This is a genomic window from Halorubrum laminariae, from assembly GCF_024494655.1.
Lineage (GTDB): Archaea > Halobacteriota > Halobacteria > Halobacteriales > Haloferacaceae > Halorubrum > Halorubrum laminariae.
Map to the genome: position 1 here is coordinate 215322 of NZ_JANHDL010000004.1, position 57671 is coordinate 272992.

The window sequence follows — 57671 nt, forward strand, 5'->3', positions numbered from 1 at the left end:
TGTTCGAAATTCCATCGCGCTACTCCACTCTCCGGTGGGTCCATCTGAGACACGAGGGCTCCGTCGACGATCTCCACGTTGGTTCGCTCCCCAGCTTGCCAGTCCAGTTCTTCACTCCAAGAGACATTCTGGTTGGTCCGTCGATCGCTCACAAAACGGGAGGAGTTAGTCATAAAGCGCGACGGACGCATCCGCATTCATCGCATTGGGGCCGAACGGTGTCGTCGGGGCGTGGTAGCCCTTGATGAACAGCACCCAGTCGGTCCCGGCGGTTACAGTTCCTGTAACAGATGTCGATTTTGTGGTCCCGGCTGACGTGGAGCCGCCGAAAGTCACACTTGTTGAGAGGGTGTCAGTGGTTAAGCCATCAGCATCCTTCATCCGTAGGCCCATCTCGACTTTTACGCTCTCATCACCATTGTGGCCACCATTCTGTGTGACCTCCATTTCGATCCTGAACTCACTACTCGTCGGTGCGGCCTCCTCGATAGACCACTCACCTTCGTAGCTAGTATAAGTGATGTCTGTCCAGGCGTGAGAGATTCCGTCTGCTGGAACCTCGCTCGTTTCGATCACCGGAACTCTCCCGACAAGTTCGCCGTTTCCGATGTCGAGGTTCGAGCCCTCACCGGCATTCCAATCTTCATCGTCGCTCCAAGAGGAACGCGAAGGGTCGCGAGAGTCGCTAATGAAATACGGCACGTCGCTCATGCTACTGCTCTCTTCGCATGATAGCATAAATGACCCGGTGAGGTGGCTGAATCACCGGATCAGCCGAACAGGGCTTACCGAGAGCCGATGAGGAGGTCGTTGAGACTGTCCCCGAGGCGTTTCGTTCCACTGCTTAGTCCGTCCGACGTGTCCTGTTCTTCGGTGAGCTCCCCTGGGAGAACATCCTCGACGTCGACGTCGACTCCCGAAACCTCTCCACTGTCGGGTGTGGTGTCCGAGTGTTCAGATGGTAGCTGGAGGAGGTCCTCGGAGACGTGGTCGACTGCGTACTCCTCGAAGACGAAGTAGTCGGGTCCATTCGCATCGGCGAAGGCAGCAGTAGTAACTGTCCCACGCACCTCGTACGTTCCCGGCGCGTCCGGGATAGATAACGCATCGTCGACGCCGGTCAGCCGAAGCGGGCGATCCTTGAACGGTCGGTCAACAGCAAGATTGCCGTTCGAAGACCTGAGAACGCGGACTCTTACGCGATCGCCTTTCTCCGGGGGCGTGTGTCCGTCGAGTAGCGTGTGGTCCATACCGCAGGTAAGTTGACCCGTGTATATCAACGTGACTCTGGTCGGCCAGTTAGATCGGTTAGAATCGTGTTAACTGTTGTCACCCCCAACACCTTCTTATGGAGATACCATCTGAGGACGGAGTGATGACTGAAACCACCGACCGCAGCGACATGCCAGGCCCCGACCACACGGAAGAAGAGACGGCCGAAGACCTTCGCGAGCGCGTCGAGGTCCTAGAAACCCAGAACCGGGAGATGGAGAACAAGCTCCTGGACGCGGCCGCTGAGAAGAACCGGGCCGAACAGCAGCTCGACCGAGTGACGCGCGAGAATACGAAGCTCAAGAAGTCGCCGCTGTTCATCGCGACGGTTCAGGAACTCACCGAAGATGAGGTGATTGTCAAGCAGCACGGGAACAACCAGGAAGCCCTCACGGACGTGACCGAGGAGATGCTGGAGGATCTCGAGGCCGGCGACCGGGTGACGGTGAACAACAACCTCGCAGTGACTGGGAAGTTGGACAAAGAGACCGACGCCCGCGCACAGGCGATGCAGGTCGAGGAATCTCCGAGTGTGTCCTACACGGACATCGGCGGTATCGACGACCAGATCGAAGAGGTCCGCGAAACCATCGAGATGCCGTTGGAGAGTCCGGAGGTGTTCGACTCGGTCGGGATCGACCCGCCGAGTGGCGTGCTTCTCCATGGTCCGCCGGGGACGGGGAAGACGATGCTCGCGAAGGCGGTCGCCAACGAGACCGACGCGACGTTCATCCGGATGGCTGCCTCCGAACTCGTCCACAAGTTCATCGGCGAGGGCTCCAAACTCGTCCGCGACCTCTTCGAGGTTGCGCGAGAGAACGGACCGTCGGTGCTGTTCATCGACGAGATCGACGCGATCGCCTCCAAGCGGACGGACTCGAAGACGTCGGGCGATGCGGAAGTCCAGCGGACGCTCATGCAGCTGCTCGCGGAGTTGGACGGGTTCGATGACCGCGGTGATGTCCGGATCATCGCCGCGACGAACCGTCTCGACATGCTCGACGACGCGATCCTCCGCCCCGGTCGGTTCGACCGGCTGATGGAGGTCCCGGCTGCCGGCGAAGAAGGTCGCGAGGACATCTTCGATATCCACACGCGGGAGATGAACGTCGACGACGATGTCGACACGGGCGAACTCGCCACGGCTGTCGGCTCCATCACTGGCGCGGAGATTCGGGCTGTCTGTACGGAAGCCGGGATGAACGCGATCCGCAACGGCCGTGAGACCGTGGAGATGTGCGACTTCCGCGATGCGTACGCGGAGCTGGACGACGGCGAGGAAGAGACGGTCGCGATGAGCGGCCCGACGGCCTTCGCGTAGGGACACGCGGTTCTACTCTGGCGGTTCTGTCTCCCCCACACCGTTTTTCCAGTGTTCTTGTCTCACCGTACACACCGTATTTCGAGTGCTATCCTCGATTAGTCGGGAACCCTCCCACACCGTTTTTCCAGTGTTCTCGCGATATCGGTGGACACTCCAAACGAAGCGAACGGTAGTCTGATCCCGATCTCATAGGGACAGCGCCACTGTCGTATTGATTACCCTCCCACACCGTTTTTCCAGTGTTCTCAAACAAAGGGTATCTTCTACTGTATGCCACTCACTCAATAACTATATTATATATTTTATTGTATAGGCAATATAATAATAGAGAGATAGACAGACGTAGCGGGTATTGTCTGCGTAGATTTCCCTTAAGATCGTCTTATTTATAACAGGAGACGGGGTGTCTTCAACTCGTCTGAAAACCGCGATACGACGAAGAACATTGGAAAAACGGTGTGGGGGTGTGGGTGATCGACCTCTGAACTGGACGGGGGCACGGTCGACTCGAGTAAGAACACTGGAAAACCGCAGGGGGAGGGTTACCCCTCCGCGTTTGGTCTAATGCGAATCGTGACCCAGTTGATGTCGTTCATCGTGTCAAACGCCTCTTTCACGGTCTCTTTAGACAGATCCTCAGAGAACTGGTACTCATTATACCGGCCCCCTTTCCTCCCCTCATTATTCGTGAGCTCCTCAACGAACCCAAACATACTAAGCCGGCTTAGATGGTTATGGAACCCACGCAGCGTCAATGGCTCTGTGTTCGTCCCTTCCGCGAATTTCTGATACGCTTCGTGGAATGTTTTGGTTCGGATCGGCGTCTGACCGAGACGTTCCGCTTCGGCTAGTGCGCCGAGGGCGATCAGTTTGTGGTTGTCCTGATGAGTGATTGAAGACACCATGTCGCCCTGCTGGAGGTCTTCATGCGCCTCGCGAATGTACGTGTCTTTGAGCTCTGTCGCTCCTTCGTCCTCGGCGATCTCGGCGGCTCGTTTTATGATATCGATTGCTTTCCGGGCACTCCCAGAGGAATCACGACGGGCTAAAGCAGAGGCTAGCCTGAGGTTCTCTTCAGAATACGATCCATCGACAAGCCCCACCTCACATCTGGCCGCGAGAATATCTCCCAGCTCTTGGGCCTCGTATGCCGGGAATCTGATTTCGCGTTCGCACAGCGTGTCCTGAACCTTCGGAGAGAGGTTTTTCCGAAACGTGTAGTCGTTGCTGATCCCGATCACGCCTATCCGGGCGTTGTGGATGTCTCCGTTTGAACGGGACCGGGGCAGCTCATAGAGTATGGTATCATCACTACCGATGGCGTCAACCTCGTCAAGGATGACGAGGAACGTCCCGCCAACACGGTCGATCTCCTCATAGAGCATATTGTAGACCGCCTGTGGGGCGTATCCCGTTGTGGCGATCTTATCTTCCTGATGTCTCATCTCGTTCACCATCGCGATCGCGACCTGGTATGACGAGTTGGTGTCGCTCTTCGTTGGTAGATTCTGGCAGTTTAACTGGATGATGGTGAGGTCGACATCGTCGTCTTCGGTGACCTCGTGGGGGAGAACAACCGTGTCGCTTACAATTGAGAATTCGTTCGCGACGAGAGTGTGGTCGTCCTTCTGCTCTTTGATGTCTGAAATGAGCTGATCGGTGAGCCGCTTCGTCACTGCCGTCTTACCGACACCCGTGTCACCGTAGAGAAAGGCGTTCTTCGGAGGGCGACCTTTGTAGATGGGCCTGAGCACCTTCACGTACTCATTCATCATTTCGTCCCGACAGAGAATCTCGTCCGGCGTATAATCCTCCTCGAACACCTCCGCGTTCTCGATGATTTCTGATTTCGAGTCGAATACGGAATCGGTCATGCGAGATTCGTCAACCCCACTCGACTTAGTAGTTTCCACTGTTTCCCACGTTTCATGTGCTTGGTGGAACGTTCTGAGAGACAGTTGAGATACATCAATCACTCACGACGAGAATGGGTCGTGGCATAGAGGTGGGTAGTACAATGGATTCGTTGAGAACACTGGAAAAACGGTGTGTCCCTATCACCAGGTGGAATCGGGGTGTAGATCGGAGTCTGCCTCTATAGAGGCTGTATTAGCTGAATTGTGGAAAAGAACACTGGAAAAACGGTGTGGGGGGTCAATGAATAATGGATGGCTTGAAGAACAGACGAAATCTGGGGAGGGGGTCTGTGAATAATGGATGTGGAAAAGAACACTGGAAAAACGGTGTGGGGGGTCCGTGAATAATGGACGTGGGAAAGAACACTGGAAAAACGGTGTGGTTGCTCTGTGACCCGTTGGCACGATAAACACTGGAAAAACGGTGTGTCGAGAAGCAAAGAACACTGGAAAAACGGTGTGGGGGGTCTGTGAATAATGGACACAGGAGAGAACACTGGAAAAACGGTGTGTCCTCAGAGGTAGAGTGGTGGTTCGAGTGGCTAGAAGATCTCTTCGGCGTGGAGCTCTTCATCTTTGACCGCGCCCCGTACGGTGACTTGTTGACCGAGTCGGAGGTCCTCATCAGTCACGACAGTGTGCTGCTCGTCGTTGGCTTCGAGGGTGGCAGTTTCCCCGGTTCCGAGTATGGTCCCGGTGACTTCGATCGTCTCCCCGCCTTCGTCCGTGTCTTCGTCGTGATCGTCTGCTGCCGACTCGTCGTTGTCGTACTCGTTGAGGCCGGTGGCCTGGGAGTTCTTCTCCGTCGGTGCCTCAGTTTCTCGTTTCGGGACGTCGGCCGCCTTCCGGATGATGGTGATACTGGAGTTCCAGTTGGCCGATCCCTCGGTGCCGCCTTCGAACCCTTCCTGAATCGAGAGGTCGGCTAAGAGCAGTTCGTCCCCGTGTTCGATATTTCTGTCAGCCTTGTCGCCCCAGAGAGCGACCCGGAGCGACCCGGTGCCGTCCTCGACGACGATGTTGCGGACCGAGCCCTCCGATCCATCGTCGCGAGTGAAGCTGTCCTTGTCGTAAGCTTCGCTGACGGTCCCAGCGATCGTCACGACCCCGTCGTCGATGTTCTTGATGTCGGTCGTGTTCGGGCGGTACTCGATGATCTCGTCTACCTCTTCAACGGTAGACCAGCTCCCGGCGTGGAGTTCGAGCTTCTCATCTCGCTCGCGAACGTTCACGTTGGAGACTTTGACCGCTTCGCTGATCTCGAAATCGTCGACGACCTCTGCTTTGTCGTCCCACAGTGCGACTTGGATGCGTCCGGTCTCGTCTCCGAGGATGAGGTTTGCGACCTGACCAGTCGATCCATCGTCGCGGTCGAACGTCTTCAGAGGAGTGGTGTCGAGGAGCAGTCCCGTCACGTCGATGCCGGAGAGGTCGGTGTGGAGATCGTCGATCTGGTAGGTGTCGAACGTCCGAATGTCGATCCCGTCATCGGACACTCGCTCGATATCTTTCACGCTGACTTCGAGACCACGATAGCCGTCCTTCGGGTATCCTTTGACTTCGAGGACTTCGCCGGCCTCGAGGTTCTGCGCTGCTGCCTTGGCCATCCCGTCCCACAACGCGAGCGTGACGTGCCCGGTCTCGTCTCCAACCTCAACGTTACAGACCTGTCCCTGGGAAGATTCCCCGTCTTCGTCTTCACGTTCGAAGGTCCGGAGCTGGCCGACTGATGTGACTTTCGCCGTGAATTCGGCGCTGTCCATCGCCGTCGTGAGGCTCTCGATGCTCTCGACTTTTCCCTGATCGAAGTCCTGAGAGACGAGGATGGCGGCGGCGTGTTCGTCGACGAGGCCGCTCATTTCGTCTACCTTGTTCTCGACCAGTTCCTCGAACTCACTGAAGGGGATTTCCGTGTTGAGTTCATCGAATACGTCTCTAACACCACTCATACTAATACTCACTCTGGACTCACCCGGTGGCTAAAAATATACTCCTCAAACCCCCCACCCACCCCCCGAAATAGCATATAGTGATATGCCATATACGGCAAAGACGGATCGCCCGTCAGTTACAGAGACAGACTCCCCCTTCCCGAATCTGGTTCACACTGAATTCGTGGACTGCGAGAGCAAGTTCGGCCATTGCGTCTGCCTGCTCTTCTGTCGGTCTCCCGCCTCCGTAGTAGCTCTCTGTTCGGTTCTCGCTATACAGATCCTCCATGTCTTCTGCCGTTTCTTGGGTGAACAGACCAATCTCGTGTGCGCGTCTGTAACTGAACTCGTGATCTTGGAAGTCCTCAAGATCATCGTCCGACATCGCGAGCGCGTACGCTTCGATGGATCTCTCTATGGTTCCAAAGCTCACCTCGATGATCGCTGTGTAGTAGTCTCCCTCCGTCTGAAGGGTGTTTGTCACCTCAATGAGCCGGCACGCTTTCGTCAGCTGGGTCTTCCAGTCCTCGTCGGCACTAATCCCGTCCTCGAACTCTGCTCGACCACGGCCTATCAGCTCGAAGGCGTCTTGTGCCCGTTCTAGGGCATCGAGGATGTCACCTGGGTCAGACCGCTCACTCATCGCTACCACCCTCCTCGAGAAGGAGCTTTTCGACCGTCTCAAACTGGTTAGTGCTGTAGATCGGGATACCTGAAACAACAATTTCCCGGATGTCGTCGGTATACGTGGGAATCGCTTGGACCGCTTCAACGTCGATGTCGTACGCATACCTGTTGCCGTCGAACTCGGCGTCTTCGAGGTCGCGACCAACAGCGTTCGCCTCCCGCTGGTTTGGGGCTCGTTCGTTCGTCGTGAGCACCCAGAGGTCGATGTCGCTGCGCCGATCGGCTTCGCCACGCGCCACGCTTCCGTACAGGACGATCCCGATGACGCCGTTGAGACGGTCAGTGAGTTCGTCGACGGCGGCCTTCACGGGCTTGTGGAACTCTGGTTGCGGTATTCGGAGGAGCGGGTCGTCCGGCACAGCAAGTCGCTCTCGGTTGATCTGAACGAGCCGCTGGTTGTTATCAGGATGTTCAACCACTAATCCGTTCTTGACGAGGGTGTTGACCGCTCTCCGAACCGTCTGTTGGGAATGGCCAATCTGGTCAGCCACCTCGCGCTGTGAGAACTGCTTGAATCGGTGGTTCGTTAAAAATAGCAAGATGTCGTTCGTTGCCTTGCTTTTGAATAAATCCGCGTCTGAGGCGGGTATTGGAACGGATATGGACACACCCTGTTCGGGGCTCGATTCCGTCTCATGGCTCATGTGCCATGCTACGGCTCACTACTATATAAAGTTTATATGGAAATGCGGGCTGTACTTATGAGCTATCGAATCCAGCTATCCGTCGATGTCTTCGATCGCCTCGGCAGCGGCATCGCCGAGCTCGCCTGCTTCGATGTGCGAGTACCGTTTCCGAACCATCTCCTCGGAGTTGTCTAGATATCGAGCAGCGACCGTGTAGCCGAATGCTCGCACTAGGACTTCTCCCATCCCCCGACGCCCCCCGTGTGGCGCGAGATACTCGTGTTTTGAATGCTCGACGTCTACGTCACTGTCCTCAGTGATCCGTTTCAGCGCACCGCGAGCGCCGTCTGTCGTGATCGAGGGGACGCGGATGTTCTTTGAGAGAGCGAGGAAGATGTCGTAGTCACTGTCCTCACGGAGAGTGGAGATTTCCTCCTCGTCGAGCCCTCTATTCGCCAATTCCTCTTTGACCTGCTTCGAGACAGTCGCGAAGTGGAGGGTTGGAAACACCGCCCACTGGTCAGAGGGAGGATCGAGACGCCGTTTGTAGAGGCGTAGTGGTTCGATAACGGGATCTGGGAGGCTCGCGCTGTCCCATGACTGCTTCTTCCGGTAGACGTCGATACTCCCGTCGCTGAGGCTAACGTCCTCCCAGCGGACTCCTCGACGGCGGGGGTCGCTCCCATCACGGACTAACTCACCAATGCGAATCGCGGTATAGGCGACGAGATAGACAAGTGCGCGATCGCGAGCTGCTCGGAGAGCATCGTAGCGGGCGCGAGCTTTCGCATCGGGATCATCGGCTGGGACTTCTGAAAGCCTCTCGCTCGCCTCGTAGGCGGCGTCGTCGACGTACTGGGTGAGAGCGTGTCGCTGGTCGGATGTCCACGCTTGTTGATCACCGGGTCTCCGGCCGTCGTCATCGGGCAAGGGGGCTGTCGCGCTCGCTCGCTGCGCGAAGTGCGTATCGAGGTACCCTTCGGTGACGCACCAACCACACCACGCTGAGAGGTAAGCGTAGTAGGTCTGGACAGTGTTTTGCTTGAGACCGCGGTCACTCGTCAAGTGACGGGCGTACTCGCGGAACACGGTTTCGGAGAGGTCGTCGAACCTCGGGTCGCGATCGGCGTCGTCGGGGACAATCCCGGTCCACTCATCGGGGCCTCGCTCGCCAGCTGCCCACTCAACGAACCGTTCTAACTCTCGCTTGCTGTTTCGCCGGTAGTGGCCCCCGCTGCTGCCTCGACCCTTCCCGATATCCTGAAAGTAGCGAGTGAACGTCCCGTCAAGGCTGCCCCCAGCTCCTGAGTCACTAAGCATCCCGGATCACCGCCGGGGTAGCTTCTCGGTCGAAATCCGGGGGTAGAGGCCTGTTCTCTTTGGAGATCACGTTTCGTGCTTGTGTGACGGCGTCGGGGTACTTCAAACTACTTCTGATTATCCAAGTAATCATAAGTAGTGCTCTATTCACCAATTCCGGCGAAATCACCCCGCACAGGCTGTGTGAGCTAACAAACACATCTTTTAAAGTGTATTTCGCTATACAGAATATCTCCTCTGGAGTTGCGAATACCATCAATCCTATGCACGGGTCGGCGGCTGAACGCGGCGTGACTAGCGGATCAAGAACCGAGTGACCTACGCTCAGCGGTCACTCACCGGAGTGAGTGGCCAGCTGGTCGCGGTTCGAGCCGGAATTTCAGCTGTCGGGACAGCGATGCCTCTCGGAAGGGGCGAGCACGGAACGAACTCTATATCAATGTGACCAGCCTCCGTCGAAGGAAGCCACGAAACCGCGGGGCGATCACCCGCGGTTTCGTGCGGAACTCGACGATACCGAGCGATCGTTGAACGAGGAGATCGACCAGCAACCACATGTCGTACAGCAGCATCGCGAACCCGAAGTGGAACAACCGCACCCCGTACTCTCGGGAGGTCGTCCACGGGGCGAACTGCTTGATCCCGCCATAGGCATTCTCTATTCCGCCACGGCGAGTGTAGCGTTTGATCCGGCGACGCGTCGACCGACGGTCCAGACGAATCTCGTCGTTCACGTCGAGATTCGTCAGGAACACCTGGGTCTGGTCACGATCCTCGTCCGGCGGGAGGGCGACAAGCGTCGTTTCGGCTCGCTTTCTGACGCCACCGCTGTCTTTGACTGGCCCGTAGATCCCGTACTCGTCTCGGACCGTCACCTGCTTCTGACCGTCCACGTCCTCGTTCATGCGCGCGATGAACCGCTTGATGCGGTCATCGCGCGCGGCTGGGATCACGTAGAACAGGTCCCGTTCTTCGAGCGCGGCAACGACGTCTGTGGCGTGAAACTCTCTATCGGCGAACACCCGACGGATACGCAGGTTTGCCCGCGCTTCGACGATGTCGACGAGTCGGCGGACGACGCCGCCGACTCGATAGGATCTCTCCTCGCCAGCGTACGCGTCCGGGTCGTGATCGTCGGCATCACCGATCGGCAGCATCGCCGCCGTGAACAGGACGTTGTCGCCGACGATGCTCGCTGTCGCAACCTTGTGACACCAGTCGTAGGACTTGTCTTCGGGCGCTCCTTGGACCCGCACGAGTTCCTCCCGCTCGCCGTAGTACGCGATGTAGGTCATGTCGATTGCGAGCATCGCTGGCTGTTCGAACTCGACGTAGGGCTTGGCCCGCGTCAAGACGCGGGCCGCGCCCCGGTTGATCATCTCCGTGATTTCTTCGATGTCCAGGGTTTTGATCGCCTCCAGCAGCGTTTCACCGGTCGGACCGTCCGCGAAGAACGGGTCGTCGAGGTCCGGGTCTGGATTGACGTAATCGCCGTAGGTTTCGGCACCGCCGTTGGCGGCGGTGCCTGTAACCCCGAGGAGGGTCTCCAAGAGGAGTAACTCCTTGTCGGCGTAGATCGCGTCCTCGGAGCGGTCAAAGTCGAACGCCGGGAACACGACCGTGGTGAGTTCATCCAGCACTTCGCGGGTCTTGCCACGGATCAGCCGGTTGACCGTGCGCTTCGAGGAGCCAGTTGGCTCCGTCGAAGCGCTGTCCTGGTTGGGCGCTCCAATCGGACTGCCGCGACGAGCAGCAAGCGTCCGAATCTGGCGACAACTCACCTCGATCGTCCGTTCTATCTCCCCGAATCGGTTGTTTCGTGCTCGCGAGAGAGTACTTTGGTCTGGAACATCTTCTGGGTCAAACCCAAGTATTGCGGCCGTGTCTGGATCCGTTTCGAGCGTCCGATGCACGGCGGCATCGGACGCGTCGGTGAGTTCTGCCAATAATATTGCCCGAAGCATCGGTTCGAACGGTTTGGCGTCGTGCCACTCTGGGTAGGGGTCGTCTCGTGCATACGTCGTGAGGTCGAGGTGGCCGACCACCTCGACCGCTGTCGTTGTCTCATCGAGAATTTCATCCGCTTGCTGTGTCAGTATCCCCCACCCACCAGACAAGGGATCAACATCTGCAAGTCTGTCATCTGTCTGTGGGTCGGCGCTGCCCTTGGCAGCTCCGACCCCATTTGAGTCGTCGTGGACCATCTCTGTGGACAGATCGTCTCACAGAACGGGAAGATTAAGCGAAGACGAGCAGGAGTACAGGTATGGAAGACGATCCCCCAGTCATGGAGTCACTCCCGAAGCAACCGCTCACGGAAGCCAACATCAAAGAAATCGGTGAGAGCGATGCAGTGGTCGGTGCAATGTCGTTCCCGGGTGAACAGGAAGTCCGTGGCTTCGTCCTCGAACACGAGGACTCATTCACCGTCCTCGTGTTCGATCATCGGACAGAAACCTGGCGCAAGCTGAATCAGTACGATAAAGACGAGATCTCTGTGCAAACAGCCATACAATGGGCTGTCGACGACCGTACAGAGTGGTTTGCGGACACTGGCCGTCTCTCCGAACTGTAGGGTTTATGATCGGATCTTCTCATTGTATCGCGAGTCGGGGTCGCTGACCCCGACCCGCTCACGTGGCCTTCGCGAGTGGTTCTCTGGGAACGGGCTCGATCCAATCCCGTGCATAGATTCTGTCGTTCGCAACTCCAGTCTCCTCGATTTTTTTCACAGATTCGGCGTTTGGATTTCTACAAACCACCAACCAGACGACAGATGGTGCGTCTCGCAATTGGCCTGATTGCCAACAGGCGCTTCGGAGGATGCCGTACAGCGTGGTTGATTCTCAGCGTCTCACCTTCCCAAACAGTTATCACCTACAATCGCCTACAGTCAACTACAAAGAGGCTTCCACCATGCCTGTCGACCTTCGAACTCACGACCCATCCGACGACGTCCATATCAACCCGCGTACGAACAAGGCTGCTATTATCCGCGTCCTCTATACGAATCCCAACTACGGGTTCACCCCCTCTGAGATCCACAACCGACTTGATGACATCCCAAAGGGAAGTATCACGGGCACGCTCACCCGTCTTCTCAACGACGGCGACATCGGCAAGACCGCTGACGGCTACTACCACGCCCTCAAGGGCCGTGATGACCTCCGGCGATTCGCCCGCGGCCTCGTTCAAGTCCAGGCTCTTACCGACCGCTACGACGATGACTTCACTCCTGACGATATCGAACAAACGGACGACCACCCCACGAGCGACGCACACTCCGAGACCAGACAGCACAGCGGTGCCGATGAAGAACCTGTACCCGAAGACTGGATTGAGAGCGTCGACGACTCCGAGCAGGCGTAGCGACTTGATATGACATGGTATTTTCAGGGCAGTCTCGTCTTTGCGGTTGACCCGACGGGAGCTCATACGAACCCACGGCCTGTCGTTGTTATCTCAGATGCTGACCGGCCCTACCTGGAAGAGGAAGCAACTGTTGTTTGTCTCGGCACGAAGGCCGACGAGCGGTACAAGCACTCAACGCCTGTTCTCCCGAACGATGTCATCAACAATGCCCACCTCAAGAAGACTACGTACGTCCTCCCGTGGGCGATCTACACGATCTCTCTCTCCAGTATAGACGATACTCTTCCACGGGGACGACTCACCGACGAAGGTATGGACCTCATCTCAGACGCTGTCGACAATATGATTCGACCGTGTCCGCCGTCAACGTGAAAAGCCGTATCGTCTACCTGACATTTATCGTGGATTTCGGGGAGAAACGTCGAGTGAATTACATATCTATTCACCAGTTCTGTTACCAGCTCTTCCTTAGAACAGTCTCTAAGTTCTTTTGACATAGCAAATAATTAATGTATCTTTATTGGTAATAGTCTTTTCGTCGGTTGAGAGATTTTGCGAAATTTGAGGCGAGTTTGGAGGGTCGAGGGGTAGGGTAGATGGGTCTATTCGGCGTTGAGTTTCAGAAAATACAGGATAATCCGAAACGCCTACTCTATCTATACATCGCCAAGAGGGACGTAGTGAGTGTCTGAATTAGAGAATATACCTGCGGGTTGTGCCGCAAATCGGTATGTGCCAGAAGGAACGTCAAAAATCACAGAGCGTGTGACCGACAAGCCCGGCTGTAGCTGATCGAACGAAATCGGTTCTGCTGATATCCGGCTGTCTTGGTCAGCGTAAATACCTGCTTCTGTGTCTGCATCGAATGTTCGATCCTCTCCATCAATCACCTTCAGAAAGTTTGTGGTGATGTCCAGAGACTCGTCACCGACATTCTCCATGTCTAAGTTGACCACGAGGAAGATCCCGTCAGGAGTAGACCCAAGATCAGGGCCAGAGCCAATGTAGTCTTCAATAGTTGAATAATCATTCACGGTATATTGAATTTCCTGCGCTCCGTCGCCAACAGTGAATGTTTCTCCTATATCGTGTGTGAGTGTCTGTTGCTCATCTCCACCATCACTCCCTCCATCGCTCCCGTCATTATTACCATCGTTACTGCCTCCATCACTTCCTCCATCATCTGTGCCACCATCTCCAGAACATCCTGCTAAGGCGCTAATCCCAACCACACCGGAGGTGACGATGAATTGTCTTCTGTCCATATGCCAGTTGAGTGAGCATAGGTATAAAAAGATAGGGCATACCTAATCCGATTGTTATCTACTCCAGTTATTCACACTCGAACGATATCACAAACAGATGACGGAGGAAGAACAGCTTGCACTTCTCCTCTATAATTGCTCTCGCCTATTGGAATAGGATCTACTCCTCGTCCTCCTCCTCTCTCATCTCTCGTAGTTTCTTTTTTAGTTCGATCTCGTCTTCCATGTCATCAGGTGAGGTGTAGAATACATCCCCATCGACGTTTGCGAGGACAGTGCCGTTGTTCTCCTCGATTATAGTCTGATCAATCTCATTGATAAAGATCATCTTGTTATTGACCTGCCGTATCCCAATGTTAGAATCATCTCGTTCCTGCAAGAGTTTATAGATGTTAATGAGGGTGTTGAGGCTACTAACAAGTAGAATTCCTACAGAGACATCGAAGGTTGACAGAGATTTTCGTTTGAATTGACCGCCGTACTCAATCTCGTCTTCTGCATCGAGTTCCTTTGCTAGGTCTTCGATTAGTTCGATTTTCTCCTCTTCAGACAGCTCTCCAGCTCCTTTGAGTAACCATTCGACTTTGTATTGTTCTTTCGTCATATGCTACGTTGTGCGCTATCGCATTTAAACCTCCAGATGGATTGAACTGTTCTACCTCAAAAATTCAATCTGTAGATAGTAGTCGTCAGACAGCCCCTTGGATCCAGTCTACGACGTTTTCAATACCGTATGCACCAACCGAGACCGAGAATGCAAAGACCAGAAAAACAAACGCAACGAACAGGAATTCTACTCCATAGCTCACCCAATTTTCGGCGATTGATCTTCCCGATTGTATCGTTGAATGCGTCTCTCACATCATCTTCATCGGACGTGATCCTATACACATATGGATCAGATTGAGAACCACTTTTTTTGACGAGATGATCAGCATTCACAGCGGCTTTTCAGCTCTTCGTGTTAGATAATCCTCCTTATCCTCGCCCACCATCACCAACGAAACATCGTCTCCTCTATCAAGCGCCTTCAGGTTCTGCCTGTATTGTCTTCTAATATCTCGTCTGAACTTCCGAGCTTGGGCAAAGTCAGGATATACCTTCTTTAGAAAATCGACAATAGAACTCATCAGGTCGAGGCCACGTATATATTAGATTCTGCTTTCACATGAACCGCATATTCTCCGTCAGTCTCTGAATAAGCATCTTTGACCCATTCATGATCTAAAACTTCCTCAACAGTAAGCCCAGCACTCGATATAGATACCTCTACTGTGTAATCTCCGTTCGGATGAGGGCTTTTACGCTTGGTTTCAAATTCAGATTCAATTCGAGCCTCGATACGCTCCTCTGTAGACATATCTGCCGTTTATTTGTAGTGTCTCATAATGGTTTGCCTATCTACTACCCTCGTGTTCAGATAAGCTGATTCCATGCGAAGGCAAAAGATCTGAGCTACTCGTTTGCTGTTTCTGCTTCGGCGTTGCTGAAACAGTTTGAGAAACTGGTAGTTCTACGTTTTACTTCACGAAAGACACGTTCAATGCTGTTCCGATTTCCATGTCGTTCGTATTTGAAATTGAGATCATGTTTTTCACAAGCTCGATGAAGTGGAACCGCACCATCAACGAGAAAGATCGCATCGTCCACATCGTGTTTGTCGCGGAGTTCCGCAAAAAACTGATCGGCGATCACGTTCGTTCTTGTCGGCTCAAGCCTTGTATGTAGTAAATCGTTCGAGTCGGGATCGACGGCAGCATACAGCCAATACTGTTCATCGTTAAGCTGAATCACAGTCTCGTCAACCGCGACGTGATTCGGGCTCCGATCTGATTCCGGCTGTAAATCGGCCTTATGAACCCAGTTATGAACGGTGGATCGAACCCGATCAACACCGAAAACCTCAAGAAACGAAACAGTATTCGAAAGCGATAATCCAGCCAAATGGAGCTGAATACTGAGCTTCATCAACAGCCGCGGTGTTGCTTCTCGCTCCACAAACTCTAAGTTGATCTTGTCCAAACAGCCGCTGAGGCGGTCGTTTTCGGGCATGACCACTTTGAAAACGCACCGCCTCACTTTTCAAACCTTATCTGAACACCGTCTCTACTACTCCAACCGATCTTACATACCTACCCTACCCACCCCCCACTCCAATGCGGTCGTGCGGGCGGGCGTGAACAGACCAAGCTCCTTACCATACTCAACTCTCTAAAATCGCTGTTTGAAGGGGTCGGAATATAGCCCATATAGAGGGTGTTTTCGGGTCGTTTTCCCGAAACCCCATCCAGAACCTATAGAGAACGCCTGAGAGTACAAAATCAAGGTGGAAAAGAGATTTTGAACGGCGAAAACCCGCTAACCCTTCGTCGTCTATTGATCTTCGTTTTCTTCCTTCGCTTCTCGTTGAGCTGTCTCACGGAGGAATTCAATCATCTTCTCTTCATTTTCCTCAACTCGTTCTGCTTGACCCGAATCGTCGTGGATAGCGCAGAACCCGTGTTCATTCAATCCATTCTGATTCTTACAACGCTCTCCATTATCCTTCTCAAAGAGGCATTGGCCCCAGAAATCGTCCCAATCTACGTCCTCAGTCTGGTCGTCCAGATCCCACTCCTATTCTGATTCTTCTAGAGTGTCGTACTCCCAATCCGTCTGAGGGATCTGAGATAGAACTTTCTTCGGGTCGTCTGTATCAGCGCCTTCGTAGATTTTTGCAGTCTTCTCACTCTCTTTATAGACGAGATCGGATAGCATACGAACGTCCTTATGAACGTCCCGTGCGTCCTCTCTATGCGATATGAGGATAAGATCATCCGTCTTTAGTTAAGTCTGATAGTAATATTTCTCTGTAGTATTATGCTCAGAAGTATTGAGAAGTACTAATCGAACGAGTTGGACAGCGTATCCATCGAAACCAAGCGATGAAGCAACCTAGAAACGAGGTTTTCTTACCGTAGCGAGGGTAAATGGGTAGAATTCGAGCGGAAACTGTGCTAGAATAGTATTACTGAGAGTATTAACTAAAGACCGATGCTACTCCTCTACGACCCACAGATCTACAGGTTCAAAAGCAACTCCCGGAGACAGGTCCTGATCAAAGACCTGACGTCGTCGACCAGATCAATCTAACCCAGTTCCACAACGCAGAGAACGCCGTAATATCCAGTTCCAGCAGCGAGGACTACATTCGAGGCCTACACAGCAGAATCGACGAAGTACGCCGGAGAGAAGAAATCACAATGCCTCTTGAAACAGAATCTATGGAAACCGTAGAGGTAGAAAAGACTCCGGCCTACCAAGCACCAAAAATCTCTCCTGACATACCCGGCTGTACCACCATGACCCATCTCCGGTACGACAAAAGGCGTCCCAGCTGCCAGGTACCAAAAGGCCGGAACCTGGCCCGCCGGATTTTCAACGAGGTCGGATTCCCTGACGCAGCACTCATCTACGCAATCAGATTCTTCGAAGAACAACTGGAACTATAGGTGGCATACTGAGTATATGAGAGCTCGATAATCCGGTCAACAACGCTGTACTCCTCGTCTAAGATTTCTGGGGACATCAGCAGCTAAGTCACTGTTACTGGTTCTGGTTTAGACTAAGTAAAGGTTATAAGGCCACCATTACGTAATATATGTATCAAATGACTCAGAAAACAATCGGACAGAATACCGGCCAATCAGGCCGTGTGAATCTGTCTGGTCCTGAACTTGCTCAATTCGATGCTGACGTCGGCGATCCAATAAAGATAGATGTCGCTGAGTCGAAGGGAATTGCTAAAGCCATCATAGAGAATAGTGTCGAAGAAGAATTCGTTATTGTTTCCAAACCAGTCAATATATCATCATCTACGGGGGAAATAAATGAGTAGCGAGTATCCCTCTCTGTTCGACAGTTGCCAACCTCGCGAGGATGTGCTCGACGGTTCTCTTCAGGAGGAACAGTTTGCTGCAAAACTATCTACCGTTGTTCACAACCCCGATAATGCTGCCCCTGTCTACCGCGATTCCGGCTCTTTCTATGATATGACCTACCCCACAGAGGGGCTGCAAACACTCCTTTCAAACCTCACCGGGCGGTTTCTTGCGACGACAGAGTACGATCCCGGTTCATACACCTCGAGTATTCTTTGTCTTGACACACGCTTCGGCGGTGGGAAAACACACGACTTGATTGCTGCCTACCACCTCGCGGAAAACCCGAGCACGATCAAGAATCTCTCACACTATCTTTTGGATGGCGACGATACACTTGCGTCCAACTACCAGGACGCAGTTGCTGATAATCTCGATATTGCGACCGGCGTTTTCATCGGGACGAAAGCCGACAGCAAAGATGCTCGCCACGCTGACGACGATCCGAATGCTCCAAACACCCGTACAATGTGGGGCGAACTGGCCTACCAGCTCTACGGTCTTGATGGCTACGAGTTTGTCAAAGACTACGATCAAGACCAGGCTGCTCCTGGTGAAGGTACTCTTTCAAAGCTCTTCGCTCAATATGACCAGCCGGCGCTGATCCTGATCGACGAGATTGCTGACTACATGAACAAGGCCGCCGGCATGCCTGTCGGCGATAAAACGCTTGCCGATCAGACGCTTTCGTTTGTGATGGCGCTGCTTGAAGCAGCTTCCGAATCGGATAACGTGACGGTCGTCTACTCTATCGCAGATACAGCATTCGGCGAGCAGGCCGACCGGGTTCGGGACAGCGTTAATGACCACATCGAGGAGGTCAACGAGATTGGTCGCCGACAACACAAGACAATCACCCCCACGGGTGAAAATGAGATCGGTAAAGTGCTACAACACCGGCTGTTTACTGAGGTTCCAGACGATACTTCTCGTGAAGCCGCTGACACCTACTTCCAGTTCTACGACCAGGAAGATCGTCAATATCCACAGGAAGCAACTGACGCCGGCTACGTAGATGTCCTTGCACGTGAGTACCCCTTCCACCCCTCACTGATTAATGCGCTCACGGACAAGATCGATACAATCCCCCGGTTTCAGCGTACTCGTGATGCCCTCCGCTTGCTTGCGCGAGCTGTCTACTATCTCTGGAATCACCAACCGGAGAGTTATGACCGTCACTGGATTCGGATTTACGACCTTACAGTCGCCGATGACGATCCCGGTGGTGGGGTTCAGACGATTCTTCGTGAGCGGCTCTTTGACTTTGTCGATCTTGGCCCTGCAGTCACTGCCGACATCTACGACGATGACGGGACTGCTCACGCCCAACTTGAGGACCGCAAATGGACCGAAAACGGTCTTCCACCGCTCGGCACTCACCTGACAACGACGGTTCTCTGGCACAGTCTCGCGTATGGTGAGCAGGCAGCCGGCCTGACACACGCCGACTTGAACCTCGCCATCGGCCACCCGGACCTGAACTTCGACGACTACGATGCCGCACTATCTGCGCTCCGGGGCGACGACATGGACGTCGCGTGTTATTTCCTCTACGAGGAAGAGCGAATCCGGTTCAAGCAAGAACCAAACCTGATTCGAATCATCGATCAGCGGATAGAGTCCACTCCAGAAGCGACCGCACATTCGCGTTTCGAGAACCGTCTCACTTCGAAGGAGATTGGGGACGGTGGCTTCCAGCCAGTCGTGTTCCCCGAATCGCCGGCGGACTTACCTGATACACCCGACACACCGAAACTCGCGGTTATGCATCCGGACACCGCTGCTGTCGAGGATGGTGGTGATACGCCGCCAAGCCGTGTGACCCAGCTTTACGAGCAGCAAGCCGCGAAACACGAGGGGGAGACAGAGACGCGTATCTACAAAAACTACGCCCTGTTCCTCGCTCCTGACGCTGACCGGATGGATGCAGCGATCGATGAGGCTCGGCGTCTCGAAGCAATTGAGGCCTTACTTGATAGTCCTGAGCAGAAGGCCGACCTCTCGTCGGAGCAAATCGAGGAGCTCCGAGAGCGAAGCGACGAGGCACAGCTGATGCTTGGGGAGCTCGTACGGAACGTCTATCGTCACCTCTACTACCCAGACCGGAACGGGCTAACTCACATCACCATCGGCGCGACCGAATCTAACGGCGGGACGACGTTGGTCGATGCTGTTCAGACAACGCTCGAAGATAAGATCGTGAAACGCGACGCCGGTGCTCGTGGATCCGCGCACGTTCAACAGAAACTCTGGCAACAGACTCAGGACGTTATGTCCACCGACGCGCTGGTCAACCAGTACGCGAAGAAGCCCGGACTGGACTACCTCTTCAGCACGAAACCGATTCGCGAGACTGTCTCCACCCTCGTTAGTGATCACGGGTACGCCTATTGGGATGGCGAGTCCGGAACTGCGTACTGGGCCGGGACAACAGAGCCTAAGGCGTGGCCACACCCCGAACCGTTCGTGGATTCCCCCGATGTTGAGACATCGATTCGGGACAGCAACGTCCAGATCGGGAGTGCCTTCGTCGTCTACCGAGATATCGACGCGCTTGTCGACGACCATCTCGACGAAATCGACCGACCAGAACAGACGGTCGCTACCTGTGCTGAATGTGGGACGGAGATTGAAAACCCAGAAGGTACCGAACCCCACTACTGTGAGGAACACCAGTCTGATACGACCTGTAGTTCCTGCGGCAAAGAGGTCGCTAGCGAGCAGTTGCTGGACGAACGCGGTCGCTGCCAGGAGTGCCAGCCCGACGAGTCCTGGGACGCGAGCAAGAAGATGATGTCTGCCTCACGGGCGTTCTCGGAAGTCCGGCGTGATGCGGAATCGAAGGCCGGGACGGACCGGACGCCACTACTTGAAGAGGTGACTATCCAGGTCGGCGGGGATGATCCCTTCCAGGCGGCCAAGTTCGTCAGTCAGCGCCCTGGATTCAAAGCCCGTGAAGACGCGGTGACGGTTCGAATGGAGTACGAAACCCGGACTGACGACGGAACGTACAGCGCCGAATTCACAGGGTCACCGAGCCGATTCCGGGACGTGATCGACCAGCCCGGCTCGTTCGGCGATGATCGAGAAACAATCCAGTTCCGCTTCCAGTTCGACGAGCCCGAACCGATCACCGACGCGGGCGATGACCTCCTCGCTGGCCTCGATAATGACCTCGATGCGGGCAACATCGACGTCCGGGTCGAGGGTCGTGGCCCGATTCGGGCGAGTTCGGAGGTGACGGTCTGATGGCGAGCCGCGGATCGGATTTTGCGACCTCACCTGCTGAGGGAACAGAGGAGGATCGGTTGGTCCGCTACGGAACGAGTATGTTCGGTGGTCGCCCAACGTTCACGCTCGTCCGCCGAGAGACAGACAGTGGAGGCGAGTGGACGCTCCACGAACTACTCCCTCGCGAGCAGGCCGAAGCCCGCCGTGATCGCTTGGAGCGGGATGGTCGTTCGCTGAGTATCACTCCAGTCGAGGATCTCGTCTCGGACATCGCTGGCGACGACCTCCTTTCCAAGCTCGATGGTTGGACGTGGGATGAGTGGGCCGGCGCAAAGGTCGCACGGCTTGACCCGACCCGCGTCCGTGCGCTCCAGGACGTCGTCCGGGAAGCGATCGAGGGCACGCCAGGAGATTCATCAGAAGTTCTCACCGGGGGGGCTGGATTCGTGTTCCTACCCGAGACGGCAGGCGTGCGGCTTGCTGTTGCCTTCCGTGGCGTGAAGCCGATCCAACGTATCGACCGGATGCGGTCGCTGGCTCGAGGTGTTGCACGGATGAGCGATGAGGAGTGTTACTACTGGTACGCAAAGTGTCGGTCTCCGTCGAGTCCGAACGGTGAAAAGGCACTTCGAGTGTTGCTGACGGACCACATCAAGTGATCTAACTATGAGTCAAAACCCGGAAAGTCAGGATAGCGATTCGGAGCTGAAGCGTGTCGCAATTGAGGGGAACCTTCCCCTGAAGGCGGTTGGTATCGAGAATCTGAAAGAGGCCAATCCTTACTTTATGCCTCCGCATCGGTACCTTCACCCGTGGTTTGCTCGCCGCCCGACTCCCGCTTCTAGACTCGCTATTCTTTCGTCTGTACTCCCTCCAGAAGTGGACGCCAACACGCTGCTTGATTGGATGCAGATCAAGCCCCGTGACGACATTGACGTCGATATTGAAGAGTACGTGGCAGAAAAGAAGCGTACTGAAGATGACCGAGATGGAAACTTAGAGGACCACTACGGGTATCCTCGCCCGTACACTCGGACACCGACAACAGATGAGAAAGCGGAGATGCACGAGTTACTTCGGGAACATTGGGATGGAGAGCTACCCACTGTCTTAGATCCGACTGCTGGCGGTGGCGTCATTCCGTTTGAATCTCTTCGCTACGGCCTGCCGACAGCAGCAAACGAACTTAACCCCGTCCCGACTGTGATGCTCAAGGTTCTTCTTGAGTATGCGCCAAGCGTTGGTTCTCTCCAGAGTGAACTCAATCGGTGGGGTGACCGAATTGATGAACTTGCTGAGGAGGAGCTTGAACCTTATTTCCCAAGCGAAGGTGAGCGTCAGACCCCTTCTCACTATGCATGTACTTACACGGTAGACTGCCCGGAGTGTGGGTGCGATATCCCTATGGCAAAGAAATGGTGGCTACAGAAACGTTCCTCCTCAAAGGGGGTCGCAGCACGTCCTTCTGTATCTGAGGATGGGACTGAGATTGAGTACGAAGTCGTTAGGCTACCGGATGATGTTACGAAATCTGAGTACAACCCGCAGGATGGCCCTCATACTCGTAGTGGTGCAGAGTGCCTGAATTGTGGAATCGTGATGGAGTCGGATGCCATACAAGAGAGGATTCGGAATTCCGAATTTAGATACGAAATCTATGGAGTGAAATATGAGAAATCATCTGGTGGAACCGCTTGGCGAGCACCGACCGAAGCAGACTACGAAGCACAATCAAAAGCTGCAGACCGTATTGAATCAGACTTCGAGTTGAGTACACTCCTAGACGTTAAGCGATATATCGGTGATGAGGATAGAGCAGGTCCTTACGGTGTTACGAAGTGGAGAGATGCATTCACTCCAAGACAGCTTGTTACCCAATATGAGTATCTCCAAGCGTACAAGCAGTGTCAGGAGGAGATACTCAACCAGTATGATGAATTGAAAGGTGAGGCGGTCCTCACAATACTGTCTTTGGTAGCTAGCAAAGTCATCGATAGAAATACGCGATTCTCCCCTCTAGACACAAGTAACGGTCTTCTGGGCGATGCTTTAGGCGGGAAGCACTTCACTCTCCAATGGGCGTTTGTGGAGAACAATCCAGCAGCAGGCAACCAAGATCATCAAGATCATCTTGACCGTGTCCGAGATTCCTACGAGGAAATCGCGACGTATCTAGAGGATGAGGATGCTGATGATGTTCAGGTTTCTCAGAGAGACGCAGCAGATCTGCCTATAGACTCTGATTCTATCCAAGCCATCATTATCGACCCGCCTTACTATGACAGCATCATCTATTCGGAAATGTCTGACATGAGCTACGTCTGGCTCAAAGAGTATCTCCAAGATATCCATCCGGAGGTATTCTCTGACGATCTTACTGACAAAGGCCAGGAGGCGGTCGCTAATGTAGCCGAATACGAGGAGGTCGCTTCGGACTCCAAATCTAAGTCCGAATTAGCTGCCGAGGACTACGAGAACAAGATGGCAGAGATTTTCCAAGAACTCTACCGTGTTCTTGAGCCCGGCGGAGTAATGACCGTCATGTTCACCCACAAGGAATCTAGTGCGTGGGATACACTCACAAAATCGCTGATCCGGTCTGGCTTCACAATCACATCTACCCATCCAATCACCAGCGAGATGCCCCAGCGGACCGACACCCGTGGTGGAGGTTCAGCTGATAGTACACTGCTGCTCACAGGGAGAAAGCCGCACGAAAGCAAGACGGAATCTGAAAAGGTCCCCACCCTGTGGAGCGATGTTCGTGCTGAGACTCGCGAAGTAGCGAAAGAGGCTGCGAGAGATTTGCTAGATGCTGGCCTCTCTCTGACGAAAACAGACGTCATTATTTCCGCTTTCGGACCGACACTGCAGGTCTACGCAGATGCGTACCCTGTGGTTGACGACCAGGACAACGAAATTCCTCCCCGTCGAGCCTTAGAAGAAGCACGCGAAGCTGTTACGCGAGTCCTCGTCGAGGAATACCTTGAAGGCGAACGACTGGATGACCTGGATGACATTACAGAGTGGTATATTCTCTCCTGGCTGGTTCACGAGTCCGATACTTTCCATTACGATGATGGTCACCAGCTGGGCCTCGGAGTTGGCGTTGATATCGACGATATCAAACGCTCTACGAAAATCTGGGGGAAGAAACGTGGTGATATTCAGCTGAAGACCCACGAGGACCGCGTTCAGGATATCACACTCCCACCCGAGGAGAGATCCAACCGGACGCCGGTTGACCCCGAAGCGCTGTCCTACACTATTGCCCTTGACGCGGTTCACGCAGCTATGCACGTTTACGAGAAACAGGGCGAGGACGTCACGATCGATTGGCTCAGAGAACGTAACTTCGACACCGACGCGGGGTTCAAGGCGACGTTGAAAGCTCTCCTCCAAGTTCTTCCCCAGAACAGTTCGGAATGGGTGGCTGCTCGCGACCTCGCCATTGGTCGGACCCACGACGCTCTCGGTCTCGAGTTCACTCCCACCGATTTTACTGACCCTTCAGAAGACACACTCGAACAAAGCGAACTCGGTGACCACGCTTAACTCGAAACCCTTCCAGCATGACTAATCTACGTGAACGCGAGTGGCAGTCCATCTACGAGAGCAAACCCGAGCAGGGACGAGCCCACTTAGTCAAGGACTTCTACGAGCCCGCACTGGAACGCAGCCAGCAGTACGACCGGATTGCGGGCTACTTCTCCAGTACAGCACTTGCGGCTGCTGCTAACGGTGTTCACGCTCTCGTCGAGAACGATGGCGAAATGCGGCTCATCGTCGGCACCGAACTCTACGAGTCGGATCGACCGGTCCTTGAGACACTCACCGACCGCCTCGAAGAGAACCTCGAGGACCTTGATGATGAACGCCTGGATGCGAACCTCCGCATCCTGGCGCGTCTCCTCCGGGAAGGCCGAATCCACATCAAGGTCGCCTATCCTCGCTCTCCATCTCACGATTGGGAGATTTTCCACCCGAAAGTCGGACTCTTCCACGATAGCGATGGAAACACGATTTCGTTCGAGGGAAGCGTCAACGAGACCGTCGGCGGCTGGGCTCGCAACTACGAGCGATTCAAAGTTCATCGGTCGTGGGTGCCAGAGCAGGCAGACTACGTCGACGGTGACGAGGAGACCTTCGAGCGGCTGTGGAGTGATGAACACCCCTTCGTCGAAGTGTATGACCTACCCGAGGCGATCGAAGAGGACATCATCGACTGGAAAGCCCCAGACACCGAGAGCGATCTTCAGGAAGCGATTCAGATCGCGAACGGTACAGCTCCGCCGACGGAGCGCGACAAAGCGAACATCATTCAGGATGGACCGCTCTCGCCTGGTGGGCTCGCACTGGCCGAGGAGGCCAGTACGATCACTCCGTGGCCTCATCAACGAGTCGTCTCGGACACACTCGTCAACACGTATCCACAGAGCTTCTTGCTGTGTGACGAGGTGGGACTCGGGAAGACGATCGAGGCCGGCCTTACACTCTCTCGGCTTGGGCTCACTAGCGAGCTTGAAACCGGACTGTTGCTGGTTCCGGCGAGTCTGCAGCGGCAGTGGCAGGAAGAGCTCTGGGAGAAGTTCAACATCAACGCCGTCCGGTTTGACCGGGACACAGCGGGCGATCACGTATTCCGGGACGTCCGCGGTCGCGACCACTATCCACCATCGGCAACGGATCTTGACCTCACTGGGGAGCGCGAATGGGCGGACAGCCCCATCTGGCGGTTCCTCTACGAACAACAGTCGACTGATGCCGACGCATCGTCGCCGCTGGATGGACCGACGGTCGTCATTATGTCTTGGCACACGGCTCGTCTTGACGACCGGTGGGATCAGGTCGCTCCCTTAGACCGGGTATCCGACCGGTCTCGGAACGTCATCCCGGCAAGCTGTCGCGGACGCGACCACGATACGGAAGACCGGATGGGCGTGTGGGACGCCGTCATCGTCGACGAGGCACACAACGCCCGGCGTGGCAGTAATTTCTACGCTCTTCTCGAACAGCTTCGCGATTATACGCACGCCTACTACCTCTTGACGGCCACCCCTATGCAATTGCACTCTGGCGAACTCTACGACCTGATGCAGATGCTGGATCTTCCGGGTGGTTGGGATAACCGGGATACTTTCATGGAGTTCTTCGAAACTCGAGACGGGCTGTCGCAGGCCCTCAACGAGGTTCTCGACAACCCTAGTTCAGAGTCCGACGAAGCACAGGTTTCCTGGGACACGCAAGCCACGCTCGATGGACTGGAACACCAAGACCGGCTCCCGACGGACCGACCATTCTCCTCAAAAGTCTTCCAGCACCTTGCAGACGAACTCGAGATCAATGAGGACAGACAGGACCGAGCCATTGCCAAAGAGCGTGTGCTGACCGCGTGCCGGCTCGCACGAGCCTATGGAGACGCCTACGACGGTTATCTCGACCATGTCGACGACGTGATGGCAGATTATGACATCGACCGCTTCGAGGCGAGCGAGGATACGAAACTCAAACGACTCCTCTATCCTGAAGACGCCGACGAGTGGTTGATGGCGTCCCGCAGCGACCGACAGGACGCACTTGACGAACTTTCCCCGAGCGGTTGGCGAGTCATCCGCGATGTTCTCGCAGAGTCCACGCCCGTCGACGCGCTCATCCATCGGAATACACGGGATACACTCCGAAAGTACGAGGCGGTCGGACTCCTCGATACGACCGTTCCGAACCGGAATCCCGAACAACGGAAAATCGAACTCACCGAGGAGACACGGGCAGTCTACGACCAGATCGACGAGTACACACGTGAGTTCTACAAGCGAGCCCAACAGACTGACGAAGCCCAGACACGCGCCATCGGGTTCGTGATGACCACGTATCGACAGCGACTCACGTCGAGTGTCTATGCGATCAGTCAGAGCCTGAAACACCGGCTTGAGACACTCCGGGCGCAACGAACCGTGCTTGCCGGTCGGGAGCGCGCTCGTGACCGGGACTATGGTGATGCGGAGCAGGTCGTCCTCGAAACGCTACAAGACGCTGATCTCGACGACGGGGACGTTCTGGATGAACTCGACGCTAGTAGCGACGACCTGGACCTCTCTGAACTCATCCCGAGCGTGACTGAAGAAGGGAAACAGCTTATCGAGGAAGAAATCGAGGCTCTGGAAGCGTTCGTCAACGACTTAGACTTGGTTGATACAGACCCGAAGATTCAGCAGCTGTACAACGACCTTGACGAGTTGGACCGGGCTGGTCACAACCGGGTGATTGTCTTCACGCAGTACGCGGACACAATGGACTTCATCCGGGATAGTCTCGCAGACCTTCTTGGAGCGACAATCGCGACGTACTCTGGTCGTGGCGGCGAGCTGTACGATCCCGATTCTGAAACGTGGCAACACGTCGGGAAAGAGCGCGTGAAGCGTGAATTCTCACGTGATGATGGGCAGGTCGATATCCTCGTCTGTACCGACTCCGCGAGTGAGGGGCTAAACCTCCAGGAGTGTGGGGCGCTCATCAATTACGACCTGCCGTGGAACCCGATGCGGGTAGAACAGCGTATCGGTCGGATTGACCGTATCGGCCAACGGTTCGACGAGATCCGTATTCTCAACTACAGCTACGAGGATACGGTTGAGACGGACATCTATGATCGCCTTGACGACCGGATTGGCCTCTTCGAAAACGTCGTCGGTGAGATGCAACCCATACTCTCCGGCGTCAGCCAACAGATCCGGGATGCGACGTTGAACGCCGACAGCGCTGACGACCAGACTGCGGTTGAATCAGCTGACCGTGAGTTCTCCGAAGAGCTCGAAGAACGCGATCAGGGCGACCGCGTCGATGTCGGAGAGTCACTCGAGGACGTCGACGACCTCGTCGCTCAGGACGTCGTCGACGAAGCAAAACTTGATGCGTGGGAATCCTACAACCACCCGGATCTCGTCGACGTCGGCGAGGAGGAATACGAGTATCAGCCGCCGTTCGAGACGCCGAGCCTCCAGTCAGTGTTGGTCGATAACGACGCGCTTGCTGAGGCCGGTGTCGAATTCACTCCGGTTCACGACATCGACTTCGAGTACGATGACGGGGACTTCGACTTTGCGGACAGTACATATCGCCTCTCAGTAGGCAACGCACCGATTGAGGTTCCAGCTGGAGATGGGGAACAGACGATTGCACAGGCAATTGCGACTGCTGCTGATGAAGTAGCGGTGACGTTCTCAGCTGTGTGTGCTGATGAGTTCCCATCGGTTCAGCACCTTGCGCCAGGTCATCCACTTCTCGGACAGCTCCTCACAGTGCTACTGGATGAAACTGAGGAGCCGTCGCGATTCCAAGAGCGAATCGTGACTCGACCCGATCAAGATCAGGAGCCAGTAGTGTGTGCGTGGGGGCGGGACGGTGTGTTCACCCGGATTGCAGTTAGTGGGACAGTAACTGAAAACGGACCGATGGATTCTCTTCCGGCGTGGTGTGATCAATTCCTCGATAACCGCGAGAAGTCAACAAAGCAGCCACAGTAGCTGGGTAGTTTTGTAAGCATGGACTCTCCAGATGAACTAATAGATCCCAAACACTGCTCTTGAAGCAAATCTCCGCGGTATCGGAGACGGTGCCAGACTGGAACAGTTAGCTGTTGACTTGCTTGGTCGAGAAGGATACGAGGTTGATCCTACTGGCGTGAGGGGCCGGACGGCGGGCGTGATGTACTTCTTTAGCGTAGGGGCTTGACACGATTTCCAGTACAATCGAAGAATTCACAGGGGGGATTGATTCGGGGACGTAACCAGTCACAGGGCAGTACCGCCGTCCAGAAGCGCGTCAGGGCATCATAATTTACGATACTACAGCACACACTCAGTCGTAGACACGAGATGTTCAGTGATGCGATCGGAGAGAGAACAATCGATATTACCGGGCACGACGAGTTCAATACAATCCGTGTGACGCTTACTGAGGATGGGTCGATCGTTGGTGCAGTCACAGAGATAAACGATGTCGGCGGGATGGAACTGCTTCAAAAACTTGTGAACGAGGAGTCACAATCAACGTTCGACGTAACCGGAACTGACCGGGAAACCGGTGGGCATGTAACAATCAGTGACGGGTACATTACAACGAACATTCGTGAACAACACGGAACTGAAGACGATAAAATCGGGTTCCGAGCCGGGGCCGTCACGACAAGTACCGCGCCTGACGAGACAATAATCCTCGACAGTCCCGTCACTATCCAGTTCGACATGCTGAACTTCGATCCGCCGACCGCGTACGTCCCGCTCAGCAACGACGCACCGCTCCTTGAACGCGAAGATTTCGAAATCCACGCAAACGAACTCCCGGACACTGACGGCCGAATCGAGGAAATCAAAGAATGGCGACGCCCGCTCCGCACCGGGAAACTACGCATCACGCAGCAAGTTAATGGCCCGCCCGATCGGCAAGTCAGTCACGCAACTTCCACACTCGAACCAGTCACGTGGCTCCTCGCATTCACACAAGGTGTTCTACCAGCGCCAGTCAAAGCCACGATCACGGCCGTGAACGGCACGGAACCTGACTGGCAGTACGAAAAATGGGTTGGATCATGGCGGACGGACATCGGATCCGCATTCGCCGGCCGGAGTATCAGTAGAGCAAACGATCCGTACGCTTTTCTCGACCACGCGTACGACCAGTTCGTACGCCGTGAAGAAGAGTACAAGTACCGGCGGTGCTTATCGTGGTACCTTGACGCGTTACTGAAGAACCGGACTGTAAACGCGAAAACCGCATCAATCGCAGCAGGAATCGAATCGCTCGCTCGGCGGTACGCAGCGTACAGTGACGAAGTCGGGAGTGGCACGGACGAGGTTATCGATAATCTTGCTGATGAACTTAGTGTACCAGTTAACGACCTCGCAGATTTCTCAACCGGATTCGAAGAATCAGGAGAGGGGAGTAACGCGTACTTCTATGTCGGGACACGGAACGCTGTCGTCCATAATGACCGGGTGAATGTTCCGTTCGACGACTTATTCACAGGTTACGAAGCAGCTCTCACGATGTTACGACGCGTGATCTTCCACGAATTCACACGTGAAGACGAACGGGACCAGTACACAGGACTGAACGATCTTGAACCACGCGACAACCGGTTCGATTAACACAAACCCAGTGTTGAATCCGGGTATGTGTCACTCTTGCGTGTATTCGTCGTACTGTTTTTGAAGAACTTTGTTCAGCTCGGTCCCATCCCGGTAGTCGGCATTAACCCCACCCTCCACGTCACTATCGAAGATCTCACCCACCTCGTCATCTTCTTCCAACCGCTCTGCCTCTTGCTCGAGTGCGTCCTCGACCTCCATGACGACGCTTTCGACAGTTCCATCTGGTCCCTTCTCGGAGTCTGGTCTGTTTTCTTTCTGTATGACCTTGTTCCAAGTCTGCTTGGCGGGATCGTAGCTGACGCCAACGACATAGGATTCGGTGGCTAGAACGGCGCTTACGACCAGCGATCGCGAGCGGTCCTGGTCCGGATCGAGTACAACATTGATCGGTGCGGCAGCGACAAGTGAGCCGCTCCTATGGAGAGACTGGAGCTCGTCAACAGACAGGGGGCGGGCCGGTAGGCTTGAGAGCATAGGACGGAACTCGTTGCTTGCTCCTATACGGTTTGTGGTGTAGTTCCACACGTAGGGGCGGAAGAGACAGCGAACTCACGTTGGACGGAGCGCCACGACCAGATGTCGGTTAGTTTCTCTCTGTTGATTGTTTCTACACTCGCCAAGACTAGTACTCGGTTCCGGAATCGGATGTTGGTATAGGAGGGGGAGAGGGGGGGTCTATGAATAATGGAAGCGGCCCAAAAGGTGGGGTGGGGGGGTCGCCAGAATCTCCCGCTAGACCCCGTCAAACGCCGATAACTCGCTCCATGACCTCCCAAACCCTCATATCCAAGATCCTATCTTTAAAACTGAGGGTTTTATATAGGATACACGCTAACCATATCCGCGATGGGAAATAATCAAGTTGTGTAGTAGACAACGCGATTGGTGTTTGACAGGACCGAACCACCGTGAGATCGACTTCTGTCTTCTCCCGTGGACTGTAGCTACGGTGTCTCTCTCGTGGTATCTCCCGTGTTTTCTGGTCGTTATCTCCCGTGAGGGGGACACCTTCTGAGCCCGATCCATTATTCATAGACCCCCTCCCCCCACCCTTACCGATAATCTGCGTGATTGGACTGTGGTGATCTCGAGATCGGGTGGCAATTCTGTGTTTCAAATGTTTGATGGGTAGTTAGGCCACACAATCCTTGTCCGTCCTTTTGACCGAACGCTTTCCGTCCACTATTCATCCGTCTCTGTGTCTCTGGCGGGCTAAATCGCCCTAATAGTGTGATAGAGGGCTTGTAAACAGTGTATTTAGATATTCACAGGGGGATATCTTTTTAACCCCTCCCCTGTAAGGTAGTTTCCAATGACAGGATCGGGCAATCTTTCTATTGGTGATATGGTCCGGACTGAAGAGCCGGCCATATTCCGAAATCGCAAGCTGCTCTCCACGTCCCGCATCGTGGACGAGGATCGTATTGTGGGTCGTGAAGAGCAAATTCAGTCGTACGTCACGCTGCTTCAGTCGCTCAAGACTGGCGATACCCCGCCCGATATACTCGTCTATGGGCCAAGCGGCACTGGGAAGTCGCTGATCACTCACCGTGTTGCGAGCGAGTTTCAGACTGTCCTTGCCGAATCTGGAAAGTCTCTGGCTGTAATCGAGCTCAACTGCCAGTGGCTGAATACGAATTATCAGGCCGCCGTCGAACTTGCTGAATCTCTCCCCCCAGAAGCGGGCTCGATCACCGTTCAGGGAAAATCGACTCAGAAGGTTCTCAAGGAATTCTTCAAGCGACTCGAGGAGAATTTCGATGCCTCGTTGGTCATCGTCGACGAGGTCGATCACTTGGTGAATCCGGTCGACAACACAGATGAACCGGCTTATTCGTCTCTCCTGTACCAGCTTTCGCGCGCGGAGGATCTCACAGATATCGAGACGTTGGGAGTCATCGCAATCACGAACGCTCCCGACTTCGTCGAGGAGCTCGATCCACGGGTTGATAGTTCGTTTAACCCCCGAGATATCGTCTTCTCCGATTATGACGCGAACCAGCTGAGGCAGATTCTGTACCGCCGTGAAGATGCTTTCGTTGAGGGTGTCCTTTCGGACGACGTCATCCCGTATGTGGCGGCTCTCGCGGCACAAGACCACGGCGATGCTCGGAAGGCTGTTGACCTACTCCGCACCGCGGGGGCGCTAGCACTCGATGAGGACGCCGAGAAAGTATACAAACACCACGTCGACCGGGCTCAAGAAGAGGTCGAGCGCGATCGCCTGCTTGAGCAGGCAAATGGCTACAGCAGTGGGAAGAAACTCGTTCTGTTCGCGACGGCGGCTGTCCACGCTTGGTCTAGTGATCCGATTGACTCTGTCCCGAATCCTGTCATGCAGCAAGTGTACTCGTTCATGTGCGATATAACTGAGTTCTCTGAGAAATCACAACCGACGCTCTCTCGGTATGTTGACGAGTTCGAACAGGGCGGTCTAATCGAGACTTCACATGCTAGCAAGGGGGTTTCGACCGGTGTTTACCGCCAGATCAAAATGGCTCGTTCTTCGGAATTACTTGTGGAGACTCTCTCTGAGAACGACAGTAGCATTCACGACTTGCTCGATGATCGTGAACTGATATCCTCGGTCGTGGATACGAAACTGAACGAGTTCTACAACTAACGGGTCTCACCGTTCCATTATTCATTGACCCCCCCCCACACCGTTTTTCCAGTGTTCTTTCCCACATCCATTATTCATTGACCCCCCACACCGTTTTTCCAGTGTTCTTTCCCACATCCATTATTCATTGACCCCCCACATCGTTTTCCAGTGTTCCTGGCTGGTTCCATTATTCATTGGCCCCCCTGTTTATTCATGCCACTGTTGTCTGCGGCTCCGGGTTCGGGCCTGTCAGCTTCTACTACGGCCAATTTCGATGGTGTCACCGGCGGCGATGCCTTCTGTCCCGCCGTTGATCGGCCTGAGTAGGACGTGCTTGCTGGTCACCTTCTCGACTGTCGCGACTGTTGTGTCGTCGGTGATCTCTTCTTTGAGTTCCTCGAGGTGCGCGATCGCCGACTCTATTTCCAGGACCCTTTCGGATTTCGGAGCTGGTGGGGTGTTCTCGGCAGTCGGTGTTTCTGCGACGGCCCCGTCGGTCCGGATTGGTTTCGGCTCCGCACCGGACGTTGTGTTGTACTTCGCATCCACGGGGTGGGATGGTTTGGAGAAGGTGATCGAGCTCATGTCGAGGCCCTCAGCGGCGAGACTGACGTCGTCAAGGGCGTCCAGCGTGTGGCCCTCGGCGGGACGGAACTCGATGTTGGACCTCTCCTGTGTGGTCTTGAGGAGGTGTTTTGCCGCCTTGTCCTTGACCCAGAAAGGGGCGACCCACTCGCCGTTGCGGTACAGGGTGTAGCACTTGCGCTCTCTGGGTGCCCAGACGATCGCACTGTACTTGTCCCGGTATCGCCGGAGTTCTGACCCCTTCTGATGAGTGAGGTAGATCTCTCTCGGGTTCACAAGTTCGATGTACTCGTCGACGGTAGTCTCCGTGGGGTGATTGCTGAACCGAAACTGGTTGAGAGTACAGTTGTAGGAACCGATGTCTGCTTCCTCGTCACCACTCAGGAGAATGGCTCCAGCGTTCGGATCGTCTTTGATCTGCCTGAAGAGCTTCCTCGCACCTCCTTCTGTGGGCAAGTCCGGTCCAGTGATCGTGATTGGATTCTCGGAAAGGACGGCCTCTGGGGCGTACTTCGGGATCGCAGTCACATGAGGCGGGGTGAGGTCGAGTTTATCGAGCATCTTCGCGGCCTTCCCGACGACGGACACGCCCATCTCGAAGTCGCCCTCTTCAATCGCCGTTCCGAGCACTGTTGCGAAGTGGACGGCGTTCAGTGCTGTAGCCGTCACAAGGGCGGGCGAACCGGAGAGGCCCTGTCGGATTGTCGTTGCGACGGCCTCCGTGAGGTTGTCCTCAAAGTCTGCCTCTGTTGCGCCTGTCAGAACAACGAGATCGGCGTCTACAGGTGGGAGACCGGGATATCCGGCAACTGGCCGCCGGGTGAAATCACCCGTGATGAGGATGGATTCAGTTTCCCCGCCGCTCGATAGCTCGAGGTAAAATCCGATCGCGCCGGGCGTGTGCCCAGCTGGAACGGCAGTGATATCGATCTTCCCGCCAATGGTAACGCCGTCGTCCACCGGGGTGGCAGAGCGTTTGATCTCTGACTTGTCGATGGCGGTGTCCACAAAGTTGTTCGCGTCGTCGACGGCGACGTCGAGGAGGTCAATGTTTGTCTGAGAGGTGTATACGGGCGCACCATCTCGCATGTTCTCACCCAGCGTGGCGTAGTGGTCCATGTGGAGGTGGGTGAGCAGGATCCCAGTCAGGTATTCGTCCTGACCGAGCAACCCGTCAACATCGACCCCTGGGCCGGGGTCGACAAGGAGGTTCACCGACTGTCCTTGGAGAACCCCCTCAACGGTAAGGAGTACACTCGTCTTCGACCGGTTCGCGTATTGGCATTTGATATTCATGATCTGTGGATAGTCACGTCCTGCTGACTGATCTAACCTTCACGGACCAATTATAAACCCATTTGGGTCAGATCAGCAATTCAACTTCTATCACCCCACCCTGAGAGCTAAAAATCTCTCTCCCAGTGTGAGTTTTTAGCCGTCGATTCCGGCAGTCACGTTCTAAAACCGCAACAGCGTTACAACTCATAGCCGCCGGGGCGTTGCTCTAATTTGGGGGTGTTAGCGTTGTGGTAGACTCTTCACAGCATGATCCTCGCTGCGAGACCAGCCATCACGCCGATGGTGAGGATGGACGCGCCGACGAGCGGGCTGTATCCGAATTCGATGCTTGCGGCGATCGACCAGCCGCCGACAAGAGCGCCAGCGAGTGCTCCACACTGAAGCCGGGCGGCTTCGTTTTCGTGGTCGATTGCCTTGGTCAGGTCGAGTAGCCGGTCACTGATCGCGGTCTTGCTCTCTTGAAACGACATCGTCAGTCACTCCGGACGGCGGCGTTGAGCTTCGCGCTGGGCTGGAAGTACGACTTCTGCCAGTGATGCCGAACGGCCAGCATCTCCTTGCCCAGTTCTGTGATCACGTAGATGTTCGACCGCTCGTCTCGCTTCGACTTGTCGACGAGGCCCTGTTCGCTGAGTTGATCCATGTTCGGGTACAGCCGACCATGGTTGACGTCCTTGCCGTAGTAGTCTTCGAGCTCGTGCTTGACAGCCAGTCCGTGCGGGCGGTCCAATCCAGCGATGACATGCAGGATGTCTCGCTGGAAGGAGGTTAGTTCTTCCATCGCAAAAGAACGGTTCGCTGGTATGTGGTTAAAACACTTCGGTCAGATTGACTTTCTTACTCGTTCGCCTTCGCCGACTTTTTCGACGATGCGGTGGTCGCGGGAGTGATCTGTTCTGGGGTGGTTGAGAGGATGTTCGTACGGAGGTGCGTCGCGATGTTGCTCGCTAAGACTGGTGGGACTGCGTTCGCAACCATCTCGTACTGTTCTGTCTTCGTGCCGGCGAACGTGAACGGGTCAATGAACGTCTGGATACGGGCGACCTCGCGCACGGTGAGCCGGCGGACCTCGTCGACGCTCCCGTCATTTGAGGGGGTCTTCCCGATGTAGTGGACGGGTGGTGTCCCATCGGAGTGGGTCATTGTCGGGGCCGGCTTCTCGGGGTCGAGCCGGCGGGCGGTTGTCGGCGGGCCGGACTTCCCGAGTTCGTACTCGGCCATCTTCTCACGGTGCGACCGACTGTGGTCCTGGTGCTTGTGGTTCGTCGGGATCCAAACGTCTTCGCCGTCGCGAGTGACTGGGGCAGAGACGGTTCCGGGATCGACACGGGTTCGGGTGTATGCGTTATCGTGCGTGCGGAACCGCTCCGCGAGTGTATGGTGTATCGGGTCGTCTTTTGCGGGCTGGCTTTTGAGAGGCTCTGGGAGGTCGCTGAGCGCCTCGTAAGCCGTGGTGTATCCTTCGAGCCAGTTCCCGCCGTTGATGTCCGTCAGCCGTTGCTGGCCTTCGTTACAGACTCGCGGGGGTTCCCACTGGTCCGGTGGGGTGATGTCATCGCGAACCCCGAGGATGAATAGCCGCTTGCGGGTCTGGGGGACTCCGTAGTTCACAGCGTTGAGGGTGAGTAGCTTGACTTGGTAGCCGACATCTTCGAGGGCGTCTGTGAGCTCGGTGAGCGTGTCTCGGTGGGAGTGGTAGAGTCCGGTGACGTTTTCGATCAGGACCAGCTTCGGGTTCACAGCCGCCGCCCAGTCCACCATGGAAAACGCCAATCTGTTCCGGGGATCCTCTGTGTTCGTTTCGCCTTGTGCGGAGGAGAATCCCTTACAGGGTGGGCCGCCGGCCAAGAGATCGAGATCGTCGGGGAGCTTCGAAGCGTCGACGTCGGTCGCGTCTCGGTGTAGGGCGATGTTGTTGGCCTCGCAATGGTGCTGGTGATACGTCACCCGCGGCATGTCTGCCTTCTCCCATGCCGCAACGACTCGGAAGCCGCCGCTCATGAGCCCCCAGGTCATCCCACCGCAGCCGGCGAACAGATCCGCTGCTGTTGGGGCGTCCTCAGGACCTTCAAAATGTGGACACATAGTTGGTGTTATCGTACTTCTCCGCGCGGGCCGCTGCTCAGTTCGTCGTCTGCTGTGTGATCTGTCCCTCCGAGACGGTCGGATGGGTATCGTAGGTAGTGGCCGACGCCGTCCCCCCACTCTGCGACTGATCGGTTCTTCGTCTTGGGGATGGGGATCTCGATGGCGGGACAGTGACCGAGGATCCACCAAACGTACTGCCAGGGTATCGCTGAGCGCACGTCTTGCTTTCTTCCGCTCCACGAGTCGGGGACGCCCTTGGCCTCTGCGAGCTCCTTTACCGATTGGTCACCTCGGGTGTCGATCGCGAGGTCGGGATTTCCTTGGATGTACGCATCTGGCACATCGAAGGTCGTCTCGAAATGTCGGGTCATGCTGTAGGGTTCGCCGAAGGCGAGTCCGTTCACTCGGCAGTTGGCGTCGAGGTCGCCGATGGCGGTCGCTCGCGGAACGTTCTCCAGCACGTAGTGCGCGTGGTTGTCAAGAAGCCACTCGCGGAACGCATCGGGGATTCGTGGGTTCTCTTCGAGGGCGGCCTCCTTTGACCCGTAGTGCGTGGCTGAGAGACTCGAGTAGGCCGTACATGGCCAGCTGACCCACGCGACGTCGGCGATGGTCCCTGAGAAGGGAAGGTTGGTCTCTGAGGAGTCTCTGTGCTGGCTGGTGAACGGGCTGATCAGATCTGCTTGGAGGAACTGTCCGGGGTAGTCGTCTCCATACGGTTCGATATCGACGCCGAAGTACATGTGCCGGGGGAGCCACTTATCGAGGGCAATTCCGACACCGCCTCTGCCACAGAAGTAATCCGCCACTTGGTATCGCCATTTTGGGGTCCATGTCTGGGGCCAGTGGTTTCTATCGAACCGTGGCGTGCCTCGTAGATACTTCGGTGACGGCATTGTGCTATCCGATTATTCGCGATCGCCCACAGCGGGTACAGGTCTGCTTGTGTGACCCGGACTGTTGGAGGCTGGAACTGAGGGTGCCTTGGCAGTACGGACAGCCGTCTCCGGTGTGGTCGTCGATCGTCCCCGGCTCGTCACTGAGTAAGAGAGCGAAGACTTCGGCAAAGTTCCCGAATCGCCACTCTCCCGTCGGGATCTTCAGGCCGTCGCCGAACTCAGAATGCCACACATACACCCAGTCGCTGTAGCCGTACAGATCGACGCGGAACACTCTCCAGTACCCGTTGTCTGCGAGCGTCGTCGTGTACTCCTCGTGGAGCTCGTCGACGCCGACGTCATCGTCAGCGTCGAATTGTGGGTGGCTCTCGAGGAAGTCGCTGAGCCCGTCGCTAAACGGGAGTGGGTGTTCGGTGATCGGTGTGAAACTGCGTGGCTCGGTGGTTTCTCGTTCTCTAGTGGTCATTTCTGTATTAGGCGTGTCCGCCCCACTCGGGCGTTTCGGTATCAGACGGTCGGAATTCCACTTTGGGCTCTGCGATCTCGTGGCCTGCTTCCTCGAGGGCCGCGTGCATCGCGTCGGAGAGGCAGCTGTGTTTCTCATCGGAATCCTTGACCCGGTACGTCGAGTCGTCGACGGCGTCTTCATCGATCTCCCACTGTACATCCGCTTGTTCGTTGACGAAGACTTCCTCCGAGCCGTCCCACTTGAGTTCGCAGGTGGCCCATCGAGAGGTGTTGGCGTCGAGGTCCGGAAAGACCGGCTCCGTGACGATCACGGAAGGGACTCCGGTGTCGAGTTCTCCGTCCTTCGCTTTTTGAACGTGCTCAGTGGCTTCCCCGAGATGGGCGAACGTCTCCTCACACCCGGTACAACAGAGGACGATTTCACTGTTGTACGTCTCTCGGACCTCCGAACGCTGGTACTTCAACTCACCGTCCACCAGCTTCATCACTTCCTGTAGGACGGATCCCCGGTGTTCGCGAATGATCTGATGGCCGTGATCCGGAACGCGCGACTGAACGTACTCGTAGGTCTGGATATCGTTCGGCTCGACGAAACCCATCTGGTCGCCGATGAGAGCGACAATTTCTCCCTCCGAACCCTCCATCACGAGGACGTTATCGCGGCCGTGTTCGGTAGCGAGTTCATCATGCGCCTGTTCAACTGCCTCAACATCTTTCGCAGATTCCGACGTCTCGTAAGTCATCCCTCACTACATTCGGGGGATAAAAACAACTCGCGGCTCCCTTGCGGATTGGCTGGGCTATACAGCGCCGGTCATGGCGAGGGTAAGGAGATCGGCGAACACGACGTACAGGAGGGCGAGAACGAACGCGAGGAACCCACCTGTCCACATGCCGAGGGTGATAAGCGCAAATGTTGGCTTACTCGAATGGGCCATCCCTGGGATGCTCGTGAGGCCTGCGATCGTGAGGGCACAGAACCCGGCAACACCGAGGACCGGATTCTGTACTAACAGGGGAAGAACCAAGCCCACTCCACAGATGCTACCCACCGCGAGATACCGCTGTGTGTACCGGTGCTGTCTGTCCAATCGCCGTTGTGCGCGTTCTTCTATCGATAGCTCCTGATAGTGGCTCTCCTCTGTCGTGTTGGTTCCCATGTGGTTGTTGTATAACGGAGTATTCGTCTTTGAAACGGACTTAGGGCGTTCCAAAGTGCCTTCCGACTTTGCTATCTACCTCTAAATCAGCGCGTAAGGGGGTATAAAGGTTGTTTAACGGCCGGAAAATGGAGTGTTTGCCTATACGACTCGCATCTCTTCGTTAGAGACCACATCCCACTCGTCTGGGGTGAGGGTGTGGCCACCGAAGTCGCCTGCCTCGGGGTAGGCGGTGGTGATGAGCATCTCACTCGCACCCTCTAGGAATTCGGTGAGACCCTTGATGTGCTCGGCGGCGAGCTGCCCGACCCCGTCCACGAGAATAGCGGGGACGATCTCGTCGACATCAAACGCCTGGTGCGCTGCGAGCGCGGTCACGAAGCCGATAAGTTCGACTTCACCTTCGCTGAGGTTTGCGACCGACGTTTCGCGCCCGTCTCGCAGGACGACGAGTTCGAAGGCTTTGGTCGACCCGTCATCGGTGACACTCCGGTCAAGACGCAGCATCTCGAATCCGGGGTCGAACTGCTTGAGCATGTTCTTCATCGCCGTCTCGAAGCGATCGACGACTTCCTCGTGCTTCTGGTTGCGGCGTTCGCGAAGGTTCACGATCTCGTCTTTGATCGTTTCGAGCTCGTCTTCCAGATTGTCGGTTTTTCCGGCGGTTTCATCAAGCCGTTCGAGCTTTTCTCGGGCATTCTCGAGTTTCGTTTTCAGAGAGCCGATCTCTGTGCGAACCTCGGTTAGCTCCTCGTTAAGATCGTCTTGGGCCTCCTCGTACTGACTTTCCAGTTCGTCGATGTCTTCTTGGAGGTCCTCGACACGCTCACGGGCCTGTTTGAGTTCCTGTTCATCCTCTTGGATGTCCAGTTTGAGGTTGCCGATCTCGTCTTCGAGGTTGTCTCGTTTTCGCTTTTTCGACCGAATCGTCCGTTTTTTGCTTTCGAACTCGTCGACTTCTTGTTCGAGTTCGGACTTCTCCTCTCGGAGCTCGAGTCGCTTTTCGTTGAGCTGGTCCAGCCGTTCTTCGATCTCGTCGGCGGTGGTCTTGTCGCCCGACAGCCAGCAGACGATATTGTCTCCTTCGATGCCGTGTTCGACATCGGTCACAAGGTCGACTGCGTCTTCGTCGAGGACCTGCTTGTTCGCACTGTGGACTCTCCGAAGGAGATCGATCTGAAGATCTAACTCATCGATTCGCTCCTCTTTCTCGTTGATGTCCGTGTTGATCTTGGGCTCGGATGGGATCTCCAGTTCGTCCAGCTCGTCCTGTTTGTCTTCGAGATTGGACTTCTTGCGTTCGATCCGCGATTCGAGCTTCTGGATTGTGTTTCTCGTATTGTTCAGACGCGACCGCTTGTCGCTCAGTTTGCTGCTGAGTTCCTTTTGCTCGCTGTCTTCGTCTACCTGGTCTTCTAACTCGTCTTTGCGCTCTCGGGCTTCCTCAAGCTCTTTCTCAAGTCTCGTGACTTCTTCCTGCGCTTTGGGAAGTTTCTTGTTCGCCCGCTCAGCTTCATCGATCTCGCTTTCGATGCTGTTCCGTTCGCTCTGGAGCTGGGCGATCTTAGCATCGATCTTGTCGACGTCGAGCGGCTCCATCAAAAGCTCCGTCAGCCGCTCGTCACCATCGGGGGTCGGATCTCTCACCGCGGCTCGGACTGGGTTGTTCTCACCGAGGAATGCGAAGTGGTGAGCGCAGGTGACATCTGTCTCTTCAGTCAGGTACGGGTTCCCAGACCGAACGACGCTCCCACCTTCTCGCTTGAGCTCTACTCGGTAAGTACCGTCGTCGGTTTCCAACTCGGCGAATCCTTCATCTTGGCCTTCTGTGAGGGGGTGGGAACCATCGACGCCTGAAGTCCCCATTACCGTTTGGATCGCCTTCAGGAGACTCGACTTGCCTTGAAAGTTTGATGCCTGTACGACGTTTGTGCCTTCCTTGAACGTCGCTGTACCCGATTTGATCCCGGCGATGTTCTTGACTTGAAGCTTCCACATGGTAGTTATTGAATAGTGAGGAGTCTCTCCTAATAAAGCCTACCCAATATACTGCCTAAAAACGCCGTAGAAGGTGGATTGGTTGGCTGCTGGGAAGGTTTCTATACGGGCGAGGACTGGAACTCGTCTTCCATCTCAGCGGTATCTTCTGAGGCATCGTCAGCGAAGTCGCTATCTTCGCCCATGTGTTCCTTACAGATGTAGCCCCGATCGATAGCTCGTTTGAACCGGACCCGCGTCGTACACTTCGGACAGGACAGCATCAGGGGCACGCTCACTTCTGCCTTCGTCGCGTGGGGGATTTTCCCCTTGTTCTCTAACGACTTCAGCGCCTTGAGGGAATTGTCGAGTGCGTTGTTGAGTGCGTACTGGATGCTCTCTGCTTCCCAGTTCGAGTCTGTCTTCTCGTCTGAGGACTCCTTTTGCGCTTCCAGACAGTTGGTGAAGTGCCGGTATAGCGTTGTCTTGGAGATGAAATCACTCGCGAGCTGCTCTCCATCGATTCCATCTTGCTCCAGATCTGCGATTATCTCGTCTTTCGCAATCTCGTCATCCCCGGTGAGGGCTTCATAGTCGGATTCCACCTGCGTTTCGATGGTCCTCCGATCGTGCTCGGTGTAGACCTTCTTGAGAATTCTGAGGTTGAAGTAATCCGTTAGCTCCTGGAGCCCCGTCTTCGGGAATTCGTTATGCCCGTTCCACCGGGCTAGAAGGTAGTCATTCAGATCCCCAGTTACCACGTCGGTTTTGAGGTCGTATCGGTCGATAGCCTTCCCAACCTTACAGCAACCCACCATATTACCATTCACTACGGTTTACTCCTATACAAAGCTTGTGTAAAATGGCGTGGCTATTACATATGGGGGTATTTCAACCCGGTGGTGTGAATATCTTGGTGTGGGTCCGGTTCCGGTCTGTCAGTTTTTCGTGTGTTTGGGGTGGGTGTTGGTTGGTCGGCTTGTGTCAGTTATTCCTCATGCGCTGTCGCCATGACATCCGCCGGCCGTGCTTGGATGAACTCGTCTATTTCGTTGGGGTGGGCGATGTGATCGAAGTTGTCGGTGTCGTTACAGCAGCTACACTGTTGGTCGCGTAGCATGATTATCTGCTGTTTGTAGCCGTTCTCACGTTCTGGTGTTGGCGGCATTAGATCCGTCCAGTGGACCCTCTTCCCGCAGCTACGACACGAGAACTGTTGTTGGAGCTTCCCGATCTCGATTGCGTGCTTGACCTTGTTAATGATCCGGGCCTTTTCGATGTCGTTCTTCGTCGGGGGCGAATCGAAATAGTACGTGAGGTGGTCGTACCCGTGGTTGGCGTCGACTGCCCAGTCTGTCGCGAACGCTTCGTCGGTGTTGCCGTGGGAGATGAGGCCCTCCTCCAGCTTGTTCTCCGAGTCTCCGTTCAGATCGAGGCTGTACACCGTCGCGATTTCACCAGTGTCCATCTCGATGTCCTGGATAGGGACGTAGTTGATACCTGCCTGAGTGAGGATGGTTCGGGTGGGATCTGGGTTGAACTCACGCTGGAAGTAGCCTGATTCTCTCGCAAGCCGCGCAAGGTGCCGCTCCGTTGAGCCGTCGATAAGAACACTGCCCTCCATTACTGCTGACCCCCGATTGCGAATCCGTTGCCAGACTTCATCATATTCCACCCGTAATCAGGTCGACAGTATAAACCCCATAGTTATTTGAAGAACTACCGCTTAGGGTCTGACTACTATGAAGAACTCCGCCTCCACGTCCCGCGATTCTCCGTCGGTACATTCTGACACGGTACATTCTGCCACCATTGATAGTATATCAGAATCGACAGTTGTTCTTGTCGGTGAATCTGAAGGTGGTGGTTGGTTAGCTTCTGCTGCCGAGAACCAACTGTGGGATCTGGTGCGACACGACAGCTATGACGAGGCTCTTGATGCTGTTCGAGCTGGAGAGGTTGATTGTATCGTCGATAATTCTTCTGTGCCTGCGAGTAGCAGCGCGGATTTCCTTGCGGACGTCCGATCGATCGACCGACCGGTCCCGTTCCTTCTCTGGACGGCGGACTCCGATACTGAGTTGTTGCGCGATATTCTTTCTGAACCCCATACGACCTTCGTCCCGAAGGCGACGGAGGGGGCCTCTGATGGGGTCCTGCTTAACCAGATCAACGAGGAGTTACGCAAGCACTATCTCCAGTACATCGCCGACGTTCAAGTCGACGCGATCGAAAATGCGAAAGACGGGATTGCGATTCTCAACCCGGATGGGGAATACGTTTACGTGAATCAAGCCCACGCTGAGATTTACGGATTTACCGGGCCTAATGACTTCCTTGGAGAAACGTGGCAGCTCTGCTACCGGCCTCAAGAGGTGAATTGGTTGGAACAAGAGGTCTTCCCACAGGTAGATGATGAGGGTGAGTGGGCGGGCGAGTTGACTGCCCGTCGCGAAGACGGGACCTTGTTCTCTACGGAGGTCTCTCTCACGGGCCTCGCAGAGGGCTGGCTGATCTGTGTCGTCCGAGACGTCTCCAGCCGGTATGAGTATCAGCGTGAGCTGGAGACTGAACGGGAACGGTTCAGTAAACTACTGAATGCCGCTCCGGACCCAATTCTAGTTGTGGATCCAGCCGACCGGACGATCGTAGAGTCGAACATGGCGGCACGTGATATCTATCAGACGCCGTTCCAACTCGAGGGCACGAGTATCTATGAACTGCCTTTAGAGAAAGATCGCGACCGTGCTGAGGAGTTATTCTCCCACATCTATGACAGGGGTGAGGGGTCTCACCAGGAATATTTCGATGGCGAGCCGATCATTTTGAAAACGGCTCAGGGCGAGACTGTACCTGTTAGTATCAACTCGAAACTGGTGAGGATCGATGATAGCGACTTCATACACACGATTATCCGCCCCATCGGCGAACAACTTGAGTATGAAGACAGTCTGAAAACACTCAACAGCGTCGTAACGGACCTTCTCGAACGCGACGGCGTGTCTGATGTCGCCCAAGTGGTTGTCGAGTCCGCGGTTGAAGAACTGGGTTACACTTCGTGTGGGTTGTTCGAGTTCGATTCGGATGCTGTCAGGCTCCAATTGTTGGGCTCGTCTGGCCCGATGCCGGAGGGGGTTGTCACTGAGCCCACGTTTGGGGCCGACGGGTCGAACGCATGGGAGGCGTACCGCGATGGCCAAATCAAGATCTACAACGGTGTTACGCTGTCTGGTGAGGGGGGCGGTATGGGTGATCGGGTTGGGAGTGAGATTATCGTCCCGTTAGGTGATGAAGGCGTCTTGCTACTCTCTGATTGTACTGGGTCGGAATTCGATCCGGTCGATATCGAAATCGCTGAGCTATTCGCCACAGCGGTTGAATCTGCCCTTTCGCGGGCGGAGAAGGTGAGATCTGTTCGTGAAAAGCACAAGCAACTGCGGAACGAGCGGAAGCATCTGGATTATGTAAACGACCTGAATGAGCAACTGCGAGCAGTTCACCACGCGCTTGTGAGTGCCGACTCCCGCTCGGAGGTCTACGCTTCAGTTGTCGATTCCCTAACCGAGATAGATGATTTCCTTGGTGCGTGGATCGGCTACACCGATCGAAAACGCGAAGAGATCGTCCCCATGGAGTCGTCTGGTGTTCCGGATTGGTATCTGGACGAGATGGACTTCGATCTGTACAGCAACCAACCTCACATCTCCGCGCAGGTTTCGACATCCGGGATGCCTGATGCGATTTCGAATATCGCATCGGGGCTGAAAAACGCTCCTGCGTGGCGGAAAGAGTCGGTCGATTACGGAGTCAGATCGGTTGCTGCGGTCCCGATCACGTACGATGGGGTCGGGTTTGGTGTGCTGGTGGTTGAAAGCCCCCTCTCGTCTCGCTTCGACGCACAGACTGTGGATGTTCTTTCAGAGATTGGTCTATTGACCGGCTTCGCGTTAAATTCGATCAGCCAGCAGCACAGTCTCATGAACGAAGGAACCACCGAGATGGAATTCGATATGCGGGGAGAAACGGGTGTGCTGTCGTTAATCGCTCAACGGCTTGGGGCATCTCTGCTTGTCCACAATGTCGTTCCCACCGCTGAGGGGTCATACCTCATCCACTGCGGTGTCTCGGATTCGGCGATTTCCGTGAGTGAATTTGCTGAAGCGGCTTCGTCTCACGAACGGGTGACGGATATCGACGAGATTTACGGTGATCCGATTCTGTTTGAGGTGACTGTGGACGGTGAATCGATCCCGACGAAAATCGGCGGGCATGGGATGAATGCTCGGGAGTTAATCGCGAAGCCTGATGGGAGCTACCGATTCAAACACACAGTGCCGCCTGAACTGCCGCAGACCCGATTTGTCGAGGAAGTTAAGGACTTCTTCCCCAACGCAAAGATCGACTGCCACGAGGCAAATTCGTCTACGTACACGGTCCCGTGGAACACCATCCTTGGTGACACCCTTACGAAAATCGAACTGGATACACTTCGCACCGCGTACGTGCGTGGGTACTTCCTGACCGGCGGTGACTCTGGGACGGAGATTGCGGAGTCACTCGGGATTTCCCAGTCGGGATTCTCGAAGCGGGTTCGGCGGAGTCAAGAGAAACTGAACAAGGTCCTGTGGGGGGACTCGCCGCGGATACCGTACAAAGAGTAGTGCCGTCTAACTGTTGAACTGAAGCCCCCACTCCTCGGCCATTTCGAACAGGTCATCGGCGTTCATCAGGCCGTAGATCATGGCGAATTCTCTTACGTCTGCTTTGTTGATCTCCGCGTCGTAGCGATTCTCGAACTCTCGCCTCACCGTCTTCACGAGGTCGTCGAGGTCGGGGTTTAGTTCGATCGTCGTCCGGCTACGTCCGGTCGAGGTCCCGTCTCTCCACATCGCGTACGGGACCTGTGGGTCTTCCTCGTGGTACTCTCGATCCATGAGCAGCTGGGCTATCTCCTCCGGGGAGTAGCGTCGGAGAATGTCGACATCCCCAAGCTCTGGAACGTTTCTACCGCGGGCCGAGTCCTGTTCCACCTTCGGGGCGGGGTCGGCGGTGGTTGTTCGCGTCCCTACTTGTTCTGTTCCCGAGGTCGTGCTCTGCTCGTCTCTCGTGTCTTCCACGGGCTCTGTTTCTTCGTCCGGTTCCAACTCGGTATCGTCGCCACCCTCCTCCTCGCTGAACGGATCCTGCATCGGCTCGCTTCCGTCCTCGAAGCTCATTGGCTGGCCTCCGTCGTGACAGGCTCCTTGACGGCTAACTCGGAGCTGTCGATCTCGCCCCAGAAGCCATCGCCAAGGAACAGCTCGTCTTCGTCCCAACCGCCGTTCGGTAGGTCCGCACCGGCCCGGTGTGCGATGTATGCCGCGAGAGTTCGGAACTTCGGCATGATGTCTGCGTTGTAATCGCGCATCCGCTGGCCTTTGAGATGGTCGAAGACCGTGTTGAACTCGTCCTCCGCCTTCTCGTACGCGCCCAGATTCTTGAAGTAGACTGGCGAGGGGTACGTCTCCTTTATTTTCTGAGAGTATTCCTGGTGGATGTTTTTGGACTTCTTCACCATCGTGGGCACGACGCCGACGTTGGTGATCGTGATGTCCATCGCATCGCCGAAGTTCTCGGTGCTGTTTTTCACCCCCTGGATGCTTTCGAACCCACCCCGAGTGGGGACGGCCGGGATCAGGATGTTTCGGGTGGCGTAGAGGGCTAGGTAGAGTGCTTCGTCGGCCTTTGCGTTCGGGTCAACGAGAATCACGTCGTACTCGCTCTGGATGTCGTTCTGCTGGAGGATCTGGAGGAATCGCTTGTAGCGTGGGTACTCCCACCCATCGGGCTTCCCCGACTTGAGGTACTGTGCGTGGTCGTCGAGGCGGTCGTCGACGGAGTTGAATCGTTTGTGCGACGGAATCACATCGATGTGTTGGGTCCCATCGACACTCCGTATCAGATCCTCGAACGGGCCTTTCCCTTGGTCGATCAGATGGAGCGTGACGTCGTCGGCATCTGGGTTGTGCTTGTCTTCGTCGAGGTCCAGGTAGTTCGAGACGCTCCCGTTTTGCGCGTCGAAGTCGACGATGAGCACGTCCAGCTCCTGTTCTGCGAACGCGCCAGCGAGGTCACGGGTGAGCGTCGACTTAGCCTGGCCACCCGACTGGTTGTAAACGGTTAATGGCAGGACCATAGTGCGTGTTATCGTTCATGCGGGTAATAAATGTTCGTAAGACATACATCACCTTAGTGACTGTAGCACCTCCTGTTCAGTGTGTATGATGGTACAGAATCGCAATGGTGGTTGTTCGTTATGGGTGTTCATAATGGGTGTTCATACTGTGCGTTCATAATGGATTCTCCAACATGACTCTCGTACAGATTGATCTTCCACTATCCTCGGTCTTGGTGGCCTCTGTGTCGTGTTTTGAACCACGAACGTTGGTAGTGTGTCTGTTCTGTGTCAATACTGTCTGGCCGGAAAATGTGGTAGTGGTGTTCATCCGGTATCGCCGATCGCGGACATCAGGATTCCATCGCTGTCACCCTGTTCAACACCTATCAACAATCTTTCAGCTCGGTCCTCCTTTTTACACTCGGTGTTCGGGGGTTCCTCTCCTCCACTCCTCACTGTGGGTTCTACGGCGGTGACTTGGAACGGACTAACCGTGTTTCACGGGGGGACTGAGGGGAAGAGTAATGGCACCCCTTGGAGTATCCTGCTACAAGCCCTATGAGTAGTGACGGCAACGCGACGGGGGTAGTCGACGATCCGCAAGGCGGTTTCCAGCTTGGCGGCGACCTGACGGAGGCCGCTGCGGTGAGCCTTGACGCCTTCGTCGACATCCTCATCGGTTTCTTCCGAGTGTATCTTATCACGACGACGAGTATCTTCATCCCGATCCTGCTCTTCTTCGTTGTCAGTTACTACGCCGGTCTGTGGCCCAGCAGTTACGGGTCAGAGATGATGATCAGGCGGATTCGGCGTTCCTCTACCGGTCTCTTTGCCATCTCCGTCATCCTTCCCATCCTGTACCTCTCGATGTGGTTCCTCACGGGGACGGAGTCGCATGATGGACGGGCGGCCGATCTTCCATCGAGCGGTGTGTTCGGGACCTCGTGGGAAGAGCGTCTTATCGGACCTGAGCCCGCTTCGGGTGGTCTCGGGATGCTGGCCGACATCTTCGTTAGCATCTTCTACACGTACCAAGTGACGGTCACGTTTGTTCTGATTTCGATTCTTGTGTTCGCGTCGGTGATTTTCCTCGTGATGAAATGGCCGTCCGAAGTGGACCCACTGGTCCGTCGCGATCGCGTCTACCGCATTTCGTTTGGGATGCTCGTGTCGTTTTCCATCCTCCCGGTTCTGTACGCTATCAGCTGGATCGCAACTGGCTGGTACACTCCGAACGAATCGTTCACCCGTGTCTCCCCGCAGATATCACTCCCGTATGATTCGCTGTTCGGGGGCTCTCAACACCCGTTCTTGGAGCAGTTAGCGGCCGAGAGCGACCCACTTGAGGTGACCTTACAGAATGTTCTCTCACTACACGTTGAAACGCTTCTCTTCGTCGGGATTCTCGCAATCGTGTTTGGTTCGATCCTGTTTGTGTTCTTGGGCAGGTCGAATTACTTTCAGACCAATCTTGGACAACAGTCGTTCCGCGGGGGTGTCATAATCGTCCTCGTGCTTCTGTTAGCACCGACTATCCTTGCTGGTGGGGCGTGGCTGGCTACTGGTGTTGCTAGTGGTGTCGATCTCGGTGAAGGCCCGCCCGGATTCACGTCGCAGTGCCAAGAATTCAAGGATGGTGAGATGGGTGCGTGGTCGGCATCGAGTGGAAGCGCCCAGATACAGCCTGATGGCTGGTCACTCCGAATTGATGGGACCCTAGAGCGGAGTGTCTCGGCGGCAAACCACGCCGATCGGATGGTTTCGATCACGCCAGCACAGGACTCGTACGGCGAAGATGAGTTCCATATCCAGATGTACGACGGCGACGAGCTGGTTCTGAATGAAACGACGACATATCGGGCGTCATTTACCGAAGAAATTCAGGGTGATGCGACCATCCAGATCAGTTCTGATGGTGGGGAACTCGACCGGCTCTGTACTGGTTTTCAGACGGTTGCTCTTCCCACCATCGCGTTGGAAATGGATGCACCTGAGGAGGTGATCCTTCGTGAGGGGATTGACATCGATTACAGCGTGTACAACGTCGGCCACGTGCCCACGGGAGAGGCGTTCGACGTTGGTGTCTACGCTAATGGAACTGGGTTCTTGGGAGAACACACGGAAGCGTCTCAGACGTGGCGGCAGGACCCGCTGACCGGCGGTGAATTCAGCCACGAACATGTCTCGTTCGACGGGCTGATCGATGCTCGGGCTGTTGGAGAAGTGGTGATCGTCACTGAGGTCGACCCGAATGGGGAGATGTCCCAACGGACGACCGTGCCGGGGCGGTCTACTCGAACGGTCAATGTTCTGTACGCGAACCTTGAGAGTTCGATTGATGCTGACGACGTCGAGCGCGCCAACCAAACCGACCTTCGGACTGAGGTGTTCAACAACGGGACGGCTTACAGCCTTGAAACGCCCTCTGACGTGCGGATACTCGACTCGGATGGTGGAACGGTCCGGTCGTGGTCTCCGATGGTCCCCGAATTGGATCCGCAGGAAGTCACACGAACTGACTTTGAGCATGTGTTTCGGGTTCCGGGGAGCTACACTGCCCAGATAGATGTCCACGATACCCTGTTCCCCGAGGGGTCTACCGACGAGGTAGACTTCGATATTATCGCGCCCGATCTCCGTGGTGAACTGGTCAACGTCGACGAAGACTCGCGGGTGGACACTGAGACGGAGTTCGACGTGGTTGTTGAAAACGCCGGCAATCTCAACATGAGTGGTGGGACGACGGCTGATGTCGACCTTCGGAATTCCCAAGGCGATGTCGTTGATGAGTGGGTGGTCGATGTTCCTGAACTCGAGGAAGGGGGGACGTTCGAAACGACGCTCACGTCGACGATTGAATACGGTGGCGTTCACACGGTTTCGCTTGACGTTCACGACGAAGACTTCCCGTACGGCACTCAAGATTCTGACCAGATCATCGGCATCGGGCCGAACCTAGCAACGAACGTCGACGGCTCCCGGATCGATGTGGGCGACACGACGGATATCGACGTGGACATCTCCAACATCGGGTCCGACGTGTCGCTCGCGACGACCGCAGATGTGACTCTCCGAAACGAGTCCGGTGACGTGGTCGCCGAAACGCAGCTGGATGTGCCGCCGATCGAGGCCGGCGAGCGATACACCGAACAGCCGTTCGATATCGTAATCGATGAGGCGGGGTTCTACGACGTTGATGTCGATGTCGCACCGACTGCTGATACGGGCCGGGCAACGGACTCGGATCGGTTCGAGGTGCGATACGTTGACCTCGTTGTCGATGTAGAGGCGACTCCACTCTCTGGTTCGAACGAAGCCCGGATCCACGTAACCGTCTCGAACGAAGGGACCGGACGAAGCGAGTCCGTTGATGTTGACTCGGTTGTTACTGACGAGGGAGATACGATCGTCTTCAGCCGAGCTCTCTCGTTTGGTGAGTTGAACCCTGGCCGTTCACAGACGCGGAGTCGCACGGTGGAGCTTGATTCTGATGGGCTTCACACCGTGACTGTTGAAATCGATGAGGAGGATGGCGACACCGACACTGCGACGTTTAGCAGTATGTCGCCGAACTTGGAGGGGAATATCACGGCGACGGAAACGGAGGTCTACGGGCTTGGAACGGACGTCCTCACCAAGGTCAGCAACGTGGGCTCTGAGGCGAGTGATCGCACAACTGCGGACATCACGGTCTACGACACGGCTGATGGAGACGTAGTTGATACGTCGCGTATCTCTGTTCAGAGTCTTGAAGCCGGAGAGCAACAAGAGCGGGAGGTGTCTGTGAACTTCCCCGGTGCCGGCGTCTATAAGGTCAAGATAGATGTCGATGACGACCTCTATCCGGGGAACACTGTTGATCACACCGAGGAGATTCACGTGTATCAGTCGGATCTCTCGGTGCGCCTCAGTGCGAACGATAGCGACCTCCCACCGGGGGCGACTGGTGGGGTGGAAGCGACGGTCTTCAACAACGGGAACCACCGCAGCGACCCGTACGATATTGAAGTCGAGTTCGTCAGCCCCCGCGGGTCGACGATTGCTGTTGAGCAGGATACTGTGGAGAGTATCGGGGTTGGTGAGAATACGACGCTCGCGTTCGAATCTGTCCTTGACGACATCGGCAGGAACGACGTCATCGTCCGAGTTGATACCACGGAGTCTGGGAGAATCACCGATTCGACCGAGATAGATGTCTCCTTGCCACTTGAGGTTGAGGAAGTCGAGAGCCACATCCCGCCGGGCGAACAGGGCGTCGTCGACGCGACCGTTTCGAATCCGGGTGCTGTCGAATCCGAGACGTACGATGTTACGGCTCGGTTCATCGCCCCAGACGGTTCGACTGTCTCTACGGATTCGACGACTGTTGGCCCGATCCAGCCCGGTGAAGAGGAAACGCTACAGTTTGAGTCGACGCTGGTTGATGCTGGTGTTCACGATGTGATCGTCGATGTGGACACGGGTGGAGAGAACAAGCCCCGAGAGGGTGTGTATATTGAGGTTGTCCGGTCTGAACTACGGGGCCAAGTGAATGCTCGCGATATCGATGAGGGCGATCCCACGGATATTGATATCGTGGTGGATAACGTTGGGACCGACGTAAGCCCGGAGACGAACGTGACTGCCGTCCTGCGCGATCCTGACGGCAACGTGGTTGCTGATGAGCAATACACGGTGGGCGTCCTAGAGGAGGGCGAGAGCGACTCTCAGCAGGTGTTCGACACCGAGTTGGATGCCGTTGGCGTGTATGAGGTGGAGATGGTCGGCGAGCTCGAGGGGAGCGATGACCAGATCCAGTCCGTGCGTTCGTTCGAGGTCCTGTACTCAAACCTCACTGCGAGCGTCACGGCTGATGATGTCACGCGGGTCAACGAGGGCAACGTTCAGGTTACAGTCGTCAACGAAGGGACTGGCCGGAGTGACGCAGCGCCCGCCCAGGTCGTTATTGAAGCGCCGGATGGCTCCGCTATTCGGAGTGTTGACCTTGATGTTCCCGCGCTGTCTGCTGGTCGCTCGTACAGCGAGACACTCGAGTTTACGACCGAGGTGGCCGGGACACACCGGGCGACTGTCGATGTGGAGGATGCCGATCGTCCGGACGGGACAGTTGCTGAGACGGAGTTCCACATCACCTGGCCGAACCTCCACGCTCACATCGAAGCGGAAAGCACCACCATCGAGGATAACACAGCAACGCTGAACGTGGATATCGAAAACGTCGGGCCGGGACAGAGTCGATCGACGACAGCCAGTGTGGATATCTTGGGCTCGTTCGGGAATATCGTCGGGACGCGAACGATTGATGTCCCCCCGATCGGTTCGGGTGAGTCCCATGAGGTGTCTGTCGATCATGTGTTTGACCGCCCTGGCTCCTACTTCGGTCGGATTCAGGTACAGGACCCTGAGTTCCCTGAAGGAACGACCGATAACACCGAAACTATCGATATCATTCACGGCCACCTGAACGGTGAGATCGAATTCGATGAGGGCTACACGGTTGTTGAGAGCGAGACGCAATTCGAAGTGACGGTCCAGAACGTCGGCAACGACGGCGCTGCGCCGACCACCGCTGACGTGTGGATCACCAATGCTAACGGTGAGACGGTGTTTACGGATGTGATGGAGGTAGGCTCGCTTGCGAAGCGTGGCTCACAGAGCGAGAAGTTCACCGCGACTCTCAACACGAGCGGGGATGCGACAGCACACGTCGACGTGAACTACCCGAAGTTCCCGCTGGGGACTGAAGATCAGGATGACATCCGCGTCATCTCTCCTGACCTTCGTGCCGACCTGACGATCGACGACGTCCAAATGGGTTCGGAGACGACGATCCGGGTCGATGTGACGAACGTCGGTGAGACGCAGGCGGAGGCGACGACTGGGGAGTTGCTCATCTACAATCACGACCTGGATCGCGTTGTTCGCGAGGAGTTCGCTGTGGAGAGTCTCGCCCCGGATGAGTCGACGAGTATCGAGTTCGTCCAGCTGATCGCAAAGGAGTGCTGGCGGACGGAGATGAGTTGTGCTCCGGGCGCGGAGCTTGGGACGGCGGGGACGTTCACGGGCAGCGTCGACATCTCGACGATGTTCGCTCCTGAAGGGTCTGAGGATTCTGATACGTTCTACGTAAGCGAAGACTAGGGGGTTGACTTCCTCTACGGGGATTGCTTGGAACTTGCGTATATGCGGTTATCTAACAGTCTGCTAGAACTGTGTCGTTAAGCGAGTCGCGCCGTGAGAATTTGTGTGAACTAAATCAGGAGTTATGTGTTCTCTGAATCGCCGGTATCGAGTTTTCCGGCGAGGTAGGCGTGGCCGCTGTCGGTGATCCTGTACACACCATTACCTAGGTGATCGACGAGATTGTGGTCGGCGAGCTTACTCAGCCGGCGCGAGATATTGCTCGATCCGACTCGGATGTTATCCCGCTCAGAGATCTTACTCGGGGTTTTTGGCCCCTCCATCGACAAAATTTCGAGGGTTCGGTCATCCCATATCGACATCCACTTGCCCGACTGTCTCATGGTGAAATCCACATTGGCGAATTTGGACACTACTATTTAATATATTGTTTGAGTGAGGAGCCGGGCTGGCAGTCCCCTCACCGACCGGAAGGTCTAACCCCGCTTGCTTGGTGGTTTGAGACATGAGTGGCGAATTGAGCCGATTCACCAGCGATCGACGCAGTCGTAACGAGACGTCCTGGGTCGATGGGGATGATTGGGATGTGGGGACGTCTGAGAACGTGGATGTAACGGCTGATGGCTTAGTGGGTCGCGCCCCGCCACAGGGTAGTGATCCTTCCGGTAGTGAATCTTATACTGGCAATGGGACGACGACACCGGGCGATGTGGTTACAATCTTCTCGGATGTTGAATCTGTGTTCGAAAGTGGATATATAGAACACGGAGTCACGGGACAAACTCAATCCAAGATCGAAGTCCAAGATTCGGCGGGCAGTTGGTTTCCTGTCGTCGACCCCGATAATACGAATCGGTGGGTGGTCGAAGGGACGTATTATGGTGTGAGATTACACAACGGGGCAAACTACAGCGACTACGGATACGAGTTCGACTTCGCTGTTCAGAGAGTATGACTAGTGAATCAAACCGGTTCACCAGCGATCGGCGTCCTCGCGAGAGCGCCTCTTGGGTGAGCGAAGACGATTGGGAGGCGGGCACGGCAGAGAATGTTGATGTCGTTGGTGAAGGGTTGGTAGCTCGCGGATCGATACAGGCTGGAGAGCTCCCTAATGGTGGCTCGTACGATTTCTCCACGTTTGATACCGAGGTCTGGACGGTCTACAACGACGCTCGGTATGTTTCTTCATCTGGCTACGTGACGATCGCAGCTGGTGGCGATAAGAACGGGGAATTAGTGTTCAATTCTGGGGTCGATGTGGATAACTGGTTCTGTGAATGGGACAACATCTTCGGGTCAGGAAACTACGAACGCCAGCGGCTGTTGTTCTATGCGGATGCCGTTGGTCAGGGTGGGGATAATAACAAGCTTGGGGGAGTCGGGCAGGCGTATCTCCTTGATATTGACTATAATGGTCGGATCTGGTTTGGTGAGATTCGGAATGAGGCTGTCCACGAAGAGCTTGTTTCACGAGGAGAGTACGCAACGTCCGAAGCGACCCACACCTACCGAATAGAGTACCGGGATGGTTTGGTCAACTTCTTCGTCGACGGAACGCTGAAGTTCGAGGTCGATATTCCGAACCCCACCACCAACTTCAGTGAGTTCTACTTCAAAGCAATCACTGGACGAAATAGCTCGACAAATCATATAGACAATGTGACTATCGGTTCGCTATGAGTTCGGGTACTCTACTTGGTTCGTCTGGGCCACCATTGACCAGAACGTCTATCTCGCCGTACTGGAATGATAGCTCATGACTGATGAATTGAGTCGGTTTACCAGCGATCGGCGTACCCGAGGTGATGCTCTGTGGGTTACTGAACAGGACTGGAATGCCGGAGTCACAGAGAATGTCGATGTCGTTGGTGACGGTCTAGTCGGTCGCGATCCGGTACAACGCAGTGGGGACTTCGGTAATGTTGTCGATGATTTTGAGACCGGTTCTCTGTCGGCGTATCGCGGTGATACTGGTGCGTTCTCAGTACAGTCGTCTGTTGTGTATCGGGGTGACTATGCGGCCGAGATAACACGGACGGGTGGAAGTGCTGGGGGTATCACCTCTGTTTCTGGTCTTGAAAATTATCCGAAGAAGGGTAGCGAGTTCTCGGTGAAGCTTCGGTGGGATAACGGGAGAAGGGTACACCCGATGTTCAGATTTGGCCTTCGAGACGGGTATAATTACTACGGGTTCGGTCTCGATGCTCACGAATCTGAATCTGGTGATACAGAGGCTATCCTTCAGAAGTTAGTTGATGGTACTGGTACGGTGATGGATTCGACACGCGATCTCGATGAGCTGGAATTGTATGATGGGGTGTGGACAGAAATTCGGGGGGTGTGGAGAGACGATGACACGATAGCCGTCAAATGGCTCGATGATGCTGGCAACGAGTTAGTGTCGCTTCAAGCGGTTGATTCCGATCATGAAGGGAATTCTGGAATCGGAATCTGGTCGAACCATTCTGGTGTTTCTGGGTCCTGTACGACGTGGTGGGACGAGATCCTGACTTCTTGATGGGCTCGGTCTCTGGACTTTTCACAGCTGGTTGACCGGAACACCTAACGTCTCCCTTTGATATATTGTGCGTATGCCTGGCGAATCGAGTCGGTTTACTAGCGATCAGCGTGTCCCTGAAGAGGCGTCGTGGTCGACTGAAGATGACTGGGGTGCGGGGACGCCTGAGAATGTAGATGTCATCGGTAACGGGTTGGTCGGGAGAGCTCCGACGCAGGGTTCTGTGGCATCAAGCGTGGTTGATGATTTCGAACGTGATTCTCTCGCTTTTTACTCTGGCGATACTGGGAATTTCGAAGTACAATCGGATATTGCCTATACAGGTGATTTCGCACTTAGATGTATCACCGGCAGCACTAGCGGATCTGATTTATTGTATAGTCTATCCGGGTTAGATTCCTATCCAGAAGCCGGTGACGTGATCTCACTGTGGACAAGAACGGATGAGGAAAATGCATCACTAGCCCGGCCGACGTTTCTTTTTGGGATTCAACCCGGTGCTGACGAGGGCTATTCTGGTACCCTAAGATACCCACACAACGGGCAACCGGCGGAGTTCAAATCAAACTATGCGGGGTATCACTCTCTGGATTACAATTATCGATTGGGCGAGTGGTATCAAATCAGGATTGACTGGGGCAGCAGCGGTGATTTTGTAGTCGAGATATACGGTGAGGACGGTTCTCTTCTTGATGGTCCATTAGTCGGGAATGACTCTCGTTGGAGTTCCGGTGGGATCGGATTCAATTCGGCTGGTACAGCTGATGAAGTGTATGATTACGTGGTTTTGGAGTAGCTGAGTTTGATGCTTATACCTATCCAGATGGATCGACCGGAATGGCTAATATTGCGTGTCTTGAGCGTTAGCGTATGACTGATGGATCGAGTCGGTTTACTAGCGATCGGCGTACTCACCAAGAGGCATCTTGGGCTGGTCAAGCGGACTGGGAAGCTGGCACCACTGAGAACGTCGAGCTCGTGGCCGACGATCTAGTGGGCCAATCTCCACTTCAAACTGGTGAGATATCGGAAGGTAGGGTGGCCCGTTGGATGATGAATGATGGCTCTGGTCCGGTCACGGATGAGTTCAGCAATTTCGACTTGGCGCTCAGCGGTGCATCATATTCCTCTAGTGGATATGAAGGGCCACATTCTCTGCGATTCGATAGGAATGGGAGTGAGTACGCTCACACAACTACTAGCGACGTTTGGAACGACATATCTGCTAATGACTCATTCACGTTTATCGGGTGGGTGTACCCGTTCATAGACGACCAGCAATTTTCTGCACTCGTCATGAATGCCCCACCTGATGGGAACCAATCTATCCGGTTCGGCATCAATGGTGGGGCGAGTGGTTATGATATGCACATAACCCTGGAAGACAGTTCCTTCAATGTTGGCGGGAATAGATATTCAACAAATACGTGGGAACACTTCGCTGTTACATATAATGGTTCAACTCTCACGTTCTACAAAGGTGGAGCGGATATTGGGTCTGAAACGCTGAATGAGCCCCTGCCGGATTACAACGAAAATCTGTATGTTGGTGTTTGGCCTGGTGGGGGCAACCCAGATTGGTTCGACGGGAAAATAGACGCAATGGATATTTACAGTCGGGAACTGAGCAGTTCTGAAGTCTCGAATCATTACGATACGGGGGGTGTCAGTGGATGAGCGGTTTAGTGTGGGGCCTCTCTTGCTGGGGTGGCTGGAATGCCTGTCGTGTGTTTCTGGAGTGTGGTTTGTATGACTGATGAG

At 55.2% G+C, this 57671-nt stretch carries 48 protein-coding genes (2 of these 48 cut by a window edge); 19 read left to right on the forward strand and 29 right to left on the reverse strand.

The features are described from left to right. From NO887_RS09650 to NO887_RS09660, 3 genes are all read right to left on the reverse strand, one after another. Window positions 1-77: the 5' portion of a LamG domain-containing protein gene (locus NO887_RS09650; RefSeq protein WP_256418103.1), read on the reverse strand. 607 nt of this gene lie to the left of the window's left edge; 77 of the gene's 684 nt are visible here — the first part of the coding sequence; the start codon lies at window positions 75-77; its stop codon lies beyond the left edge, outside the window. Window positions 78-165: 88 nt separating this feature from the next. Beyond that, window positions 166-711 carry a hypothetical protein gene (locus tag NO887_RS09655; protein ID WP_256418104.1) on the reverse strand — a complete coding sequence of 182 codons (546 nt, stop codon included), beginning with the start codon at window positions 709-711 and terminating at the stop codon, window positions 166-168. 74 nt (window positions 712-785) lie between these two features. Further along, on the reverse strand, window positions 786-1250 hold the full coding sequence (locus NO887_RS09660) for a hypothetical protein (protein ID WP_256397194.1): 465 nt from the start codon (window positions 1248-1250) through the stop codon (window positions 786-788). 125 nt (window positions 1251-1375) lie between these two features. Between NO887_RS09660 and NO887_RS09665 the strand changes: the two genes are divergently transcribed. Further along, window positions 1376-2593: a proteasome-activating nucleotidase gene (locus NO887_RS09665; protein WP_256418105.1), complete on the forward strand. Its 1218-nt coding sequence runs from the start codon at window positions 1376-1378 to the stop codon at window positions 2591-2593. A 545-nt stretch (window positions 2594-3138) separates the two neighbouring features. Here the strand turns inward: NO887_RS09665 and NO887_RS09670 are convergent. The 6 genes from NO887_RS09670 to NO887_RS09695 form a co-directional block, all read right to left on the reverse strand. After that, window positions 3139-4470, reverse strand: a complete 1332-nt coding sequence (locus NO887_RS09670; RefSeq protein ID WP_256418106.1) for a Cdc6/Cdc18 family protein — start codon at window positions 4468-4470, stop codon at window positions 3139-3141. Window positions 4471-5054: 584 nt separating this feature from the next. Then, window positions 5055-6461: an OB-fold nucleic acid binding domain-containing protein gene (locus NO887_RS09675; protein WP_256418107.1), complete on the reverse strand. Its 1407-nt coding sequence runs from the start codon at window positions 6459-6461 to the stop codon at window positions 5055-5057. 115 nt (window positions 6462-6576) lie between these two features. Then, window positions 6577-7086 carry a DUF8154 family protein gene (locus tag NO887_RS09680; RefSeq protein WP_256418108.1) on the reverse strand — a complete coding sequence of 170 codons (510 nt, stop codon included), beginning with the start codon at window positions 7084-7086 and terminating at the stop codon, window positions 6577-6579. Further along, a complete protein-coding gene (locus NO887_RS09685; protein ID WP_256418109.1) occupies window positions 7079-7774 on the reverse strand; it encodes a nucleotidyltransferase domain-containing protein in 696 nt (231 codons plus the stop codon). The genes NO887_RS09680 and NO887_RS09685 overlap by 8 nt, the downstream gene beginning before the upstream one ends. Window positions 7775-7849: 75 nt before the next feature. Continuing rightward, complete coding sequence (locus NO887_RS09690) at window positions 7850-9076, reverse strand: tyrosine-type recombinase/integrase (RefSeq protein ID WP_256418110.1); 1227 nt, start codon at window positions 9074-9076, stop codon at window positions 7850-7852. Between the two features lie 431 nt (window positions 9077-9507). Beyond that, window positions 9508-11280 carry a transposase gene (locus NO887_RS09695; protein ID WP_256418111.1) on the reverse strand — a complete coding sequence of 591 codons (1773 nt, stop codon included), beginning with the start codon at window positions 11278-11280 and terminating at the stop codon, window positions 9508-9510. A 62-nt stretch (window positions 11281-11342) separates the two neighbouring features. Here NO887_RS09695 and NO887_RS09700 point away from each other — a divergent pair, with 62 nt between their 5' ends. The 3 genes from NO887_RS09700 to NO887_RS09710 all read left to right on the forward strand — a co-directional run bounded on the left by NO887_RS09700 (window position 11343) and on the right by NO887_RS09710 (window position 12820). Next, window positions 11343-11651 carry a DUF7964 domain-containing protein gene (locus NO887_RS09700; protein ID WP_256418112.1) on the forward strand — a complete coding sequence of 103 codons (309 nt, stop codon included), beginning with the start codon at window positions 11343-11345 and terminating at the stop codon, window positions 11649-11651. 341 nt (window positions 11652-11992) lie between these two features. Beyond that, on the forward strand, window positions 11993-12445 hold the full coding sequence (locus NO887_RS09705) for a MarR family transcriptional regulator (protein WP_256397188.1): 453 nt from the start codon (window positions 11993-11995) through the stop codon (window positions 12443-12445). Between the two features lie 9 nt (window positions 12446-12454). Then, on the forward strand, window positions 12455-12820 hold the full coding sequence (locus tag NO887_RS09710; protein WP_137708324.1) for a type II toxin-antitoxin system PemK/MazF family toxin: 366 nt from the start codon (window positions 12455-12457) through the stop codon (window positions 12818-12820). A 284-nt stretch (window positions 12821-13104) separates the two neighbouring features. Here NO887_RS09710 and NO887_RS09715 read toward each other — a convergent pair whose 3' ends face one another. The 5 genes from NO887_RS09715 to NO887_RS09735 form a co-directional block, all read right to left on the reverse strand. Continuing rightward, window positions 13105-13713 carry a DUF4352 domain-containing protein gene (locus NO887_RS09715; protein WP_256397187.1) on the reverse strand — a complete coding sequence of 203 codons (609 nt, stop codon included), beginning with the start codon at window positions 13711-13713 and terminating at the stop codon, window positions 13105-13107. A gap of 160 nt (window positions 13714-13873) precedes the next feature. Next, window positions 13874-14317 carry a hypothetical protein gene (locus NO887_RS09720; protein ID WP_256397186.1) on the reverse strand — a complete coding sequence of 148 codons (444 nt, stop codon included), beginning with the start codon at window positions 14315-14317 and terminating at the stop codon, window positions 13874-13876. Window positions 14318-14651: 334 nt separating this feature from the next. After that, the gene (locus NO887_RS09725; RefSeq protein ID WP_256418113.1) at window positions 14652-14843 is read right to left on the reverse strand and encodes a hypothetical protein; all 192 of its coding nucleotides are present in this window, start codon (window positions 14841-14843) and stop codon (window positions 14652-14654) included. Next, window positions 14843-15073, reverse strand: coding sequence for a hypothetical protein (locus NO887_RS09730; RefSeq protein ID WP_256397184.1), 231 nt, complete (start codon window positions 15071-15073; stop codon window positions 14843-14845). The genes NO887_RS09725 and NO887_RS09730 overlap by 1 nt, the downstream gene beginning before the upstream one ends. 95 nt (window positions 15074-15168) lie before the next feature. Beyond that, entirely contained in the window at window positions 15169-15765 is a 597-nt protein-coding gene (locus tag NO887_RS09735) for an IS6 family transposase (RefSeq protein ID WP_256418114.1), read from the reverse strand. A gap of 1597 nt (window positions 15766-17362) precedes the next feature. Here NO887_RS09735 and NO887_RS09740 point away from each other — a divergent pair. From NO887_RS09740 to NO887_RS09765, 6 genes are all read left to right on the forward strand, one after another. After that, complete coding sequence (locus NO887_RS09740; RefSeq protein WP_256397182.1) at window positions 17363-17590, forward strand: hypothetical protein; 228 nt, start codon at window positions 17363-17365, stop codon at window positions 17588-17590. A 154-nt stretch (window positions 17591-17744) separates the two neighbouring features. Continuing rightward, window positions 17745-20882, forward strand: coding sequence for a DUF499 family protein (locus NO887_RS09745; RefSeq protein WP_256397181.1), 3138 nt, complete (start codon window positions 17745-17747; stop codon window positions 20880-20882). Next, window positions 20882-21523, forward strand: coding sequence for a DUF7680 family protein (locus NO887_RS09750; RefSeq protein WP_256418115.1), 642 nt, complete (start codon window positions 20882-20884; stop codon window positions 21521-21523). The genes NO887_RS09745 and NO887_RS09750 overlap by 1 nt, the downstream gene beginning before the upstream one ends. Window positions 21524-21743: 220 nt before the next feature. Beyond that, a complete protein-coding gene (locus NO887_RS09755) occupies window positions 21744-24419 on the forward strand; it encodes a DUF1156 domain-containing protein (RefSeq protein WP_321169355.1) in 2676 nt (891 codons plus the stop codon). 17 nt (window positions 24420-24436) lie between these two features. Next, a complete protein-coding gene (locus tag NO887_RS09760; RefSeq protein WP_256418117.1) occupies window positions 24437-28387 on the forward strand; it encodes a helicase-related protein in 3951 nt (1316 codons plus the stop codon). Between the two features lie 351 nt (window positions 28388-28738). After that, window positions 28739-30010 (forward strand): hypothetical protein, encoded by a 1272-nt coding sequence (locus NO887_RS09765; RefSeq protein WP_256397177.1) that lies wholly within the window; start codon window positions 28739-28741, stop codon window positions 30008-30010. 30 nt (window positions 30011-30040) lie between these two features. On the opposite strand, the gene NO887_RS09770 is transcribed toward NO887_RS09765, so the two are convergent. Beyond that, window positions 30041-30487, reverse strand: a complete 447-nt coding sequence (locus tag NO887_RS09770) for a DUF7964 domain-containing protein (RefSeq protein WP_256397176.1) — start codon at window positions 30485-30487, stop codon at window positions 30041-30043. 838 nt (window positions 30488-31325) lie between these two features. Between NO887_RS09770 and NO887_RS09775 the strand changes: the two genes are divergently transcribed. Continuing rightward, the gene (locus NO887_RS09775) at window positions 31326-32636 is read left to right on the forward strand and encodes an AAA family ATPase (protein WP_256397175.1); all 1311 of its coding nucleotides are present in this window, start codon (window positions 31326-31328) and stop codon (window positions 32634-32636) included. A 231-nt stretch (window positions 32637-32867) separates the two neighbouring features. Here the strand turns inward: NO887_RS09775 and NO887_RS09780 are convergent, their stop codons facing one another. The 11 genes from NO887_RS09780 to NO887_RS09830 all read right to left on the reverse strand — a co-directional run bounded on the left by NO887_RS09780 (window position 32868) and on the right by NO887_RS09830 (window position 42718). Then, window positions 32868-34499 (reverse strand): MBL fold metallo-hydrolase, encoded by a 1632-nt coding sequence (locus tag NO887_RS09780; RefSeq protein ID WP_256418118.1) that lies wholly within the window; start codon window positions 34497-34499, stop codon window positions 32868-32870. 242 nt (window positions 34500-34741) lie between these two features. Then, window positions 34742-34972, reverse strand: coding sequence for a hypothetical protein (locus NO887_RS09785; protein ID WP_256397173.1), 231 nt, complete (start codon window positions 34970-34972; stop codon window positions 34742-34744). 2 nt (window positions 34973-34974) lie between these two features. Continuing rightward, on the reverse strand, window positions 34975-35283 hold the full coding sequence (locus NO887_RS09790; protein ID WP_256397172.1) for a PadR family transcriptional regulator: 309 nt from the start codon (window positions 35281-35283) through the stop codon (window positions 34975-34977). Between the two features lie 56 nt (window positions 35284-35339). Further along, window positions 35340-36587 carry a DNA cytosine methyltransferase gene (locus NO887_RS09795; protein WP_256397171.1) on the reverse strand — a complete coding sequence of 416 codons (1248 nt, stop codon included), beginning with the start codon at window positions 36585-36587 and terminating at the stop codon, window positions 35340-35342. Window positions 36588-36595: 8 nt separating this feature from the next. Beyond that, window positions 36596-37333 carry a hypothetical protein gene (locus NO887_RS09800; protein ID WP_256397170.1) on the reverse strand — a complete coding sequence of 246 codons (738 nt, stop codon included), beginning with the start codon at window positions 37331-37333 and terminating at the stop codon, window positions 36596-36598. 157 nt (window positions 37334-37490) lie between these two features. Further along, entirely contained in the window at window positions 37491-37955 is a 465-nt protein-coding gene (locus NO887_RS09805; protein WP_256397169.1) for a hypothetical protein, read from the reverse strand. Window positions 37956-37962: 7 nt separating this feature from the next. Further along, entirely contained in the window at window positions 37963-38700 is a 738-nt protein-coding gene (locus NO887_RS09810) for a hypothetical protein (protein WP_256418119.1), read from the reverse strand. 57 nt (window positions 38701-38757) lie between these two features. Further along, entirely contained in the window at window positions 38758-39117 is a 360-nt protein-coding gene (locus tag NO887_RS09815) for a hypothetical protein (RefSeq protein ID WP_256418120.1), read from the reverse strand. A 141-nt stretch (window positions 39118-39258) separates the two neighbouring features. Beyond that, window positions 39259-41115, reverse strand: coding sequence for an archaea-specific SMC-related protein (locus tag NO887_RS09820; protein WP_256397166.1), 1857 nt, complete (start codon window positions 41113-41115; stop codon window positions 39259-39261). Between the two features lie 101 nt (window positions 41116-41216). Next, the gene (rdfA, locus tag NO887_RS09825) at window positions 41217-41924 is read right to left on the reverse strand and encodes a rod-determining factor RdfA (RefSeq protein WP_256397165.1); all 708 of its coding nucleotides are present in this window, start codon (window positions 41922-41924) and stop codon (window positions 41217-41219) included. A gap of 158 nt (window positions 41925-42082) precedes the next feature. Next, on the reverse strand, window positions 42083-42718 hold the full coding sequence (locus tag NO887_RS09830; RefSeq protein WP_256397164.1) for a hypothetical protein: 636 nt from the start codon (window positions 42716-42718) through the stop codon (window positions 42083-42085). A gap of 118 nt (window positions 42719-42836) precedes the next feature. Here NO887_RS09830 and NO887_RS09835 point away from each other — a divergent pair, with 118 nt between their 5' ends. Next, a complete protein-coding gene (locus NO887_RS09835; protein WP_256397163.1) occupies window positions 42837-45755 on the forward strand; it encodes a PAS domain-containing protein in 2919 nt (972 codons plus the stop codon). 6 nt (window positions 45756-45761) lie between these two features. On the opposite strand, the gene NO887_RS09840 is transcribed toward NO887_RS09835, so the two are convergent. Then, complete coding sequence (locus NO887_RS09840) at window positions 45762-46310, reverse strand: DUF7970 domain-containing protein (protein ID WP_256397162.1); 549 nt, start codon at window positions 46308-46310, stop codon at window positions 45762-45764. Beyond that, window positions 46307-47269 carry a ParA family protein gene (locus NO887_RS09845; protein ID WP_256418121.1) on the reverse strand — a complete coding sequence of 321 codons (963 nt, stop codon included), beginning with the start codon at window positions 47267-47269 and terminating at the stop codon, window positions 46307-46309. Before NO887_RS09845 ends, NO887_RS09840 begins: the two co-directional genes overlap by 4 nt. A 540-nt stretch (window positions 47270-47809) precedes the next feature. Between NO887_RS09845 and NO887_RS09850 the strand changes: the two genes are divergently transcribed. Continuing rightward, on the forward strand, window positions 47810-53392 hold the full coding sequence (locus NO887_RS09850) for a CARDB domain-containing protein (RefSeq protein WP_256418122.1): 5583 nt from the start codon (window positions 47810-47812) through the stop codon (window positions 53390-53392). Window positions 53393-53514: 122 nt separating this feature from the next. Here the strand turns inward: NO887_RS09850 and NO887_RS09855 are convergent, their stop codons facing one another. Next, window positions 53515-53787 carry a winged helix-turn-helix domain-containing protein gene (locus NO887_RS09855; RefSeq protein ID WP_256418123.1) on the reverse strand — a complete coding sequence of 91 codons (273 nt, stop codon included), beginning with the start codon at window positions 53785-53787 and terminating at the stop codon, window positions 53515-53517. Between the two features lie 110 nt (window positions 53788-53897). Between NO887_RS09855 and NO887_RS09860 the strand changes: the two genes are divergently transcribed. The 6 genes from NO887_RS09860 to NO887_RS09885 form a co-directional block, all read left to right on the forward strand. Then, the gene (locus tag NO887_RS09860) at window positions 53898-54347 is read left to right on the forward strand and encodes a hypothetical protein (protein ID WP_256418124.1); all 450 of its coding nucleotides are present in this window, start codon (window positions 53898-53900) and stop codon (window positions 54345-54347) included. 56 nt (window positions 54348-54403) lie between these two features. Continuing rightward, window positions 54404-55072 (forward strand): hypothetical protein, encoded by a 669-nt coding sequence (locus NO887_RS09865; protein ID WP_256418125.1) that lies wholly within the window; start codon window positions 54404-54406, stop codon window positions 55070-55072. A gap of 76 nt (window positions 55073-55148) precedes the next feature. Further along, entirely contained in the window at window positions 55149-55910 is a 762-nt protein-coding gene (locus tag NO887_RS09870) for a hypothetical protein (protein WP_256418126.1), read from the forward strand. Window positions 55911-55983: 73 nt separating this feature from the next. Continuing rightward, complete coding sequence (locus tag NO887_RS09875; protein ID WP_256418127.1) at window positions 55984-56706, forward strand: hypothetical protein; 723 nt, start codon at window positions 55984-55986, stop codon at window positions 56704-56706. Between the two features lie 74 nt (window positions 56707-56780). Then, window positions 56781-57587: a LamG domain-containing protein gene (locus NO887_RS09880; RefSeq protein ID WP_256418128.1), complete on the forward strand. Its 807-nt coding sequence runs from the start codon at window positions 56781-56783 to the stop codon at window positions 57585-57587. A 72-nt stretch (window positions 57588-57659) separates the two neighbouring features. Continuing rightward, on the forward strand, window positions 57660-57671 hold the 5' end (the start) of the coding sequence (locus NO887_RS09885) for a hypothetical protein (RefSeq protein ID WP_256418129.1). Its footprint extends 528 nt past the window's final position; 12 of the gene's 540 nt are visible here — the first part of the coding sequence; its start codon is at window positions 57660-57662; the stop codon falls past the right edge of the window.

Coding starts and splice junctions, on each gene's coding strand:
- NO887_RS09750 (WP_256418115.1), top strand. CDS start 20,882: ATGGCGAGCCGCGGATCGGATTTTGCGACCTCACCTGCTGAGGGAACA.
- NO887_RS09680 (WP_256418108.1), bottom strand. CDS start 7,086: ATGAGTGAGCGGTCTGACCCAGGTGACATCCTCGATGCCCTAGAACGG.
- NO887_RS09835 (WP_256397163.1), top strand. CDS start 42,837: ATGAAGAACTCCGCCTCCACGTCCCGCGATTCTCCGTCGGTACATTCT.
- NO887_RS09730 (WP_256397184.1), bottom strand. CDS start 15,073: ATGTCTACAGAGGAGCGTATCGAGGCTCGAATTGAATCTGAATTTGAA.
- NO887_RS09795 (WP_256397171.1), bottom strand. CDS start 36,587: ATGTGTCCACATTTTGAAGGTCCTGAGGACGCCCCAACAGCAGCGGAT.
- NO887_RS09815 (WP_256418120.1), bottom strand. CDS start 39,117: ATGGGAACCAACACGACAGAGGAGAGCCACTATCAGGAGCTATCGATA.
- NO887_RS09800 (WP_256397170.1), bottom strand. CDS start 37,333: ATGTACTTCGGCGTCGATATCGAACCGTATGGAGACGACTACCCCGGA.
- NO887_RS09880 (WP_256418128.1), top strand. CDS start 56,781: ATGACTGATGGATCGAGTCGGTTTACTAGCGATCGGCGTACTCACCAA.
- NO887_RS09805 (WP_256397169.1), bottom strand. CDS start 37,955: ATGACCACTAGAGAACGAGAAACCACCGAGCCACGCAGTTTCACACCG.
- NO887_RS09820 (WP_256397166.1), bottom strand. CDS start 41,115: ATGTGGAAGCTTCAAGTCAAGAACATCGCCGGGATCAAATCGGGTACA.
- NO887_RS09715 (WP_256397187.1), bottom strand. CDS start 13,713: ATGGACAGAAGACAATTCATCGTCACCTCCGGTGTGGTTGGGATTAGC.
- NO887_RS09845 (WP_256418121.1), bottom strand. CDS start 47,269: ATGGTCCTGCCATTAACCGTTTACAACCAGTCGGGTGGCCAGGCTAAG.
- NO887_RS09830 (WP_256397164.1), bottom strand. CDS start 42,718: ATGGAGGGCAGTGTTCTTATCGACGGCTCAACGGAGCGGCACCTTGCG.
- NO887_RS09655 (WP_256418104.1), bottom strand. CDS start 711: ATGAGCGACGTGCCGTATTTCATTAGCGACTCTCGCGACCCTTCGCGT.
- NO887_RS09700 (WP_256418112.1), top strand. CDS start 11,343: ATGGAAGACGATCCCCCAGTCATGGAGTCACTCCCGAAGCAACCGCTC.
- NO887_RS09670 (WP_256418106.1), bottom strand. CDS start 4,470: ATGACCGATTCCGTATTCGACTCGAAATCAGAAATCATCGAGAACGCG.
- NO887_RS09705 (WP_256397188.1), top strand. CDS start 11,993: ATGCCTGTCGACCTTCGAACTCACGACCCATCCGACGACGTCCATATC.
- NO887_RS09875 (WP_256418127.1), top strand. CDS start 55,984: ATGCCTGGCGAATCGAGTCGGTTTACTAGCGATCAGCGTGTCCCTGAA.
- NO887_RS09740 (WP_256397182.1), top strand. CDS start 17,363: ATGACTCAGAAAACAATCGGACAGAATACCGGCCAATCAGGCCGTGTG.
- NO887_RS09775 (WP_256397175.1), top strand. CDS start 31,326: ATGACAGGATCGGGCAATCTTTCTATTGGTGATATGGTCCGGACTGAA.
- NO887_RS09745 (WP_256397181.1), top strand. CDS start 17,745: ATGACCTACCCCACAGAGGGGCTGCAAACACTCCTTTCAAACCTCACC.
- NO887_RS09675 (WP_256418107.1), bottom strand. CDS start 6,461: ATGAGTGGTGTTAGAGACGTATTCGATGAACTCAACACGGAAATCCCC.
- NO887_RS09770 (WP_256397176.1), bottom strand. CDS start 30,487: ATGCTCTCAAGCCTACCGGCCCGCCCCCTGTCTGTTGACGAGCTCCAG.
- NO887_RS09720 (WP_256397186.1), bottom strand. CDS start 14,317: ATGACGAAAGAACAATACAAAGTCGAATGGTTACTCAAAGGAGCTGGA.
- NO887_RS09810 (WP_256418119.1), bottom strand. CDS start 38,700: ATGACTTACGAGACGTCGGAATCTGCGAAAGATGTTGAGGCAGTTGAA.
- NO887_RS09725 (WP_256418113.1), bottom strand. CDS start 14,843: ATGAGTTCTATTGTCGATTTTCTAAAGAAGGTATATCCTGACTTTGCC.
- NO887_RS09735 (WP_256418114.1), bottom strand. CDS start 15,765: ATGCCCGAAAACGACCGCCTCAGCGGCTGTTTGGACAAGATCAACTTA.
- NO887_RS09840 (WP_256397162.1), bottom strand. CDS start 46,310: ATGAGCTTCGAGGACGGAAGCGAGCCGATGCAGGATCCGTTCAGCGAG.
- NO887_RS09660 (WP_256397194.1), bottom strand. CDS start 1,250: ATGGACCACACGCTACTCGACGGACACACGCCCCCGGAGAAAGGCGAT.
- NO887_RS09780 (WP_256418118.1), bottom strand. CDS start 34,499: ATGAATATCAAATGCCAATACGCGAACCGGTCGAAGACGAGTGTACTC.
- NO887_RS09860 (WP_256418124.1), top strand. CDS start 53,898: ATGAGTGGCGAATTGAGCCGATTCACCAGCGATCGACGCAGTCGTAAC.
- NO887_RS09785 (WP_256397173.1), bottom strand. CDS start 34,972: ATGTCGTTTCAAGAGAGCAAGACCGCGATCAGTGACCGGCTACTCGAC.
- NO887_RS09790 (WP_256397172.1), bottom strand. CDS start 35,283: ATGGAAGAACTAACCTCCTTCCAGCGAGACATCCTGCATGTCATCGCT.
- NO887_RS09870 (WP_256418126.1), top strand. CDS start 55,149: ATGACTGATGAATTGAGTCGGTTTACCAGCGATCGGCGTACCCGAGGT.
- NO887_RS09765 (WP_256397177.1), top strand. CDS start 28,739: ATGTTCAGTGATGCGATCGGAGAGAGAACAATCGATATTACCGGGCAC.
- NO887_RS09665 (WP_256418105.1), top strand. CDS start 1,376: ATGACTGAAACCACCGACCGCAGCGACATGCCAGGCCCCGACCACACG.
- NO887_RS09685 (WP_256418109.1), bottom strand. CDS start 7,774: ATGAGCCATGAGACGGAATCGAGCCCCGAACAGGGTGTGTCCATATCC.
- NO887_RS09690 (WP_256418110.1), bottom strand. CDS start 9,076: ATGCTTAGTGACTCAGGAGCTGGGGGCAGCCTTGACGGGACGTTCACT.
- NO887_RS09760 (WP_256418117.1), top strand. CDS start 24,437: ATGACTAATCTACGTGAACGCGAGTGGCAGTCCATCTACGAGAGCAAA.
- NO887_RS09710 (WP_137708324.1), top strand. CDS start 12,455: ATGACATGGTATTTTCAGGGCAGTCTCGTCTTTGCGGTTGACCCGACG.
- NO887_RS09695 (WP_256418111.1), bottom strand. CDS start 11,280: ATGGTCCACGACGACTCAAATGGGGTCGGAGCTGCCAAGGGCAGCGCC.
- NO887_RS09850 (WP_256418122.1), top strand. CDS start 47,810: ATGAGTAGTGACGGCAACGCGACGGGGGTAGTCGACGATCCGCAAGGC.